The organism is Neoluteolibacter marinus (assembly GCF_014904755.1).
Taxonomy (GTDB): domain Bacteria; phylum Verrucomicrobiota; class Verrucomicrobiia; order Verrucomicrobiales; family Akkermansiaceae; genus Haloferula; species Haloferula marina.
Genome location: NZ_JACZFQ010000013.1, coordinates 1 through 57,671 on the forward strand (window position 1 = coordinate 1; position 57,671 = coordinate 57,671).

Consider the following 57,671-nt stretch of genomic DNA (forward strand, 5'->3'; position numbering starts at 1 on the left):
CCAGCCGGACCTTGAGGGCGATGGCGGCCGGGGGCATGCACGATCATCTCGGCGGTGGCTTCCACCGCTACTCGGTGGACCGCTACTGGCACGTTCCCCACTACGAGAAGATGCTCTACGACCAGGCGCAGCTGGCACTTCTCTACCTGGAGGCGTGGCAAGCGGCGGGGGATGCCAGGGACCGGGAGGTCGCGGAGGACATCTTCGGCTATGTGCTCGGAGAACTTCTCGATCCTTGCGGGGCCTTCCATGCGGCGGAGGATGCCGACAGCCTGCCGGAAGCGGGGGCTCCGGAGAAAAAGGAAGGGGCGTTCTGGGTTTGGGAAGCAGGGGAGATCTACCGCCTGCTCGACTCCCGGACCGCGGCGGTTTTCTGCGCCGCCTACGGGATCGAGCAGGATGGCAATGCCCGCCCGGAGAGCGATCCCCACGAGGAGCTGGTCGGCATGAACACCCTCTATCAGGCGGCGGGGATTCCGTCCTTGGCGGAACAGTTCGACCTGTCCGAGGAGGCGGTCCGGCGCCTGCTCGCCGGCGCCTGCTCGGTGCTGTTGGAAGCGCGGAAAAATCGGCCGATGCCGCATCGCGACGACAAGATCATCACCTCGTGGAACGGCCTGATGATCGCCGCCCTGGCTCGCGGCGGACGGGTGTTGGAGCGGCCGGATTTGACCGGGGCCGCGGCGACCGCCCTCGATTTCATCCGGCGCGAACTGTGGGACGGGGAGAAGTTGTGGCGCAGCTACCGGGGCAAGCGCGGGGCGGCCCCGGGATTCGCGGCGGACTACGCGTGCCTGATTTGCGGGCTGATCGAAATGCACGGCGCGACCGGCGAGGCGGCGTGGCTCGATTGGGCGGCCGGGTTGCAGTCGGCGCTCGACCGGCTTCATTGGGAGGAGAGTCGCTCCGGCTATGTCGTCCGGACCGAGTTGGGTGGCGAGGAACTGCTGGCTATCCGCGAGGATTACGATGGTGCGGAACCGGCGGCGAACCACGTCGCGGCGGTGAACCTCCTGCAACTGGCGACCCTGCTGGACGAACCGGCCTACGCCAAGCGGGCCGAGGTGATCCTGAGGGCGGGAGCGAAGGCGATCGAGACGCGGCCTTTTGCAGTTCCCGTTTTGATCGCGGCGCTGGACCTGCATCAGCGCGGCGTGGTGAAGATCGAGGTGCGGGGCGAGCCGGGGTTTGCCGCGGCGTTGCGGGAGACATGGCTCCCGCGAGCGGTGTGGACCCGGTCGGAGGGCGATGGCGACGTGGTGGTCTGTGCGGGGCAGGTGTGCCTGCCCCCGGTCACGACGGAGGCAGGGTGGCGGGAGATCGTCGGCAAGTTGTAGGGCTCGCCGGGCAAAACTTTTGCTTCCGCGCGTTGCCGGGCGGGGGCTAGAGAGGGGTGGATGATGGAGTGTGAATTCCTCGGCTGGGACCGGCCGTTCCTGGGCTTGGCCGTCGAATGGCTGTTAGAACGGCGCGACGCGATGCCGGCGATGCTGGTGGTGGTGCCGACCGCCCAGGCGGGGCGTCGCCTGCGCGAGGCCCTGGCGGAGTCCACGGGCGCGCTGCTGGCTCCGAAAGTGGTGACGCCCGGCCATTTCCTGGATACCGGCGAGGCGGCGTCCGACGCGATCGAGCTGCTGGCATGGATCGAGACCCTGGAGTCGACCCGTGATTGGGAGCCCTACACGGCGGCCTTTCCGGTGCCACCGGGAGAAGGCGAGGCAGCGGGTTGGGCGATGGGGCTGGCGAAGTCGCTGGCCGGGGTTCGGATGAGTTTGCAGGAGAATGCCCTGACCCTCGGTGATGCCGCCAGGTGGCTTTCGAAGACCGTCGAGGCCGAGCGCTGGCAGGCTCTCTCCGGCCTGGAGGGGCGGGTTGAGAGGCGGCTCGCTGCCTGGGGTTACAAGAGTCGCAGCCGCCTGCTGGCCCAAGGCGGCTTTCAGGTCGCCCCGGGCGTCCAAAGGATCGTGCTGGCCGGTGTCGCCGATTTGCCGGGCGCGGTCCGGAATGTTCTCGGCCAATCCACGGTGCCGGTCACCGTGCTGATCGGCGCTCCGGCAGGAGAAGAAGCCGGCTTCGATGCGCTGGGGCAGCCGGTGGAGGCGTGGCACAGCCGGGTGATCGAATGGCCGGAGCCGGGCGATGTGGTGCTGGCTGCCGACCCGCGCTCGCAGGCGGCCGAGGCCTTGCAACGGGTGGCCCGGGCCGGCACTCCGTCCGATTCGCTCGCGCTGGGATCCGCGGACGAGGCGACCGCCGGTGAGCTGGTGCGGGCGTTCGGGCGGGCGGGTTGGAAACTCCACGATCCCTCGCATGTGCCTTCCGCGCCGCTGCTGGCTTGGCTGGGAGCCTGGCGGCAGTTCGTGGCGCAGCCGGGAGCGGCGGCGGCGATCGATCTGTTAGGGTTTCCGGAAAGCGGTGTTCTTGTCGGCGGGCGGCGCGCCCAGCGGGTCGCCGCCTTGTCAACGGCGCGCGACCAATGGCTCGCCCGCGGGCGGGAGGACCTGCAGCGGATCGCGCCGTTGGAGCGACGCCAGCCCGAAGGGGTGGAACTGGCGGAGGCCACCCTGGCCGCGCTGGAGAAACGCCGGACGACGTTCTTGGGTGAAGGTTTCCATGCGGGAATGCGGCGGCTGCTGTCGATGATCGATCCGGAAGGTGAGCGAAGTACTGGGATTCTCGGCTGGCTCGATACGACGTCCGGTGTCGCCGGCGAAGTCCGGCGCGATCCGGGGTTTTGGATCGACCTCCTTCGCGGCACCGCGCCCGAGCCGGTGGCCGGAGCTCCGGACGACCGGGTGCTCGACGTGCAGGGATGGCTGGAGCTTTTCCATGAACCCGGCCGGCACCTCGTGGTGTGCGGGATGAACGAGGGCTTGGTGCCGTCGCGGGCCAGCACCGACGCGTGGCTGCCGGAGGGCACGCGGAAGCTGTTAGGCCTGTCCCATGACGGCACGCGGGCGGCGCGGGATGCTTATCTGCTCACCGCGATGACCGCGGCCCGTCGTCACGACGGCCGGGTCGACCTTCTGTTGGCAAAGGCCGGCGCGGGCGGTGACGTGCTGCTGCCGTCGAGGCTGTTGCTGGCGGCGGGCGAGGAGGATTTGCCGGCACGGGTCGGCCTCTTGTTCCGCGAGGTCGAACCGCCGGACTCGTCGCTGGCGTGGACCTTGGACGATGCCTGGAAATGGCGGCCGCGGATGGTCGGGAAGGAGTTGCGAATCGGGGTCACGTCGTTCGCCGACTATCTGGCCTGTCCTTTCCGCTTTTACCTCAAGCACGTCGCCGGGATGAGCGCGCCCGATCCGGAGCGGGTCGAATGGAATGCCCGCGATTTCGGCAACGTCGCCCACGTCGTGGTGGAGCGCTGGGCGCTCGATGCCGAGGCCCGCGACTACTCGAAGACGGAAGCCATCGAAGCCTGGGTTCACCAGGAGCTGGACCGGGTGTTGGCGGAGCGGTTCGGCGCCAAGGTGCCTCTCGCCGTGCGCATCCAGCGTGAGTCGATGCGCCAGCGCTTGTCCTGGTTTTCGAAAGTGCAGGCGGCCGAGCGGGCCTCCGGCTGGCGGATTGCGGAGGTGGAAAAGAAATTCGAGATCGAGATCGACGGGGTGACGCTGGTCGGGCGGGTGGATCGCATCGAGCGCCATGACGACGGCCGCCGGCGGGTACTGGACTACAAGACGACCGCGGCGGCAGCCGTCGTCGAAAGCGCCCATCGGACGGCCGTCAACGCCGCGACCCGCTTGCCCGTCCATCTCGAGAACGTGGCCGAAGTCCTGTGCACTTCTCCGGACGGCAAGGCGAAGCGCTGGAAGAACCTGCAGCTGGCACTCTATTCGGTGGCCCTCGGCGATGTCGATGAACTCGGGTACTTCGCCTTGGGCGCGACCGAGGGCGACGTGAAGATCTCCCTTTGGGACGGGTTTTGCCCCGCCGACCGGGAGTCGGCTGCCGGCTGCGCCCGCTGGGTCATCGGCAAGGTCCGGGACCGAGTCTTCTGGCCGCCGGCGGACAAGGCGACCTACGACGATTACGAGGTGCTGGCCTTGGGCAGGACCCTCGGCGAGACGGTGGCCTGGGAAGGAGGTGCCGCGTGAGCGAGCCGGGGATCCTTTCCAAAAACCTCATGATCCTCGCTTCGGCGGGATCGGGAAAGACCTTCCAGCTCGGCAACCGGGTGATCGGCCTGATCGGGGCCCGCGAGGTCGACCCTGCGCGGATCGTCGCGCTCACCTTCACCCGCAAGGCGGCGGGCGAATTCGCCGACTCGGTGCTCTCGAAGCTGGCGTCCTGCGCGGCCGATCCCGCGGCTGCCGCGGCCCTGTGCCGCCAGGTCGGCGCGACTTTCGAGGTGCCGCCGGTGCTGTGGCGGGTGGTGCGGGCCTTGCCGGCATTCCAGCTCGGCACGATGGACGGGTTTTTCGCGAAGATCGTACGAGGTTTCCAGTATGAGCTGGGCCTGACCGGCGGGACCTTCGAATTGATCGAGGGACCCCGGCTCGAGGCGGCGATGGCGGACATCCTGACCGAGATCCTGGGAACGGCTCTCGAGCACGGCGGCGCGGAGGAATTCCTGCAGGCCTTCCGCCGGGCGACGCTGGGCAAGGAAGGGCAGGGCGTGCTGAGGGACGTGGAGCAGTTTCTGGGGCAATGGCACGGCTGGTGGAAGTCGGGCATCCCGCTGGAAAGCTGGGGCGCGGAGGCGGTCTTCGGCGGCTTGCCGGAGGTCGATGCCTGGGAGGAAGGCAAAAGGGGGCTGCTCAACACGCTCAGGCAAGGGGAGCTGCCCGACCCGGCGGCGAAACTGGTGGACCAGTTCGAGCTCCACACCGTCGGTAGCGGGAGGATCGCGAAGGTCGGCGTGTTGTTCGACCGCCTGCTCGAGGCGGTGCCCGGGGAGGGCGAAATCGAGGTGAAGTTCCGCAACAAGCCCCACCGGTTTTCCGCCAGGACCTCGGACCTGTGGCGGGAAGTCTTCCGCCTGCTGGCCGGCTGCGAGCTGGCGGCGGCGGTTGCACGGACCCGGGCGGTGGCGGAGCTGGTCGCCGGGCTGGACGGGGAATGCGAGCGGCGCTTGCGCCGGAAGGGCCTGCTGGGCTTCGACGACGTCAAGCAGTTGATGGGGCGCTGGACGCGGGACGAGGAATCGAGGCTGCGGCGCGAGGCGGTGGATTTCCGGCTCGACGCCCGCTACGACCATTGGTTGCTCGACGAGTTCCAGGATACCAGCCGGGCGGAGTGGAACGGCATCGTGCCCTTGTTGGACGAAGCGGCGAGCCGCGAGGACGGGTCGCTGTTCGTGGTCGGCGACCGCAAGCAGGCGATCTATGGTTGGCGCGGCGGCGACGTTAGCTTGTTCGACGAGGTCGAGCGGCGCTACGGGGCCAACGATCACCTCAAGCTGAGGACCATGCCGGAGTCGTGGCGATCGTGCCCGGCGGTGCTGGAGCTGGTGAATGCGGTATGCGGCGACGTGGCGACGATCCGGGAGCTCTTCGGCGCTGAAATGGCACGGCGCTGGCCGTGGGAGGACCACGTCTCGGCGAAGCCTCAGCTCACGGGCGAGTCCCGGGTCGAGGTGGTCGCGAAGGACGACCGCGACGAGCGGCTGGTGGAGCTTTTGCGGGAGATCGGGATCGGCGGGCGGAACCTCACCTGCGGGGTGCTGGTGCGGACCAACGCGCAGGTGCGCGCCACCGCATCCTTGCTGCGGGAGCACGGCTTCGACGTGATCGAGGAGGGCCGCCGGCAGCCGGTCGCCGACAATGCCCCCGGGGTTGCCCTGCTGCATCTGGTGCGGTGGCTGGCCGATCCGGCGGACGCCTTCGCCCGGCAGGTGGTGGCGATGTCGCCGTTGCAGCCGGTTTTGGAATCGATCTATGGCACCGCTTGGTACGAGGTGTGGGAAGGCTCCCTGAAGGATGCCATCGAACACGGTTTCGCGACAGCGGTGGAACAGTGGATCGAGCCGTTGTGGGACGAACTTTCCACCTTCGCGCAACGGCGGGTGGGGGATGTGATCGGGGCCCTGGCCGAGTTCGATGCGGCGGGTGCCGGGACGCCCCGCGAGGCGGCGCGATGGCTGGCCGATCTGGAAATCCCGCAAAGCCCCGGCGCGGCGGCCGTGCAGGTGCTGACGGTCCACAAGTCGAAGGGGCTCGGCTTCGACGTGGTGGTGCTGCCCGAGATCGAGGACACGCAGGTGCCAAATCACGGGGATTTCAACGTGGCCCGCGGGCGCGTGAACGGGGAGCCATGGTTGCTTGAGCCGCCACCGGCGTGGGTGCGGAGCCTGGTGCCGGTGATTGGCGAGGCGGAAAATGCCTGGGCCGATGACCAGCGCTATGAGGCGATGTGTGTGCTCTACGTGGCGCTGACCCGGGCGAAGCGGGGCCTCTATGTGTTGCTGCCCGAAGTGCCGAAGAGCCGCAAGGACGCGGACGAATGGGCGTCGATGGCGAATTGGATCTCGCGTTCCGGAAGTCAGGATGGACCGGTCATTTTCCAGTCGGGCGATCCGGCGTGGTGGCGGGAGGTCGGGCATCGGGAGGTCCCGGTGAAGGATTCGGTTCCCGCCCTGGCTGCCGGTTTCCCGTTGCGGGATCGCGTGACGCCATCGGGCGCGAAGAAGGAAGCTCCGGCGGGTGTCGCCTCGGCGTCGGGCATGGCCTTCGGTGCCGAGGTGCACGAAGGGTTCGAGAGACTGTCGTGGGTCGATGAAGAACCGTTCGAAGCCGCCGCGGGCGCCGGCGGGGCATTGATCGCGGAACTACTGGAAATATCCGAGATCCGGGCGGTGTTCGAGCGTGGCGGACGCAGGGTCGACTTGTTCCGCGAGCAGCCGGTGGAATCGGTGGCCGGGAAGACCTGGCTCAGCGGTGTGATTGATCGCCTGCACCTTTTCCGCGATGAAGCGGGTCAGGTCGAGCGCATCGAGGTGATCGATTTCAAGACCGACGCGGTGGAATCGGCCGACCAACTGGCCGGGCGATATGTCGGCCAGATGCAGGCCTACCGGGAGTTGATGACGGGTGCCTTCGGCGACGTCCCGGTGAAGTGCCTGCTGCTGTCGACCAAGCTGCGAGCGTGGGTGGAGGTGTAGCTCAAGTCGCGGGGGCGACCCGTTGCAGCAGACGGCCGGCGAAGAACGCGATGAAGGGGATGGCAATCATTGCGTAGTAGAAACCTTGATCCCCGAATGATAGCTTGTGGAACTCTAGTCCAACGGGTAGGAGAAGGATTGCATCGACCAAAGGGATTCCGGCAAGCAATGCCGAGACGAGGGCAGATGTGGGTCTGCGGTAGACGGTGAGGCTCACAACAAGCCAAATCGTGAAGGGTATCATTCCCGTCCAAGCGATCGTCGGCTGCAGGGGGAAAAGAAGGCAAGGCATGGCCAGGAGCGGAAACCACAGCAGGGTGCGGGCAATGATCTTCGGGCCGCGTGGTGGATCCGGCATGCTTTCATAGCGTGCGGAAAGCGAAAGACCGGCGATGTAGGCGAATAGTCCGCTGGCAAGTGTTGCCACGATCCCAAAGAGAATCAGAGCGCTCTTGGGATTCCGCCAGAACAGCTCAGCGAGCTCATAGTGGTTCCAATCCGAAAAGACGCCGAGGAAGTACAATCCGGCCCGGCAGAGACCCATGGGAACTACCGACCAGATCGTCTGTTTGTGGATCCGTGTATAAACGATGATCGAAGAAAGGATGAGCAGGGCGATGATCCCGCATGCGATCGACGCGAAGAAGGCCACTGCAATGCCTGCGGACGCAGTCGCGGCCGCTGCAACGAGGTAAGTTGCAGGTCGAAAAGTCCCCGACGGCAAAGCTCGCTCCGGACGACGGGACTCGTCCCAGTTCCGGTCGTACCAATCGTTTGCAAGGTTGCCGGCAAAGTAGAGCAGCAGCCCTGCTATGACCGGGGCGACGAAGAGATGGCCCGGGACTTCTGGGACAACCAAATTAAACAGGGTAGCACCTACGAACACTCCGAGGCACACGTTGCTCACCACGCTCGGCGCGTTGGCGATGCGCAGGGTGGCGAGGAGGGAGCGGGTGCGGGTCACGACGGGGTTCTAGTGGCGGCTTGAGAGGGCGGCAAGACGTAGCGCAACGTTCCACGTTGCGGGCGGGGGCGGCGGGTTCGGGAAGTTTCGGCGCGCAGGGCGAGACGAGGCAGTGCCCGTACGCAACTTGCAAAGTTGCGCTACTTCAGCACCCAGCGGTATTCCGCGGCGATCTGTTCCTCGACCGGACGCTGCATGTCCTGCGGCAGCACGCCCCAGGTGTAGGTCTCGATCTCCCAATGCGAGCAGAGCCCGGGGACTTCCTTCGCCAGTTCCAAGGCGTCGCGCGAGTGCTGGCGGGTGCTGCGGAGCGGTTCGGCCGGGGCGGCGTCGAGCGGGATGTGGAAATGGACGCGCCATTGCTCGGCGTCGCGGCCGTCGGGGGTATCGAGCGAGGCGATGCCGTCCGGCAGGTCGGTGAAGCGCTCGATGCGGCCGTCGGGGTGACGGGCGAGGACCTGGTGGAGGTAGGTCGGCTCGTCGAACTTGCGCAGCGCGTCGACGGCATGCGGGACACGGGGGTCGAGGGCGAGGGCGGACGAGAGGTGGATCTTGGAAATCCGCAGTCCTTCCCCGCGCAAGGCGTTGAGGGAGTCGCGGGCTTCCTCATACTGGAGGGCGAAGTGGCAGCAGTCGTAGTTGATGCCGATCCGCCGCTTGATCATTTCGTGGTCCCCGGCGTCGCCGAGCAGGCGGTCGAAGAAGCGCAGGGTTTCCTCGGTGTTCTCGAAGTGGCCGCGGGGTTCGGGCTCGAGCCCGAGGTGGAGATCGCGGCCGGAGATGTCGCTGAGGGCATCGACGAAGCCGGCGAGCTCGATCAGGTTCTCGCGGATCAGCGACTCGTCGGCCTCGAACTCCTTGAAGGATCCGGGGAGCGTGGAGACCGAGCCGTCGATGCCTTCCGGGACGAGCTCGGAGACGATGGTGAACAGCTCCTTGGTGTATTCGAGGCGGGCGGGATCGCTCCAGTCGGGGCGGAAGACGTTGCGCTTGACCCGGGTGCCGTGGAAGTCGCCGTAGGGAAAGCCGTTGATGGTGAAAACGTAGGCGTTCTTGGCGGCGAGCCAGTCCTTGAATTTCGCCAGTTCATCGCCGCGGAGGAGTTCGGTCGCCGCCTTGGCGGACAGTCGCAGGCCGATGGCGTAGGCTTCGTAGGGGGCGACGAGGTGGCGGACCTTCATCGCATGCGTGTCGAGCGCCCGGAAGGTGCTCGGCCAGTCCTCGGCGGGATGGATGTTGGTGCAGTAGGCGAGATGGCCGTGGGGAAAACGCATGGCGGGGGGAATCTCGGCCGACGACCGGGGATTGTCGAATCTGGAATCGTTAGGGCTCAGTCGCGGCAGGCAACGACGGTGATGATCTGGGCTTCGTCGTCGACCGGGATTTCCGCATCGAAATCGGCAACCGCGTGGAGCGGCTTGAAGCCTGCCTTGGCGAGCAGCCCGCGGAGTTGGCGCGGGGTGAACCAGCGGAGCGTCTGGCGGGACGTGTGCTCGTCCAGCAACCCGCCACCGGCGTCGAACAGGGAGTAGCGGTGTTCCCGGTCGAGGATCCGGGACTTGCGGTCGAGGCGGTGGCGGGTTTCGACCGCCGCGGAACGGCCGTCGGGCAGGCGGGTCCGGTGGTCGTCGTACCACTCGCCTTCCGGCAACTCGCCGTGGAGTTCGGCGAGCGGGATGAAGACGCTGAGATAGATCACGCCTCCGGGCCGGAGGAGGCGGTGGAAGTGTTCCAGGGCCGCGGCGGGATCCGGCGCGAGCTGGAGGGTGAAGGCCGGCAGGAGCAGGGCAGCGTAGGTTTTGCCGGGTTCAAAGGTGAGCATGTCCGCTTCGTAAAGCACGGGATCGAGCCCCAGTGCCGACGCGGACTCGCGGCACATGGCGAGCATTTCGGCGGAGAGCTCCAGTCCCTCGACCTCGTGACCCTTCTGCAACAGGGGCAGCAACAGGCGGCCGGAGCCGCTGCCGACTTCCAGTGCTGGTCCGGGATGGTCGCGCAACACTTCCGCCATCAGCGCGAGTTCGGCGGGCTCGCCTTCGTCCGCCCAGAAGGCGTCGTGCAGCCGGGCTTCAAGGGACGTGTAGGCGCTCACGGGGGGAGCTTGGAACGGGCCGGCGGGCGAGGGCCACTTCATTTTGGATCCGCTTGGCTTCAGGGAATCGCGCGGCAGCGCGGGTAGTGACGACCGCCTCCGGTCGGCCGAGGGGGTTCAAGCCTACCGCTTTCAGCCCTCCAAAATGAGGTAGCGCCGGCGGGCGGACGCGGCACCCTTGACAGTCCCGGGACGCGACCCTTGCTTCGGCGATGGCGATCCGGTTCAGGGTGCTTGGCGGAGCGGGGCGGGACAATGCGCTGTTTGTCGAAGTCGACAGCGGCCAGGGCATCCAGCGGCTGTTGTTCGACTGCGGCGAGGGGTGCTTGCAGGAGCTTGAGACCCATGAGGTGCAATCGATCGACCACCTGTTCTTCTCGCACTTCCACATGGATCACGTGGCTGGGTTCGACGGGTTTTTCCGTGCGAATTTCAACCGCGAGAGCCGCGAGAACCACCTCTGGGGGCCGCCGGGCAGCGCGCGGATCCTGCAGCACCGCTTCCGCAGTTACCTGTGGAACCTGCATGAGAACCTGGGGGCGGTGTGGCATGTGTCGGACATCGGGGAGACCGGAGTCCGGACCTGGCGCTACCTCTTGCCCGAAGCATTCGAGATCGCTCATGAGGAGCCGGCGCTGGTGCGGGGCGGCCGGCTGGTGCTCGAGCACGAGGATTACACCGTCGAGGCGATGGCGATGGACCACGGGACGCCGTCGATGGCCTACAAGGTGACGGAGACCACCCGCTGGAACATCGATTCCGGCCGGCTGGCGGCGATGGGTCTCAATCCCGGGCCGTGGCTGAAGCGCCTGAAGGATCCCGACGCCATGCCCGACGACGAGCGGATCGGGGAATTCCGGGCGGACGAGCTGCGGGACGCCTTGATGGTGGCGACGCCGGGCGAGTCGGTGGCCTACCTGACCGACTTCCTGATGGACGAGGGCTGGATCGAGCAGCTGGCGGAGTGGTTGGGCGGCTGTGAATCGGTGGTGTGCGAGTCGCAATACCGGGCGGCGGACATCGACCTCGCGCGGAAGAATTTCCACATGACCTCGGTGCAAGGCGCGGCCCTCGCGAAGTGGATCGGGGCGAGGGACCTGGTGCTGTTCCACGTCTCCAGCCGTTATTTGCGGGAGGACTGGCGGGCATTGCTCGCGGAAGCGCGGGAGGTATTCCCGGCGACGCGCTTTCCGGACGGATGGGGTATCGGGTGAGGTCGCCTGATGATCGCCGGAGGGCCTTGGACTGCTGCGATTTTTCGCAGCTTTGGGGCGGGCTTCTATCTTTGGGCAGCGGCGAAGCGAGAAGATGGCTCCAGGGTCTTCGAACGAACCGCCTGAGCATCCATCCGGAGAGCGGCGAAGGATCGCAGCAGTCCAAGGGCGGCTGCGCCGCGGTCAGGGGGCTAGGCGTGCTGGCTGGCGAAGAAGACCTCCATGCGGTGCTGCATGTCCTGGTAGAAGCGCTGCTTGATCGACTCCAGCGCGGCGAGCTTTTCCGGGCCACCGTGGAAGGCGGCTTCCTGCTCGATACGCATCTTCTCCGCGAAGGACTTCTCCATCTCGATCAGTGAATCGAGGAATTCCTGGGCCGCGCGGCTGTGCTCGACGCCGTCGATCAGGGCGTTCTCCAGCCGCTTGTTGCGGGTCACCGCGATCAGGTTGCCGGCGGCCAGGCGGTCCATGTAGCGCTGATGGCTGCTGCGGAAGGCGCGGTGCTCGCCGTCGAAGCTGATCTCGTCCCGGTCGAGCAGGGTGTCGTAGGGACCCGGCTTGGTGAAGAACTTCACAATCAGCGGAATGGTGTCGACCAGCATGAACAGCAGGGTGAGGACGATGTAAGTGGCGAGCGCGAACTGGCCGCCTTCGCTGCCGGCCTTGAACAAGCCATGGAGGGCGAGGGTCTGGGTGAGGATGTCCTTGCGCGGCTCGGCCCGGATCGCGTCGATGCGCTCGCGTTCCTCGGTGGCGACGGCGGCGAGCTCGTTCTGCGCGCGGTCGAGTTCCTCGAGGCGGGTGTCGATCTGTTGCTTGATGGTGTCGCGCAAGGCGTCCTGCTGGGTGACAAAGGACGTGGCTTGGCTTTCCTCGACCTGTCGTTTCAGCGCGGCGACGCGTTCTTCCTCGGCTTTGTTGGCAGCCTCGATTTCGGCGAGGCGGGTTTCAAACGAAGCGATCGCGCCTTTCTCCGCCTCGCGGACCTGGGTCTGGAGCGTTGCCTTCTCGGCACTGAGGTGTTCGAGGAGGGATCCGAGCCGCTTGGACTCCTCGCGGCGGGGTTCGAGCTGGTCGGAGCGGATCGACCTCGCCCGCGGGCCTTCGCCACGGAGGCCTGAGCGCTGGCCGTTGAGCTCGCGCTCGAACTCGGCTTGCCAGAAGCCGAGCTCGGTCTGGAGCTTGGCGTACTGCGGGGAAAGTTCATCCGACTGCTGGTTGACGGCATCGAGACGCAGCCGGAACGGCGCGGTCGCCTCGTCGGTGGCGGCCTTCAGTTCCGCCTGCTGTTCGGAGGTCAGGCCGGGAATGGCGGCGGTCGCGTCTTCCTTTTCCTGGATGATGAACTTCGCCTGGAAGGTCTCGTTCCACTTCTCGCGCTGGACGGCGATGGCCTCCTCAAGCTGGGTGATTTCCCCGCGGACCTTGTCCTTCGCGACGGCGAACTTGCCGCGCTCCTGGCTGACTTCCACCGATCGCTCCTCCTCGACCACGGTCTGGATGGTGTCGCGGAAGAGCAGCAGGACCAGCGGGTGGGCGATGGTCAGGCCCATCAGGACGGCGACGACCAGGCGCAGCGAGAACTGCATCATCTTGCGCCACCACGACAGGAAGGGCCGGTAGCCGGCGAGCAGTGCGCGGTCGATGGTGAGGATGATGAAGGCCCACACCGCGGCGACCGGGTAGATGACGCGCGGGTTGTCGGTCAGCGTCGAGAGGGCATAGGCGCAGGCGATGAAGGCGAATGCGCAGGGGACCAGCACGGTCGCTCCGAAGGCGACGTACTTGCGCTGCTCCCAGTTCGGGCACTGCTCGAGGGTTTCGGTGCCGGCGCCGGACAGCCAGAAGAAGAGGCGCTTGAAGGGATTGGACCGGTTCATGGCGATGAAGTGCAGGATGAAAGCGGGGAATTCACCGGAAAGCGAGGCTGCTGGCGATTCCGGTCATGAAAACGCACGGGACCTGAGCGATTTCTCATGCGGGGGAAGTATTTTCCCACCGATGTCATCGCCTCATGCCGGTGCGGTGACCTCCACCGGCGGAGCGAGGAGGTAGAGGGTGGTGCCGGCAGCGACCTTGGCGAGGTCGACGGGTGCGGGGCGGAGTCCCTTGGCGTCGGCGAGGAACATCACCAGGGCATCGGGATTGGCTGCCTGGAACTGGGCGAAGTCGAAGACCTCGGTGATCTGGGATTTCTTCATCTCATGGCCGGCGGCGATGCGGTCGGCCATCGCATGATGGTCGGGTCCGCCGGCGAAACAAATGCGGCTGCGCAGGTCCTCGGCGGCGGCCTTGCGGTGGTGGCCCTTGCCGCCATTGCCGTTGTGGTCCCTGCGGTCGACGGGCTTGAGCTGCCAGACGCCGGAGCGGCCGAACTGGTGGATGAAGCGGAACGCGGCGATCGAGTTCACCTCGTCGTTCGGGGTGCCGGCGATCAGGTGGCCGAGGCCGTTGAAGTCGAGCTCCTCCTCGGCGAACTCCGACAGGATGTTCGCGCGATGGGCCTCCAGCCCGAGCATCTTGGCCGCGGAGATGTTCGGGTAGTTGGTGTCGAGCAGCATCACCCGGTGACCGTCTTCATGGAGGATTTTCGCCGCGGCGCGGGCCCAGGGGTCGGCACCGGCGAACAGGATGCCGGTGGCGTCTTTTGCCGCCAGGCCGAGCCGGCGGGCCAAGGGGGTGGCGGTCAGGCCGTAGATGCTGACGGTCCCGATGATCACCAGGAAAACCAGTGGCACGAGTTCCCGTGACTGCGCGGCGATGGCGGGCGAGAGCGACTCGCCGAAGCGGCCGGAAGTGGCGGCTTGTTCGAACTCCAGCGCGAAGATCGAGGTAACCGCCGCGGCGACGATCCCGCGCGGTGCGAGAGCGGCGAGGAAGGTGCGTTCCTTCAGCGTGGTCTTCTTGGACCCGATCAGGCCGAGGAAAACCGACAGCGGGCGACCGACCACAATCAGGAACGCGAGGAGCAGCAGTCCTTTTTGCAGCGAGTCCATCAATGTCAGCGGTGCGATCCGGCCGGAGAGGACGAGGAACAGCGAGGAAATGATCAAGGTGCGGAGGTTCTCCTTGAACTCGAGAATGTGGCGGACCGAGACCGACTTCTGGTTGGCGAGGGCGATGCCGAGGACCGTCACCGTGAGCAGGCCGGCCTCCTTCTCGATCTGGTTCGAGCCGGTGAAGGCGACGGCCACCACCGCGAGCAGGAAGACCGGCTGCAGGTAGTCGGGGACCAGGTGGTGCTTGAGGAGCTGTTCGACGCCCTTCGCCACCAGCAGCGCTCCGAGCACGCCGACGACGATCATGATGCCGATCGCCTTCAGGGTGTCCGACTGGGCGGCGTCGAGGTTGGGGGCCATGGCGACCTTGAACACCAGCACGCCGAGGATGGCTCCGATCGGGTCGACCACGATGCCCTCCCATTTCACGATGGAGGCCATCTTGCGGGTGGGATTCACGTGCCGCAGCAAGGGCGCGATGACGGTCGGGCCGGTGACAGTGAGAATCGAGCCGATCAGCGCCGCGATGCGGATGTCGTAGCCCAGCACCTTGGCCATGAAGACGGTGGTCAGGCCGAACGACAGCGCCACGGTCAGGGTACAGAGCCGTAGGATCGGCAGTCCGGATTCCTTCAACTCGGCGAATTTCAGCGTCAGGCCGCCTTCGAAGAGGATGATGGCGACGAACAAACCGACCACCGAGAGCAGCGGGCTGTTGTGGCCGTCGCCCTCCGCGAGGAAGTCATCGATCCGGACGTCCGCGAACTGCCCGAAGGCGAATCCGAAGGCGAGCAGGAGAAGGATCGAGGGCAGCTTGAATTTCCACGCCAGCCATTGAGCTCCGACGCCGAGGGCGAGGATCAGGGTCAGATAGACCAAGGGAGACATCTTGTGGGCGGTCTCGGCAAGGAGGAGAAAGTCGGGCATGCGGGGGCATTTCAGCCGCAGGTCGCGCGCCGGACGATGGAAAAATCCGCATGATTTCGGAGCGGGCGGGGAGAATCGGCCGCAAGCCGGGAGCGCCGACTTCAGTCGGCTTGGACGGTGGTTGGGGGGGGGGGATCCGCCCGCTCCCACGGGTTCAACGATGGCTTGCCGGGGTAGGTGAAATTCACCGTCGGTTGGGGAGGCGCGGCAGCGGATGGAACGGAGCGGCCACAGGCCATCCGTCCAAGCCGGATGAATCCGGCGCTCCCGGGGTCGCCTTCCCGCTCGCCATCGCCGCTGCCCGCCGTTAGCACACTGGCGATGCCCAATCGCTTCTATGGCGCCTTCGACACCGAGCGCTTCTCCGGCAAGTCCGACGCCGGGGATTTCCGCACGGCCTTCCAGATCGACCGCGACCGGGTGCTGCACACGCCCGCCTTCCGCCGCCTGCAGAACAAGACGCAGGTGTTCTGGAGCGGGGAATACGATTTCTACCGGACCCGCCTGACCCATTCGCTGGAGGTGGCACAGATCGGACGGTCGATTTGCCACTGGCTGAAATCGATCGATGAGACCCTCAGCGACGACTTTTTCATCGATCCCGACCTGGTCGAGGCGGCCTGCCTTTCGCACGACCTCGGCCACCCGCCCTTCGGCCATGCTGGCGAGCGCACGCTCAACCACTTGATGGCGCCCTACGGCGGCTTCGAAGGGAATGCCCAGACGCTGCGGCTGCTGACCGAGCGGATCTTCTCCGCCCGGCGCACCGGCATGGATCCGACCCGCGCCTTCCTCGATGCGGTGCTGAAGTACAAGTCGCTGTGGAGCGAGCGGAAGCACGCTGACGGGGAAGCGCCGGAGAACCATTTCCTCTACGACTTCCAGCACGGTTGGCTCGACTGGGCGATGGGCGGAAACGACTTCCCGGCCGAGCTGCCGCCGGGCGACACCCGCGACGGCTTCAAGTCGATCGAGTGCCAGATCATGGACTGGGCCGACGACACGGCCTACTCGCTCAATGACCTGGCCGACAGCGTGCGCGCCGGTTTCCTGCGGATCGAACGGATCGAGGCGTGGGCCGAAAAACGCGGCGAAACCACCGGCGAGGGGACTCCGCTCGGGGAGTTGATCGGGTCGATCCGCAAGCGCCGCGTCGATCCCTTCGTCGGCGCGCGGATCGGCAAATACATCAAGGCCACCTCGCTGGCGTCCGACGTGAATTTCCTCAGCGGCACCAGCAACCGCTATCGCTACAAGCTGGTGGTCGATCCCGTCTTCAAGGCGGAGTCGAAGATCTTCAAGCGCCTGGCCTACGAGGTGGTGTTCCTGGCGCCGCAGCTCAAGCAACTGGAGCACAAGGGCAATTATCTGTTGCACGGCCTGTGGAAGATCCTCGAGACGCGCTACGTCACCAGCGACAACATCGACGGCCAGAAATTCCAGCTCCTGCCCGACGACGCGGCCGACGAGATTGCCCAGGCCGCCGGTCCGGAGGACAAGGCGCGGCTGATCTGCGACTTCCTGGCCGGCATGACCGACGGCTACGCGGCGCGGATGTACAAGCGCCTGTTCACACCGGACTTCGGCTCGATCGGGGATTTGATCGGGTGAACGGGCGATGGCACTTCTTCCGGGCGCCGGCTTGACCGTTGGTGGTGAATCCGTTCATCTGAACAGAGTTGATGCCCGCCGCGCCCTCCAAAGTCCTGACCCAGACGCCGCTCGATGCGCTCAAGAAGCATTTCGGGCACGGCGGCTTCCTCGACGGGCAGGACCGGGTGGTCGAGCAGATCACCAGCGGCCGCGACGGGCTGGTGGTGATGCCGACCGGCGGGGGAAAGTCGCTGTGCTACCAGCTGCCGGCCCTTTGTTTCAAGGGGGTCACGCTGGTGGTTTCGCCGCTGATCGCCCTGATGAAGGATCAGGTGGACGCCCTGGTGGCCAAGGGCATCCCGGCGACCCTGATCAACTCCTCGGTTTCCTGGGAGGAGCAGAAGGAGCGCCTGGACGGCATGCGGTCCGGGCAGTGGAAGCTTGTCTACGTGGCGCCCGAGCGCTTCCGCGCCGAGTCGTTCCTGAGCGCTCTCAAGGGCGTGGAGGTTTCGCTGTTCGCGGTCGATGAAGCGCACTGCCTCAGCCAGTGGGGACACGACTTCCGGCCGGACTACATGCGGCTCGGCAAGGCGCTCGACAAGATCGGCCGGCCGCAGTGCGTCGCGCTCACCGCCACCGCCACGCCGGTGGTGCGCCAGGATATCCTCGACGTGCTGCGCTTGCGCGAACCCTTCGAGGTGATCAGCGGTTTCTCCCGGCCGAACCTTTCGCTGGCGATCACCCCGGTGGAAAAGAAGCAGCAGAAGTACGATCGTATCCGCGACATCGTCACCGCGAACAAGACCGGCATCATTTACTGTGCGACGCGCAAGAAGGTCGAGGAGGTGGCCGAGACCCTGGCCGCCTGGCGGATGAAGGCGATCGCCTACCACGGCGGGATGAGCGACGTCGACCGCGCGAAGGCTCAGGACATCTTCCTTGAGAAGAAGGCCGACATCGCGGTGGCGACCAACGCGTTCGGGATGGGCATCGACCGCTCCGACGTCCGTTTTGTCATCCACTTCGAGATCCCGGGCAGCATCGAGGCCTACTACCAGGAGGCCGGACGAGCCGGGCGGGACGGCGAGGCGGCGCATTGCGAACTGCTCTTCAACTATGCCGATACCCGGACCCAGGAGTTCTTCATCGACGGTGCCAATCCGGGCGCACACACGATCCGGGAGGTTTACCAGTACCTCCTCAACCAGGCGGACAAGGAATACGAGATCCATCGCAGCATCGATGACATCGCCGAAGGCGCGGGGGTAAAGAACTCGATGTCGGTGAGCAGCGCGCTCGCTTCCTTGGCGCGGTCCGGCTACATCGAGCGATTCGACATTCCCGGCAAGCGCCAGCGCGGGACCCGGCTAAAGCGTCCGGATGTCTTCGCGAGCGCGCTGGAGATCGACGAGGCCGCGCTGGAGGAGAAGGATCGCCGCGACCGCGACAAGCTCAAGTCGATGGTCGAAATGTGCTACGCCCGGGCCTGCCGGCAGCAATGGATCCTCGAATACTTCGGGGAGAAGGATGCCGATGCCTGCGGCAACTGCGACGTCTGCCGGGATAGCGGCGGCAACGATCGCCGTGAACCGACGGCGGAGGAGGATCTCACCGTGCGCAAGGCCCTCAGCGGGATCGCCCGGATGTCGCGGCGCACCGCCGGCGGATGGGAAGGGAAGTTCGGGCGCGGCAAGATCGTCCAGATGCTGTGCGGGAGCCGGTCGCAGGAGATCCTTTCCAGCGGGCTCGACCAGCTCACGACCTACGGCCTGCTCAAGACCCAGGGGACCGGTTACGTCAACTCGCTGATGCGGGCGATGGGCGAGGTCGGCTTGTTGAGGGTGGAGTCCGGCGAATACCCCCTGCTCACGCTGACCGAGAAGGGCGACAAGGTGATGCGGGGGAAGGGGAAGTACCGTCTTGCCTGGCCATCGGCGACGGGCAACGCGGGGATCGTGGAGGGACTGCAGGACCAGGGGTTCGATGGCGGGGTTTACGCCGCGCTCCGGGACCTCCGGGCGAATCTCGCGCAGCGCGAACAGGTGCCGCCCTATGTGATTTTCAGCAACAAGACCCTCGAGGCCCTGGCCCGCTACCGCCCGGCGACCATCGCCGAGGGCCTGGCGGTGCCGGGCATCGGCGAGGCCAAGGCGCAGCGCTATCTGCCGGCGTTCCTCGAGGTGTTGAAGGACTTCCGCTAGCCGGTGTGGACCCCGCCCTTTGCGGGTCGATGGTGGCGTGATGTAACATTAAAGGTCTTGAAAAAAGATCCTAGGGCTCAATTTTCAGACTGCGCTCAAAGCTGACGGGCGTCGCAGGCCGGCCTCCCCGGTTGGGGGGGAATCTGAATTCCGGTTGAGATGTCCCGATCGATTGACTACCCAGAGGTTCATGTACGCTGAAAAACCCATGTTCAGTCCCCGTGCAATCCGCTTCCCCCTGTTCGCCGCGGCGTGCCTGTTTTCAGCAGGCATTTCTTGTCTGCCGGCCCAGGTCGGCGGCCTGGACACCCCGCACGCGGTGGCGCCTTTTTTCAATGGTACCTTCCCGGTTTCCGCTCCGGGTTCCGCTTCCGGCTGGGATACCGAGAACGCCTTCCCGAACCTGACTTTCGTGGATCCCCTCTGGCTGACGGAGGTCCCCGGAACCAACGATCTCCTGTTGGTGGGAAAGAACGGGCAACTCTGGCGCTTCGAGAACGATCCGGCCGTGACCCAGGGCGAGGTCGTGAAGGTCCTGGAGTGGGAAGCGAAGACCCAGTCCTCCGAGGACCAGGGTTTCTACAGCCTGGTCTTCCATCCGGGATTTGAGACGGCGGCGGAGGCCGAGAAATACGTCTACGTTTGCTACAATCACAAACCGGCCCTTGCGGGAGCCGACTCGAATCACTCGTTCTGGCGGGTCTCGCGGTTCAATTGGCAGACCGCATCGGGAACGATCGATCCCGACAGCGAGTACGTCCTGATGAACCAGTATGACCGCTGTCGCTGGCACAACGGTGGGGCGATGTTCTTCGATGAGGAGGGCTACCTCTACATCAACTGCGGCGATGGCGGGGACAGCGGCGAAGGCGGCGGCCTGAACGGACCCGACGGGGCACTGAGCCGGACGCAGCGGCTTGACTGGGGGCTTTTCAGCGGGGTGTTCAAGATTGACGTGGACTTCGATCCCTCCGATCCGAACTCCCGTTCGCACGCGATCCGGCGCCAGCCGCAGAGCCCGACCAACAAGCCGGCCGGTTGGCCGGAGAGTTACACGCAGGGTTACGGGATCCCCAATGACAACCCCTGGCTCGACGAAGGGGGATCGGTCCTCGAGGAGTACCACTCGCTGGGCCTTCGCAGTCCCCACACGATGCACTACGACTCGGTAAGCGGGGAGATCTGGATCGGGGATGTCGGAGAAGGGTCTCGCGAGGAGATGACCCGGGCCCCCAAAGGCAGCAATGCCCAGTGGGGCTACATGGAAGGAACGATCGGCGGTCCGGGGGCGCCCGCGGTTCCCGCGATCGGCACCGAGGAGCCGCCCGGCTACGACTACAATCGTAGCATCGGGACCTGCATCATCGGCGGCATGCGCTACCGTGGCTCGAAATGGGCGGGGCAGCTGGGCGGCAAGCTCCTCTTCGGTGATCACGTCCGGGGGCGGATCTGGACGGCGACCTTGGATGCCGGTGGTGGCGCCCCGGTGGTCGAAGAGATCGTCGCCGGCTTCCACACGGGCAACAAGGCGGGTCTGGCGAACTTCTGCACCGACAGTGCCGGTGAGGTTTACCTGATGGATGTCAACGGAACCAACCAGGCCGGCGGGACGATCCGGAAGCTGACAACCCAGGGGATCTCTGCCGAGCCGCCGCAGTTCCTCTCGGAAACCGGGGTGTTCACCGACCTGTCCGCCCTGGCGGTCGCACCCGGGGTGATCCCTTACAACGTGGGGAATCCCCTCTGGTCGGATGCTGCGGCCAAGCAACGCTGGATCATCCTGCCGAACGACGGGGTTCATGACAGCGCGGCGGAGAAAATCGTTTTCAGTGAATCGGGGAACTGGTTGTTCCCGGCAGGGACCGTTCTGGTGAAGCACTTCGAGGTGCACCCCAACGAGCAGGATCCGTCGCAGGTGCGGCGCTTGGAAACCCGTTTCCTGGTTTGCACCGAAGGGGGAGGAAAATACGGGCTGACCTACCGCTGGAATGCCGCCGGCACCGACGCCGAGTTGCTGACCTCCGGTGACGTCGAAGATTTTGAATTCACCTTCGAAGATGGCAGCACCGAGATGCGGCATTGGGATTTCCCGTCGCGGGCGGACTGCCTGCTCTGTCATAACAGTGCGGCCGGGCAGGCCCTGGGTGTGCGCACCTATTCCTTGAACCGCAGCTTCCACTACGACGAGACTGGCCGGGACGCGAACCAGTTGGTGACGTTCAACCAGCTTGGCATGTTCGATCGGGACCTGACGTCTCAGGAGATCCTCGACTTCATCGAGGCGCGGCCGATCGATGATGAGTCCGCGCCCATCGAGCATCGCGTGCGATCCTACCTGGATTCCAACTGTTCCCATTGCCACCGGCCCGGCGGCCCGGTGGACTACTTCGACGCACGGTTGGGAACCGCGCTCAACGTGCAGGGCCTGATCAACGGGATCATTCAGGGACATTTCAGCCTCGGGCCCGATGGTCGTTACCTGAAGCCGGGCGACCCGGACCTGTCGGCGTTGCACGTCCGCATGAACAACGTGGGCAACGGTGCCGCGATGCCGCCGCTGGCAAAGAACTTGATCGACCAAAAGGCCGTGGACCTGCTGCAGGAATACCTGAACAGCCTGACCGAAGAGGAATTCCAGACCACGGCGTCGCCGGATGCCCGCTACGTGCGGTTGACGGCGCTGAGCGAAGTCAACGGCAACGCCTGGACATCGGTCGGGGAATTCACGGTGCTGGACGGCAATGGATCGGCGATCCCGATTTCAGAGATCTCGGTCGACGACGTAGACAGCGAGGAGACGGTGGACGAAGTGGCACCGGCAACGCGGGCCATCGACGGCAATCCCGATACCTTCTGGCATACTGAATGGGGTGCCTTCGAACCGCCGCCGCCCCACCATCTCACGATCGACCTGGGATCGACGAGGAGTGTCGGGGGCTATGTTTACACGCCACGGCAGGGGAACCAGAACGGCCGGATCGCCGGGTATGAGGTGCATCGAAGTGTGGACGGTCTGAATTGGACCTTGATGGATGCCGGAACCTGGCCGAACGGCGGGGATTTGCAGCGTTTCGACGGCGACGTGGGGCAGCGCAAGGCGAGGTGTCAGATCGCGGGGCCGGCGGAGACGGTGCCAGGTACATTCGACGTCACGGTGGTGTTCGACATGGAGGTCGGCGATTTCGATGCCGGGGATCTCGAGGTCAGCGGAGGAAGCGTCACGGCGCTCCGAGGCAAGGGCTACTACTACGTTGCTACGATTTCGCCGGCATCCCCGCAGGTGTCAGTGAGCGTGCCGCAGGATGCAGCCAACTCGGACGGGATGGGAAGCCGTTCCTCGTCGACCCTGCTGGTGGACTTCGTTGACACGGTGCCACCCGTGCCGGTCTTCAGCAGGGTGCCGCTTCAGGTGACCGGACCATTCCAGATCAGCCTCTCGTTTGGCGAGGCGGTGTCCGGCCTGGAGAGTTCGGATTTCGTACTGACCAATGCGACGCTGGATGGGATTACGCCGGACGGCGTGGGTTACCTGTTGAGCCTCACTCCATTGACCGAGGGTTCGGTGGGGGTCGCGATCTCGGCGGGGGCCGTGGTCGACGGCGCGGGGCTGCCGATGGGCCCGGGCACCTCGGTGTCGACGGTGTATCTCCAGCAAGTCCTCGCGCGCAACGCCGGCGAGGCGTCCTATGTGGGAGGGGGAATGGTGTTGGTCACGGATCCCGCCGCGCCACACGGTCAATACCTGTGGCTCCCGGAGGGCACCGACGGCAACAACTACCAGCTGCCGGTGAAAACCGAGCAGCGGGCGGAGTACAGCTTTGTGGTCCCGCGGGCCGGCCTATGGCTGGTCCGGGGTTTAGTCCAATCCTCGGACAATTCGTCGGATTCCTTCTGGGTGGAAATCGATGGCAATCAGGCGACGGGCACGATCAACACCTGGGACACCGGGCCGGTCGGACCGGGATATGTCTGGGACTACCTGAACAACCGGAATGTCGCCGACCCCGTGGTCCTGGACCTCACGGCCGGGGGGCACACGGTCACCGTTTATGCCCGGGATGACGGGACGCGGCTCGACCGATTGGAGCTGGAAAGCGTCCGGCCGCTGGTTTTCCTGACCGGTCCCGCCGGCATCGTGAACGGCAACTTTACCATCTCGGTCGAATTCTCGGAACCGGTCACCGGACTGGCCGCGGAGGATTTCTCGATCACCGGTGGATCGGTCACCGGATTGACCGGAACTGGCGCATCCTACGCCCTCGAGGTTGCGCCGGCAGCCGGGACGGTGCAGCTCTCGCTTCCGGAGAACGCCGCCGTCGACGGTGGCGGCGCCGGGAACCATGTTTCGAATGAAGTCTTCGTGTCCTACCGGACTCCCTATGAGCAGTGGGCCTTCGACCACGGGGTCGACGGCTCTGCGGGCTCCCAGCTTGCCGACGAGGATCACGATGGGATCGAGAAACTGTTGGAATTTGCGTTCAACCTCGACCCCTCCCTGTCCGATCGGGCGACCTACGATCCCGGGGTGCTTCCGGGGTCTGGCTTGCCCAGGCTGGTGATGGCGGCGGAAGCTCCCGGCGGACCGCAACTGGCACTGCAATACCTCAGGCGAAAAGGCGTGGCCGGCTTGACCTATGAACCCCAGTTCGGTGCCACCTTGGACGACTTCGGTGCGGCGACGGGCGCGCCCGTGGTCGAGGATCTGGGCGAAGAGTGGGAACGGGTCACCATTTCCGATGCCGCCGGGGCCGGGGCACCGCTTCGGTTCGGGCGGGTGGTGGTCACCATGACCCCGCCTTGACCGGCGACCGCTTTGGGGACAGGGTGCGCGCGATGTCCGCCAGCAAATCGGTCCTTTTCGTCTGCACCGGAAACACCTGCCGCAGCCCGATGGCCGAGGCGCTGTTCCGGGCTGCGGTGAAGGAACGCGGGGATTTCGAAGTTCGCTCGGCCGGCGTCGCCGCCTACCCCGGGGATTCGGCGAATCCCGAGACCCTGCGCTTCCTCCAAAGCCGCGGGATCGGGCTCGATGGTTTCGCCAGCAAGCCGGTTTCCGAGGAGCTGTTGGAGCAGGCGACCCACGTGTTCGCGATGACTTCCGGCCACCTCCATGCGCTGGAGTCGATGTTCCCCGAGTTCTCCGACAAGTTCTTCCTGACCTGCGAATTCGTGGAGATCCCCGGGCGAGGGGTTGCCTCCGACCTGCCGGACCCGATTGGCATGGGGCGGAAAGCCTACGAGGAGGTCGGCAAGACACTCGATCTCGCGATTCCGTCGATCATCGCCTTCATCGATCAGACCTGGCAGGCCGCCGATCCCGATTGAGAACCCGCCGGGAGCCCCGGTTGGTTCAGGTGGAGTTCTCGCCGGCGCGGAACTTTTTCACTTGGAACTTGAAGCCCGCGCGTCCATTTCCCTCACGCCCCAAGCGATCATCATGAGCCAGAAGTCCCTGCGTATTGCCCTCGGCGCCGATCACGGCGGAGTTGTCCTCAAAGACGAGCTTGTCGCCCACCTCAAGGCAAGCGGTCATGAAGTGACGGATTTCGGAACGCACGGCAGCGAATCGGTGGATTACGCCGACTTCGCGAATCTCGTCGGCCGCTCGGTCTCCGACGGCAGCAGCGATTTCGGGGTGGTTTGTTGTACGTCGGGTGTCGGCGTTTGCATCGCCGCCAACCGTCACCGCCATGTCCGCGCCGCGAACGTCCGCAGCGTCGAAGAGGCGATCATCACCCGCCAGCACAATGACGCGAACGTGCTGTGCCTCGGCGGCAAGACGACCGATTTCGGCACCGCCTGCGCGATGCTCGAGGCGTTTTTCGACACCTCTTTCGAAGGCGGCCGCCACGAGCTCCGGGTCTGCAAGTCCTCCGGCTCCCGCATTGCCGAAAACGATCCCGAGGTTTATGCCGCAATCGTCGCGGAAGAGCGACGCCAGCGGAACAACATCGAGCTGATCGCCTCTGAGAATTTCGCCTCGCCTGCGGTCATGGAGGCCCAGGGATCCGTGCTGACCAACAAGTACGCGGAGGGTTACCCCGGCAAGCGCTGGTATGGCGGCTGCGAGAATGTCGATGTCATCGAGCAGCTTGCCATCGACCGCGCCAAGAAGCTCTTCGGGGCAGACCACGCGAACGTCCAGCCTCACTCGGGTTCGCAGGCGAACACCGCCGTGTATTTCTCCGTCCTCAAGCCCGGTGACAAGATCCTGACCATGGACCTGTCGCACGGCGGTCACCTGACGCACGGCCACAAGGCGAATTTCTCCGGCAAGTTCTACGAGGTCACCCACTACGGCGTCAGCAAAGACGACGAGCAGATCGACTACGATCATCTCGCCGAGCTCGCCCGCGAAACCAAGCCGGCGCTGATCACCTGCGGGGCCAGCGCCTATTCCCGTGTCATCGACTTCGAACGGATGGCGAAGATTGCACGCGAAGTCGGCGCCTACCTTTTCGTCGACATGGCCCACATCGCGGGCTTGGTGGCGGCCGGGGTTCATCCCAACCCGGTCCCGCACGCCGACTTCGTCACTTCGACGACCCACAAGTCCCTGCGTGGTCCCCGTGGCGGGATCATCCTTTGCAAGGAGGAGTTTGCGAAGAAGATCGACTCTCAGGTATTCCCGGGCATCCAGGGAGGGCCGTTGATGCACGTGATCGCCGCGAAGGCGGTGTGTTTCGGCGAGGCCCTGAAGCCGGAGTTCAAGGCCTACCAGGAACAGGTGGTGAAGAATTCCCGTGCGCTTGCCGCGCGCCTGACCGGCCACGGCTTCCGGATTGTTTCGGGAGGTTCAGACAATCACGTGATGATGGTGGACCTCCGCGCCAAGGAGCTGAACGGCGCCGAGGCCTCGCACGCGCTCGATGAAGCGGGTATTACGGTCAACAAAAACGCGATTCCCTTCGATACCGGCACCCCGATGAAGCCCAGCGGGATCCGCATCGGCACGCCCGCGGTGACGACCCGGGGCATGAAGGAGCAGGACGTCGAACAGGTTGCGGACTTCATCGCGGAAGCCCTGTCCGCGATCGGCGACGAAGCGAAACTCCACGCGATCCGCGACAAGGTGTTCGCTTTCAACCGCGCGTTCCCGATGCCCTGGTGACGGGGCCGGCAGAAGCTTACGGCGACTCCAGCGGCGGGAGCACCCCGGCGCTGCCGTCGTCGTAATAGTAGTTGGACTCCTGTTCCACCTTCAGGGGGCGGAACTGGCCGTCGTAGCTGTCGACCTGGAAGCGAAGTTCGGACAGGTCGCGGTTGGTGAGGGCGATTTGTTCCCTGAGCTCCTGATTCTGTTCGACGGTTCCTTCCAGCAGCTTGAGCAAGCGCTCGATTCTGGCGTCGGCGCTTCCCTTCGGAGCGGCCGCGAAATTCCGGGCTTCCTGGGGTGATACCACGTGTTTCGCTGCTTCGCGCCGGGCGTCCGCGAGGAAGCCCTTGGCCTCGCGGGTCAGTCCATCGTCGGGGAGGAGGGCAGGGGAGACGGGTTTGGCCGGGTTCACTTGTGGCAACGCCGCAGCGAGGGCGGCCATGTCGCGGACGGAACTCCAGTGGGCGGCGGTGGCACCGACCATCAGGGCGAGGGCCGTGCCGCAGGCGATTGGAACCAAGCTCGATTTCATCGGTCGGTGTTTTGGGTTGATTCTTCGGCAGCGGGCGTGGCCTCGGCGTTCGGGAGCGACGCCAGCAACTGGCTCAGTCGATCAAGAGCTTCGCCCAACTTGAGGGAGTCGTCTTCCAGCCGCTCGACGGAAGAACCGAGGACGGCCGCCATGGTCCCGGTCTGGGCGTAGCGGAGCGTCGGATCGTATCCCGGCTCGTTGACCGCGATGACTTGGTCGCCGTCGGCATCGGGAACCAGCAGATGGGGACGGATCGAGAGTGAGATGCGGGTCCCGTTCGCCAACGGAACCTCGCGGACGAAGGCGGGGACGGACTCAGGGTGTTCGAGGCGCCATCCGGCGGGCGGTTGGAACAGGGGCTTCGCCGGGAAAGGTGCAAGCAGCTTCACCGATTTGGCATCGATGTTGGACCGGCTGTCTTGACCCGGTTCCACGGTCACACTGACGCCCTCAGGTTCCGGGGTCGCGGGTTCTGCATCCTCCAGGGCATCCATCACGGGCGGCAGGCCGGAAATCAAAACAGGTGCTCCCGGATCAACGGGAACGAGCGATGGAACGGCTCCGCTGAAGTCCAGGGATGTCGAGGAGGCGTCTTCGCCATCGAAGCCCTCGCTCAAAGCGGAGAACAGTGGATCCCGTTCACCGGCCTTAGGTGCGATGTCCTGAGCGAGCAGCGCCGGGGCGGTGAGGACGGCGCAGGTCAGAATGAAACGGATCGAATTCATCGGTTCTGGATTTCGATGGCTTGGGTGCTGTCGAGGGTCTCGTTCGATTCCGGTTTCGCGATGGCCGGGAGCGATGGACTGTCAGCGCGCAGAACGGGGGCCGGAATGGTGTCGCCAACGAGTTGGTTCCACTCGGCAAGCAGAGTCTGGCCTTCATCACGGATCATCCGTGATGCCTCTTGATAGTTGCCGATGCGCGTCATCAATGCGCGGGCCTTGGCAATCTCCTCGGGTGTCCACCGCAGGGATCTGCTGCGATACATGACCGGGACTTCGAGCATGATTTTCCCCAGGTCCGCCCCGTCGGGAGCTTGCGCCCTCAAGACATGCTGCACCCTCAAATTGGTTTCCTCGTAAGTGGAATCAGCGTCCGGTTTCCCCGCAACGAGCCGCCGCGGGTCGGCGGATTGTGGTTTTCCCGCTTCCCCGGGCAGCGCGTTGGAACGAGGCAGCAGGGATTCAACCGGCTGATCTGCCGGACGAGGACTGGCCGCCAGTACCGGCTCGGGTGAGGACGCAGCGGGTCCCTGCTCGACCGGGGAGACAATGACCGGCTTGGTGAGATAGAGGCCGCAGAACACCGCGGCCAGGGCGGTGCTGGTGACGAGTAGCCAGGGATAGGCCCTTTGCACCGGGCAGGCGGTTGCGGAACGGCGGTTGGGTGATGAGGAATTTCCCCCGAGAGGACCCAGTTCCAGAGTCTGGGTCGACGCGACGACCGCAACGGGTTTTGACGATGCGGGTGCGGGTTGATGGGTGGTAGGAAGCGGGCGCATGAGGTCAAGGTGCTGTCGATTCGTGCCGGGAATCGCTGGCAGGCTTGTTTGCGGGGGGAGTGAGGATGGCATGGGTGATGAGAGTCTGGTCGGAGACCCCGGGGAATGACGTCAGCGTCAGCGTGTCCCGGGTCAGGCGGAGGTGCTTGTGGACGCCGCCATGATTGCTCGTGGCCTGGACGCCTGGAACCACTTCGAGGGGGCCTCCCGCGGAATTCTGGCGCCCGATTCCGTCGGAGCGGTAGATCGTGAACGAGGACCAGGCATCGGCTTGTCCTTCGGAAGCGAGCCGGACGGTCACACCATCGGTCTCCACCGAGATCTTGAACGGCTTGATCGGCACCCGGATCACCTTGCCGGTCCCGGTGATCTTCAACTGCGAATGGACGGTGTAGTCACCGAAGGCATCAAAGTCGCCGTCCCCCGCGTTCGCATGGCAAGCGAGGGCGATAGCCGAGGCGACAATGGAGCTGGAGACTTTCATTCCCCGACGTCCCAGAGGGAGTCTGTTGGTGAAGCTGACGGGTCGTATTTCGTGCCCCCGGTTCCACCGCTGGTCGCGGTCAAATACGGTGGCGAAACGTTCACTCGGACGTAGAGCCTGGTGCCATCGAGCGCTTTTGCGGTCGGGAATGTGGTCAATCCATTGGGAAGGTATGGCAACAGCATTGCGGGCGTGATCGAGGTGACCGCTGTTGTCGGACTGTCGGCAAGGAAGGTCCGCTGTGCGACATACACGGTCCGCAAGGTTTCCGAGCCTTCGCGGGCCTTCTTCCAATCGCCGATGACACTTGACGAGTAAAAGCCGGTCGTCATCAAGGTGATCAGAACGAAGATCACCAAGGACATTTCAATCAGGGTGAAGCCCCGCGACGTGGACTTGCTGAAATAGCGGGCGTTCATGGGACAGTGGGTAGGCTAGGTTGGTTAAGAAGAGTTGAAAAGTCGTAATTCCAAGGGAATCTCGGCCTGCCTCCGTCCGGTCTCGGTCGGACGGTGAGCCCGTCACCCCTTCAGGATCTCTATCGCTTCGGCAACGTTGTCGCGCAGTTCGGGGTTCTCCCAGGCCATCCGGGCGAAGTGTACCAGGATGAATGCAATCACCGCGGTAATTCCAAACCAGACAAACCACCACGTGACCGACTTGCCTTGTGGCGCGATCAGGGGAACGTACCAGGCCTCGCGGTCGACCACCCGGGTGGTGAACATCTGGTTGGCACTGCGTAGGTTCTCGATCAGCGCATTGACCGACACTTCGCTCCGAACGATGAAGCGATGCTTGTACTTGCGGCCCGGTGTGTCGGGGAGTTCTTCGGCGATCACTCCCGCAGGCACGAACTCGGGGCGGCGCAAGGTGTAGACGTGCGTTTCGTAGACGAAGCGCTGGCGCAGCCACCGGTCGAGTCTTGTCAGTTGCATGGCGGTCGGGGTTTCGAAGGGTCAGATCCCGCTGTTCATCATCTTCGGACCCATGAGGAAGATCGGAAGGAAGGTGCCAACGAAAACTGCGGCGATCAGGCCGACCGCGATGATCAGCACGAGGAAGTTCACCGTTGCGGTGAAGGAAGACATGTAGTTCGCCGAGTCTTCCTCGTACATTTGCGAAAGCATCTCCAGCTGGTTGTCGAGGGATGCCGACTTTTCGCCGATCGACATCATGTGGACGACCTGCGAATCAACGGAGGTATACTTCGAGAAGGCAGACGACAGAGGTACACCGGAATGTTCGTACTTGTCGGCGGCGTCGCGGAGTTCCTGGTAGAAGGGGGTGCCCTTGACGCTGTTGGCCGCCACGCGGATCGACTTCGCGAGGTTAATTCCGTTGGCGTGGAGCATTTTCATGGTGGAAAGGAAGGTCATCTGGCGCAGGCTGAGGATCATCATCCGCAGCAATCGCCACTTTGACATTCCGAGGCCCAGGATGAAGTTCCGCACCTTGTTGGACCTCCACACGGTGATCCCGAAAGCGATGACCCCGATGACAAAGTATGGCCAGCAGGCCTTGGTGATGGCGCTCACCTTGAAGGCAATCGCTGTCATCCCGTCCGGAGTTTGGCTGACTTGCTTGAGCATGTCCTGGACCTGGGGGACGATGCTGAGCTGGGAAAAGATAAATGCACCGGTAAGGACCGAGATGATCACTCCGGGCATGACAGTTGCCTTCTTGATAGCCTTGTTGAAGTGGAGTTCGCTGGTGAAGCGCGAGGCGAGGGAGGTGAAGGCTTGGTGGAGTTGGCCGGCGTCGCTGCCTGCCTGGACAAGACCGACCACCATCTCGCTGAAGCGTCCGGTACGCCGGAAGGCCTCGTGAACACTGACCCCTGCGTTGATATCCTCGCGGATCTTGTTGAGGGTGTCCGCCATCATCTTGTCCTGGAGGCCCTGGGCGTAGTACTTGAGCGCGTCTGCCGTATTGATCTGCGCGCGCAGCATCGAGCCGAGCCCGCGAAACATCGAGATCAGCTGCTTCTTGTTGAACTGCTTGACCTTGGATTGCTTGAGGAAGCTGAACGATCCTTGTGCGGCCGCGGGTGCTGCCGGCTTGGCGGTGACGGTGGCGCTACTCATCGGTATAGGTCATGTCGATGACTTTGGAGACTGCCTCGATGTCGGTTTTACCCTCGCGCAGGAGCCGCAGCCCGCTGCGGCGGAGGTTGGGGAGCTTGCCTTCTTCCTGGATCTTCACTTCCAGGTCATAAGGTGAGATCTCGCCTTTCGACAGCATGTCCGAAGTCTTCGGGGTGATGGGGATGATTTCGAGGATGGCGGTGCGGCCGCTATAACCGGAGTTCCGGCATTCGGTGCAACCGTTGGCACTGGCGTTGAAAACGGGAGTGGTCGCCCAGGACTCGTCGAGATTGAAGGTCCGGCGGTCGTGCTCAGACACTCCGGGGGAGGCCTCCTTGCAGTAAGGGCAGAGGATTTTCACGAGGCGCTGGGCACAGGCCGCTTTCAGGGTTTGTGCGATTTTCCAGCGCTCGATTCCCAATTGCTCGAATCGCTCGATGATCTGGGATGCGCGGGGCGTGTGGATCGTCGTGAGAACCTTGTGGCCCGTGACTGCGGCCTCGATTGCGAGTTCGGCGGATTCGATGTCGCGCACCTCACCCATGAGGATGATGTCGGGGTCACTCCGCATGAACGATGCGATCATCGGCTTGAACTCCTTGGGACTCTTGAGGTCACAATGGGTAATGCCGGGGACCTCGTCCTCGACCGGGTTCTCCAAGGTCAGGATGTTGACGTCGGGGCGGTTCAGCTCACGCAAAATGGCATTCAGCGTCGTGGACTTGCCGGATCCCGTGGGGCCGGACATGACGATGATGCCGGCCGGGACCTTCATCACCTTGGCGAGCTCGAAAAGCGTCTCTTCATCGAATGCCAGGGTGCCTTTGCCGAGGGTCACGTTGATGTTGCTCTTGTCGAGCAGACGCATGGTCACGTGATAGCCCCGGTAAGTACGATGCCGCTCGTACCGGATGTCGATCGGCCGGTGGAAATAGGAGATGGTGAAACGTCCCGAAATGCCCGGCGCGGTGGCACGGATTTCGGTGGGGAGTTTCATCAGGTTGAGAAGGAAGGCGTCGAGGCGATCCTTCAGCTTCATCGGGATCTCCACCTTGTTGCCGATGTCACCATCGACCCGGTAGGCATAGTAGAAGGACTCCTTCTCGACCTTGAAGTGGATGTCCGATGCCCGGGTTTTAACGGCGTCGGCCATCACCGTAGCCACCAGCTGGGCCATTGGCTCGGTGTAGTCGGTGGTGACGTCGAAGTCACGGATCCCATCGTCGTTGTCCTCAACGTCGATCGCCTCGAGTTCCGATCGGCTCGGGCCGGAATTCGTCCCGACGGACTCGATGGCACGGGCGATTTCGGACGCAAGGGTGACCACCTTGACAATCTCGAGATCGGGGAACCTCGGTGCCAGGTATTCGTCGGGGAGTGGATTCCAGGGGTTGGCGACCGCGACGATCAATTTGTCGCCGGTGATCGAAAGCGGGCTGAAGAGTCCACGGGTCAGGACCGTCGGGTCGCAGTAGGTGTGCAAGGTGCCGTCGCAGAACTCGGCGACCTTCGGGAAAAAGGAGAGACCGTTGATTTTCGCGACCGCTCCCATGAAGCAGTAGCGGGTGACCCGGTTCGCCACCTGATCGTGGCTGAGTTCGCTGTATTGCGGGTCGTGATTTGCCAGCGCGCGCATGATTTGCCCGCTAATCAAATCGTTGAAGGACATGCTGTCGTAGTCGATCACAGCTCGAAGTGCTTGCGGGTGAGGAAAGTCCAGCTCTCGTAGTCCATCCTGACCGAGGTGACAAAGGGCTTGATGGCAAAGCGGCGGTCGACCGTGGCGAGGATTTCATCGGCCATGATCCTCGCGGCGACGGGATTGAGGGCCCCGGTGCCGATTGCGTCGGTATCCTCTGCGTAAAGGATGGGCGCGAGGAGTGCCCGGGCGACCTTGTGGAGGTGGTCGAAGGACTCGTAGAAGGCAGATGGCGCGATGAGTTTCCCGGCGAAGGGCACCAAGGGGGGGGAGGGGTGGATCACCTGGGATACCGCGTGGGTGATCCGTGCCACCTCGACCCCCATGTGCTCTTCTTCCGTTCCCTGGACGCGGGCCAGGATCTCAAGGAGATCGAGCGGCTCGCCCTGGCTCACCGAGCGTTCGAAGACCGTCCGGACGCGTGCGGTCTCCGTGTCCGTGGCGATTCCGGTCGCCTGGATCGCCTGGATGGTCTGCTCCATGCAGCTGTGGAGCAGATCAAGGACCCCACCGGACTTGCGCCCGGTGGAGTCATGAGCCGTGTGGATGGGGGATGACATGGTAGGTCGGGGGTCCAGGGGTCTCATTGGCGCCCGCTGGCGGGCGATTACTTGCGCGCCTTGCTGAAGCGGGTCCGGTTGAGTTCCGACTTGGTCGGGTAGTAGGGAGCTTCCTGGGGCTTGAGGTCGCGGACGCTGCGGCGGAGGTTCGGTTCGTGGGCCGGGCCGGGATTGCACTCGGGATCAACCCAGTCGTGGTCCTGGGTCAGGGAAACATTCCGGTGAATGCGGCTCGACTGGCTTCCGGTTGCCGAGCGGCTGCTCGGGTCGTAGGAAGTGGGAGTCACGATGAACACCAGGCTGGCGTTCTCCTTCACGGTTTCCTTGCTCTTGAAGAAGAAGTTGAGGAGGGGGACATCCCCGAGGACGGGAACCTTGGTTTTGTCCTTGTTCTCCACTTCGCCGTAGAAGCCTCCCACCACCAGCGAGTGACCGTCCGGGACGCGTGCGAGCGATTCGATCATCGATTCGGTGACGCGGGGGTAGAAGTTGCCGGTTTGCCCCGTGATCTGTTCGACGATCTGCGAGGAGCGGGGACGCAGGCGCATGCGGATCGTGCCGTCCGGCAACAAGGTCGGGGTCACGGAGACCGAGATGCCGATTTCGCGGTGTTTTTCAGGATCATCCGCGATCGTCTTGTCAGCAGTGTCGATCTTGTAGCGGACCTCTTCCGTCAACTGGCTGACGCCGTTGCCGGTGGTCGCGGTCGTGGTGATGATCGGCACACGGTCGATGATCGAAATGGAACCCTGCTCGTTGTCTTCGGTGATCAAGGTCGGGTTGGACACCTGGGTGGCAAAGTTTCCTTCGGCGAGGGCGCGCAGGACGCCGCTGAGCTGGATGGGAGACAGCACGAGATTGCTTGCGGCAGCGGTCTCGACGGCAGTGAGGCCGCTGCCCGAGCTTCCGCCTGCGGCGCTATATACCGAGTCGATGCCGAAGACGCTGTTAAGGCTGCGGGCGATGCTGATGCCCGTGCCGGAGTCACCCAGGGAGCTGGACCAGTTGATGCCGGTGCGTTCGGCGGCGGTGCTGTTGACGCGGAGGATCTTGGTCTCGACGACGATCTGGCCTTTCGCCTGGTCGATGTCATGGAGCAGCCGTTGGGCTTGTTCGATGCGATGGGCCGTGTCGACGATGACGATCGTGTTGGTCTTCGGCTCGAAATTGACGATGCCGGTTCCCGGCGTGAGCATCGGCTGGATCAGCGCCTTGATTTGTTCGATGTCAGAGGGGCGCAGGTAGCGGAGCTGATAGTTGAACTCAGCGCTGGGAAGCTGGCTGAGCTGCGATTGGCTGAGCGCGTAAATGGTATTGCCCTTGTTGTAGAGCGTCAGGCCATACATGAAGGCCAGCTCCTCCATCTGGGAGAGCGGGTTGCCGTCATTGAGGTGACCGGTGACCCGGTAGTCGGGAGTCGCGATCTTGGCATTGTGGAAGTATTGCTTTCCTGCCTGCTTGGCAAGGAACTGGAAGATATCGTTCAGAGGGGCATCCTTGATGAGGTAGCCTTCTTCCGACTCCTGGATTTCCTGGTTCACGACGGGTGCGGCCGGGTCGGCAGCTCCGGGCTCGGCGGGAGCCGCAACGGGTTCGACCGGTGGGGCTCCGGCAGGCGCGACCGGCTCGGGGATGTTGGGAAGGTCGGCGGGTGCCGGCGGTAGATCCGGCGCAGGTGCCGGTGGTGGCAGATCCGGGATGGCCGGCTCCTCCGCTTGCGCAATCTCGGTGGGAACGAGTTCAGCGGGTGCGAGGTCAGCGGCTCCGTTCTCCTGGGCGGAGAGGGTCGGGTTTGGCAGGGCCAGCAGCGTGGCGACGGCGATTGCAGGCTTCATGTGTGTGCGGGTGTTGTGGGACAGCTAGCTGAACGATGGCTCAGCGGTTGTTGGAGAGTGGGGTGACGGGCTGGATTTCAATGGGGGCGTTGCTGCCTCCTTGGGTGACACCGGGAGCGCTGATGCCATCGGTGCCGCGTTGCATGCCGGCGGGCATCATGTTGAGCGTCAGCGGGGCGGTTTCGCCGGTTTCGACATTGCGGAAAAGGATCTGGGTCGCGGATATGGAAACCACCTGCACTGTGACCTGCTTGCCGTTGGGCAGGCTGATCTTGAACGTCTGGTTGGTCGAGAAAACCCGGTCGCCGATCAGGAATTGCTGCTTCTCCGCGGTGACCATGTTGACGGGAAGGGCCCCGACAATGTTGATGAACGGAGTCGGTGGCTCGGGCTGGAAGCGTTGGGTTGGAGCGGCTGCCAGGATTTTGGGCTCGGGTGCCTTGAACTCGGGATCCTGGTATCGTCCGAACGGGTCGGTCTGGCGGCTTCGGACCGCGAGACGCGAGGCCAACATCTGGATGTAAGTGGGGAGATCTTCCCCGGCGTAGCGGGAGGGCTCGATCTGCACTGCTGCGGAGGCGGGCTGTCCTGCAGCCGGAGGAGGGGCCGTCGCCGGTACGATTTCTGCCGGTGCGGCAGGTTCTGCCGGGGTGAATCCGGATGCATCGAAGCCCTCGGCGGATTGGCCGGGGGCGGAATGAGGCAACATAAACAAACCCGCGGCGACCGCGAGTGGCACGGAGATGTTGGAGGGTTTCATCATCACTTTTCCCATGCGGTGTAAGAGACCTGGAAGTTCAGGCTGGAGGTCGACGACGTGCTCGGGTCGATCTTGAGATCCTGGAGCTGGAGTTGCGGCATCCGGGTTTCCAATTCAAGGAATGCACGTTGGACCGAGCGGAATGTTCCGCGGAATGCCAGTTTGACCTGGGAGGAATCTTGGGCGGATGCAGCGGCAAAACCCGTGGAGCCATTCGGACGTTCAAAAGCGGTCTGCTGGAACTCCTTGGGAGGGAGCATATCGCCGATCTCCTTGAGATTCGAAGTGATGGAGTTTGCCGTTTCCTTGCCGATCTGGGCATCCCAACGTTCCACGTGAGTCCGCTTTTTGATAACTTGGGCCTCGATCCCCAACGCTTGAATACGGTTCGATTCGGCGCTCTTGTAGAGAGCCTGCTTCTCGCTGAAGGATGCGCTTGCCCTTGATTTGATCGCAATTCCGGCTCCCACCACGCCGGTGCAGACAAGGACCGGCACGACAATGCCGAAAATGATGATGGATTGGCGGTAAAACATGGCGGTGAAGGGAGGTGGCGGTAGTCGACCTCGGGTCAAGGTGCCTTGGCTGAAATCAGGGCCATTTGATCGGACGACTCGAATCGTTGGGTGATAGTCAGATCGAACGAGAACGGATAGGTCGATTCGTCGAGGTCGGAGAACTCACCGATGGGGCCGGGTCGAAAGGATCCATTCTCCAATGTGCGGACGTTGACGACGAGGCTTCGGCTGGGGAGATCGGTCAAATACGAGCTGTTGCCGGTAATTGCCGCGACTTGGTCGAAGACTGATGAGATTCCGTCGCGGGTGTTCAGGGTGGCCAAGCGTTCAAGCGCCCCTTCCCGTGCCAGGCCGGCAATTTTCCACTCCCTCGTCAATCCGATCCTCGCCTGGCCGGGCTTTGTATCCGCCTTCGCCGAGTGATTGAAGGTTTTGGCGAGGAAGCCGCTGTTGTCGGGAAACAGAGTCGGCAGGAGCTCCATCGATGCCCACGCTTTCGAGCGGTCAGACAGCAAGTTGTCCCAGTGGTCGATGCGTGTGCGTTCTTGTGTGAGAAAGGTCAGCCTCTGCTTTGCCACTTCGCCGTTCTTGGCCTCGAAGGCCCAATCGGGTTTCCGGATCATGTCCACGACTCCGAGGGTTGTCCATGCGAGGGCGAGGATGGTCACGCAGCCGAACCCCAAGCGTGCAAACCGGGCTGCATTCAGGAGCTTCATCTCTGTCTTGGAGGGGAAGACGTCAGCCTGCTCCCGTGCGACGGGTAGGAAATCCTGGGCCGCCCATCCGTCGCCGCGAAGGACGGTGAAGGTGTGGGACTGCGCGAGTGGCGTTTCCGGTGTGGTCGCAAGCAGGGTGGACACCAGTGGTTCAGGGCCACTGCAACCGGAAGCCGTGGTATCCAAACCGGTTGTTGACCAGTCCACCTCGCGGATGGAAGCGGCCGGGAAAACCAGTTGAAGATCCGCCGCCAGCTGGGGATCCGCCTGATCGTTGATCGTGAAGAGAAACACTTCCGGTTCAGCAAGCTCAAGTGCGGCGGCTGTCGTGGATGCCGCGTGCCGGAGATTGGTCGGACGGCGCTGGCCACGGTGCTGGAGGGTGCGCAGCAGGCGGAGGTCGCCGAATTCGTTGAAGAAGGCCAGAAGGGTGAAGCGCGGGTAGGGCAGGACCGCGATCAAGGGGCGGCTCAACTCGTCTTGCTTCAAGTCGGCCAGCGCGAGCAGGCAAATCAGGGGCGCACTCACCGCCCGCGTGATCACCGGGAAATTGCTGTCTTCGCCCGACCTCCTGAGCTGGTCGAGGAAATCGGACCAGCGGCGGCTGATGCACACGGTGGTCGCGATGGCCTCACTACCCGCTGCAGGGTAGGGGATGAGGCGCCAGCTGGATTCATCGCTGGAGACAGACGAGTCGTCCAGGACCGCCTTTGGGTCGGATTCAATGGTTGTCCTGAGCTCGTTGAGGGCGCCCGGGTTATCCAGTTCGGGCTTTAGCTCGGAGGTCGCGAATTCATCGGCGACGTGAAGGACGACTCCCACGGCATTGGCGCCGGCCTTCTTGGCGGAGGAGATGATCTGCGCGGCAAGGGCCGGGACCGTGATGAGGTCGGTTGCGTGGTCGTCTTCGAACGCGGGGCCATTACTCCATTGGCCGCTTCGCCGGTCGAAGAATTTGGAGTCGAGGTGACTGCCATCGACTCGAAGGTGCAGCTGGTAGTCCAGCTCAAGGGGACTTTGGTACCAAGCGGGATTACTCGCGCGGCTGGTGCCGCGAAGAATCGCGCCGGCCTGGCGATAACGCTGCAGAGGGTTGAGACCCGCGGGATGTTGGTAGGCGACCAAGGGAAAGGGGAAGTATGGGTGCGTTCATCAGTGGGGGGATGGAGGTGGGGGGAAGATGAGAGAGGGGTCCCCCGCCCGCGTAGGCAGGCGGGAGACCTGAGGCCGAAACGGGAATTGCCCAAGTAGGGATTCCCCGCTTCACTCGGCGAGTTTACCAGTCACCGATGGTGTTCGGGTCCGGAGCGTATTCTGCGTCGGAGCAGGTGACATAGAGGTCACCCACGTCTGGAACCAGGTCTGAACCACCAGCACCGTACTGATAGACGATCGCGCCGCCGGCGGGGTGGCCGTAACCATCAACGGTCGGGTTGTTTTCAATGAACTTGCCCTCACCAAAGATCTGGGTGGGAAGTTCGGCCACGGTGGTGTTCGCATTGACGCCGTTCATGTTGGCATACGAGCGCACGGCTTGCTGGCAGTTGCGGATCGTGAGGATCGAGGCGGCACGGTCGGAACCCTTCTTCCAGGCGCGGGCGCCCACGAAGAGGATGGAGATAAGCGAAAGCAAAACGAGAATCACGACCGTCAGTTCGAGGAGGGTCATGCCGCTTGCGCGCTTGGTGTTACGTGTCAGTTTCATGTTTGGTGTGTTGTATTTGGGTGTGTCTTGTTTTGTCTTGTCGGATGGAGACGGACGGTTGAACCGTGTCGTCCCGGAAATGGGGTGGGGCTAGAGCAGCTCGGAGTCGTCGCGGTTCATGCGGGCGTTCTCAAAGGTCTGCTCGTCGATCAGGCCCTGGCGCAGGAGGCGGCGAAGATTGGAATCCCACTCGATGTTGCCCGCGCGGCGAATGACGTCTTCCAGCGACCTGGCACCGCCGTCGTAGTTGGCGATGGCCGAGGCGACGGCGTCGTCGTTGTTTTGGAGGAACTCGTAGGTCAGGACACGCCGGCTGACGCCATTGAGGAGGCCCTGGGAGTGGATGAAGATGAGGATTTCGGAGAGACGCGAAAGGATCGAGGCGTGGCTCTCTTTCGGATAGAGTTCGAGGATACGGCCGATGGTCTTGACCGCACCGGTGGTGTGCAGGGTGGAGAGGACGAGGTGACCGGTCTGGGCTGCCTCGAGGCAGGTCTCCATGGCCTCACGGTCGCGGATTTCCCCGAGCAGGATGATGTGGGGCGCCTTGCGCAGGACGTCCTTGAGGCCCTGGCGGTAGGAGTGGACGTCGCGGCCGACTTCCTGCTGGGTGACCACGCTCGGACAGGGGATACGGCGGCCCGGATACTCGGGATCGTCCATGTCGTCCGGATACTGGTATTCGATGGGATCCTCGACGGTCACGATGTGCTTGCCGTGGTTCCGGCGGAGCCAATCGATCAGGGCGGCCAAGGTGGTCGATTTGCCCGAGCCGGTTGGTCCGGTGACGAGGCAAAGTCCGGCACGCTTCTGCACCGCCATGCGGAGCACGGTGTTGGTGTCGGCGTCGATTCCCAGGCTTTCCAGCTCGGGGATATAGTCGTTGAGGATACGGCAGGTGACGCCGAGTCCGGAGGAACTGAGGTGGGCCTGGATACGAAGGCGACCGGAGCGCTCGCCGTTGTTGCCCATCGGGATGCCGTCGCAGGAGAAATCGGCGACCTTCCGTTCCGCGAAGTCGCGGATCGCGTCCTGGATCTTTTCATCGACCCGCTCGTCGAGGTTGCTCTCCTCGCCGAATCCGTGGCTCGCGCTTTCGCGGTTGCGGATGAGCTCCTTGAGGATTTCGTCCATGTGGGCCGGCGAAAGCGGACCGAGGTAGTCAAGCTTCTCGACTCCCTTGTTGGTGTGGATGTAAACCGGCCGCTCGGAACGCATCTGGATGTCCGAGACCCGGATCTCCTTGCAGATCCGGAAAATGATTCCGAGCAGGGTGGCTCCATCCATGCCCGGGACAAAGCGCGATGCAGCCATCGGGTCATTGTTGACCGGAAGCGGAGGCGGTTCGTGAACGGCGGTGAACATGGGGAGGTTGGAGAGGAATTTACCAGGAAAGGGATGCCTGATCGCCGGGTGAGGATGACAGACGGCGGATGGTCTGCTCGGAGGCGTCCCGAACCTTGGTGCAGAAATGAAGTCGATCGAGCATCTCCTGCTGGCGCGCTGCCGAAAGGTTCTCGTAGCCGCCTGACTCCAGCCATGCCGCGCTGAGCTCGTGGTGACGTGCCATGCAGAAATCGAGCAGCTGGAGCTGTTCCCGCATCTCGTCGAGCGAGTGCTTGTCCTGGTTCTGGAACAGTAGCTGGAGGATATTGCAGGCGGCCGAGGCGGCGGTGAGGGCCGGGCGGGGATCGGACTTCTCCCGCAGCGAGTAGGCGATGGTGGATTTGGCCAGCTTCACGGCCTCTTCGCTCAATACCGGACGGGTGCCGACCTGGGGCTCGGTCAAAAAGAGATGATACGAGTTGTAGTTTGCATAGTTGGAGGGATCGAGTTGGTAGGCCAACCGGAGCCGGTCTTCGATCTGCCTGCGGAGATAGAACCTGTGGGCGGGTGTGACCGGGCGGGGGTTGGTACGCTCGCTGACGGCCAGCTGAAGTTTCTCGATGAGAGGGAATTCGAGCTCGCCGTCATTCTGAGAGCGGTCGTCCTGGTCGTGTTCGTGGCTGCAACCGCCGTCGCATACATGTCCGGCCGGGTTGTTCTCGGCGCCGTGCCAGTCGTGCTCGACGCCCCCCTGCATGGCCAGGGCGATGACCTGGCCGTAGGGGCTCATCTTCAAACCAAGGGGGTTGGGATGATAGTCGAACTCGCCGCTCTCCGCCAGCCGGGTGGCACCATACGACCACAGCGCCACGCCGGTAATGGCGAGCGATGAATTGATCGCGAGGTTGCGGAGGTCCATGGGAAGGTGAAGGGTGGATGCGATCCGGCTCCTGCCGGAAGAGGCGTTCAAGCGACAGAGCGGACTCGGAAGAGGAGTCGGGAGATGACTGCGTAGATGAGGAGGATGCCGCCGAAGTAGGCAAGCAGGAGAGGGAATTTCTCCCAGGAGATGGCCCCGAGCTTGTAGCGGAGGCGCTCCGTGGGGTCGGCGAAATGATAGTGCGGGGAGCCGGCCCAGATCCATTTGAGGACGGAGCTGCCCTCGATGTTGGCCAAGAGCTTCAGGTAGCCAACGCCGTAGAGCCCGAAGATTGCAAGTCCGCTGGAGGCGAGGAATCCGGTGATGCTGCCGAAGCGGGAGGCGGTCGCGGTGGCGAGGGCTGCCAAGGGTGCCATCGCGAGCAGGAACAGCAGGCAGTATTGGAAGTTGGTGGCAATCCACATGGATCGCTCGTCGGGAAGTGCCGGGCTCGCCGCAAAGATGCAGACCGCGGTCGCGATGAGCGGAAGGGGAACCATGAAGGTGAAAATCGCCAGCCACATCTCGAAGAGTTGGCGGCTGGCGGAGACGCCCGTGGTGAGGAAGTATTCACCCATGCCTGAGCGGGCATTGCTTTCGCCCTGCTTTGAGGCGGTGAAAAAGCCCCAGAAAATGGCGGAGAGAAGTGCCATTGCCCAGGTGGCCTGGGCGATCGCCGGCTTGAGCAGCGCGGGGTTCTCCGATGCGCTTGAGATCTTTTCCAGGAGGAAGGGCATGACTCCGGTGACAAAGGCGCAGACCACCCACGACTTGCGTCGGAGGAGTGTTGCTGCGGTGAGTCGATAGAGTCTCATGGTTGCGCTCAGTTAAGCTGTTGCTTGAGTTGGCTCCATGTTTGATCGTGGCCGATCGTGTGGCGAATGGCTTCACCGTGGATGACGATCGCGCTGGGCATTCCCATGGAGTCGTAGTCCGGGTGGCAGCTGACCAGCCGGAGAACCTGCTTGGAACTATCCCGCCAGATGTCTTCGAAAATCTCGCGGGCATAGGCGTCGAGGCCGCTGAAGGGCTCGTCGAGGAGGAGGATGCTGCCTCGTTCGAGATCGACCGAGTTCTCGGCGACGATCAGGTGGGTCTTGCGGCGGTTGCCGGTGGAAAGCTTGCCGTAGGGCTTGCGGGCATCGAGTTCAAGGGAAGCGGCCAAATCGAGTGCCTGGCGGCGCTTGGCGGGCGGAAGCATTGCCTTGAAAATGTCGGTAACCGTGAGCTCGGGGTCGAAACGAAGGTCTTCGGGGAGGTATTGCACCCGGCCGCGGGACTCGAATGAGCCGTCAATCTGCTTCAGGGTCTTGGCGAGCGTCCTCAGCAAGGTGGTCTTGCCGCGGCCGTTGCGTGCGATGAGGAAATGGGTTCCTCCGTCGAGCTGGATGTTCTCCCTAGCGGAGGCCAGGGGGTGGCTGTACCCAATGGTCAGTCCCTCCTGTAACATCAGCTTTGGTGAATTTGAGTCCATGCTAGGCGCTGTGATGTCGCTTTCGTTTCTAGGGATCGCAGCCAGATAATCAAGGTTATTTAATTATCCGGCGGGGCGATGCATTAAGGCTTTAAGAATATTTTTCTAATTAGGCAATAAATTTTTGAACATTTTCGGGAGTGATTGGTCATCATGCGTTAGCGGTATTCCGTAGAATCGGAGAATAGCTGCAGCACCGGGCTTTTTGGGATGATCTGGCTCATTTCCGGATGAAGGGCGGCTTGCAAAACTCCGGCTTTGGGCGGGTGCGGGGTATTTCCGGATTTTCCGCGTGACGACCCGGGGTCGGCTGTTACAACCCCGGCCACCGAGCGAAGCATGGGAGCAAAGCTGACTTACCAGCAGGCCGGGGTGGACACGCGCAGAGCGGCCGCCTTGGTGGGCGATATCAAAGGCCACGTGGCCCGCACACAGCAGAACCGCAAGCTCCTCGGGGCTTTCGGGCTTTTCGCTGCGTGTTACGACCTGAGCTCCTACCAGGAGCCGGTGATCGTGACCGGATGCGATGGTGTCGGAACGAAACTCGAGTTGCTCCTTGAGCACGATTTGCTCGAAACCGCGGGCAAGGATCTGGTCGCGATGAGCGTGAACGACATCCTCACGACCGGCGGGGATCCCCTGATGTTCCTGGACTACATTGGGATCGCGGCACTCGATGAGGCGAAGATCACCCGGCTCATCGGCGGCATGGCGGACTATCTGGCGTCCTGCGACTGCATTCTCGCGGGCGGCGAGACCGCAGAAATGCCGGGAATCGTTCCAGCGGACGTGATCGAACTGTCCGGGTTTTGCATCGGCTGCGCCGAGAAGCCGCAGTTGGTCGATCCTTCCACGCTGAAAGTCGGCGATGTACTGGTTGGCTATGCTTCGGACAGCATCCACGCCAATGGCTGGAGCTTGGTGCGCCGGGTTTTGAAGGAGCATCCTGACTGCGTGAGCGAGGACGAGCTGGTCGGTTTCCTGGAGCCGACCCGGCTTTACCACGACGTGGTCCGGGACATCCGGGCTGCCGGTGTGACACCGAAGGCCTATTCCCACATCACCGGGGGCGGACTTCCGGAGAACCTGGAGCGGCTTTTCCGGGGTTTCGGCGCCGACCTCGAGATTCCGGCATGGGATCTCAAGGGCATCGACAAGCTGCTGGCTCACGTGGACGCGGAAGACCGTTTCCACACCTTCAACATGGGCATCGGCTGGGTGGCCATCGTTTCCCCGGAAGATGCGGACGCCATTCTGGGTGCCGGTCCGGGCGGAACCATCCTGGGGACCTTGGTTGACACCGAGGGAGTTCGGGTGAAAGTCCGCGGCGAGTGATCCCGAGCAAACGATGAGTGACTTCCTGAAGCACGAGTGCGGTATCGCCGCCGTCCGGCTCCGCAAGCCGCTGGCCTATTACTACGATCGCTACGGCACCGCCTTGTGGGGTTTCCACAAGCTTTTCCTGCTGATGGAAAAGCAGCACAACCGCGGCCAGGACGGGATCGGCATCGGTTGCACCAAGCTGCACATGCCGGTGGGGCAGCCCTACGTTTTCCGGCGCAGGGACAGCGAGCGCGACGGCCTGGCCAACGTCTTCCGCAAGGAAATGAAGAGTTTCCACAAGATGGCGCGGAAGGGGATCCTTGATCCGACCAAGCCTGACCAGGTCAAGCAGCACTGCGACTTCGGCGGGGAAGTGCTGATCGGGCACCTGCGCTACGGCACTTCCGGGGAGTTCGACGAGGGTTCCTGCCATCCTTACCTGCGCCGCAGCAACTGGCCGACGCGGACCCTCATGGTCATGGGGAATTTCAACATGACCAACGCGGGGGAGCTCAACAACGTGCTTCTCAATCGCGGTCAGCACCCGGTGTTCGGCACCGATACCCAGACCGTTCTCGAGGAGATCGGATTCCATCTCGATGAGGCCCACACCGATCTCTACCGCCGTCTGCGGGACGAGGGGGTGGAGGGGCGCGACATGCCGGAACGGATTTCAGAGTCGCTGGATCTTGCCCGAATCATCAGCGAATCCGCCGAGTCGTGGGATGGAGGCTATTCGATCTGCGGGGTGGTTGGAAACGGCGACATGTTCGTCATGCGCGATCCGCGCGGGATCCGGCCTTGCCACATGCTGGTGACCGACGAGGTCATCGCTTTCGCATCCGAGCGGGTGCCGCTGATGACCGTTTTCGAGGCAGATGCCTCCGATGTGAAGGCTGTCGATCCGGGCAGTGTCATCACGATCAAGGCGGACGGTTCGTTCGACGACCGGCAGTTCTCGCCGCCGCAGAAATACACTCCCTGCTCGTTCGAGAAGATCTACTTCTCCCGCGGCAACGACCCGCAGATTTACCGCGAACGCAAGGCGATGGGTGCATCGCTGGTGCCGCAGGTGGTCGAGGCGATCGGCGGCTCCTTCGACAAGGCGGTCTTCGCCTTCATCCCGAATACGGCGGAAACCGCCTACTACGGCTTGATGGACGGGCTCCGGCTGTACCGGCGCCAGCAGGTCCGCTCGCAGATCCTCGAGGCGCAGGAAAAGGGGGAACTCACTCCCGAGGTGCTCGACGACCTGATCCTCCGCAATTGGCCGCGTGGCGAGAAGATCGCCCACAAGGACATCAAGATGCGGACCTTCATTTCCCAGGAGAAGGGGCGCGATCAGCTCGTTTCTCACGTCTACGACATCACCTACGGGGTCGTGCGCCCCGACGATGCCCTGGTGGCGCTCGACGATTCGATCGTCCGCGGCACCACCTTGAAGAAGTCCATTCTCAAGATCCTCACCCGGACTTCGCCGCGCAAGATCGTCGTCTGTTCGACGGCGCCGCAGATCCGTTATCCCGATTGCTATGGCATCGACATGTCGGAACTGGGCAAGTTCATCGCCTTCCAGGCCGCGGTGGCGCTGCACCGCCGGGCGGGGCGGCAGGCCTTGCTCGACCGGGTTTACGAGGACTGCCGCAGTGAGCTCCAGAAGCCTGCGGGTCAGATGGTCAACCGCGTGAAGGACGTCTATCGCGATTTCACCGCCGAGGAGATTTCGGCGGAGATCAGCAGGATGGTCTCTCCCGAGGACAGCGATTGGGACGGCGAGGTGGAGGTCATTTTCCTTTCGATCGAAAACCTCCGGGCTTCGATCAAGGGGCCCTGCGGGGACTGGTATTTCACCGGTGACTATCCCACGGCGGGCGGTTACGCCACGGTCAACGCGGCCTACGTCCGTTGGTATGAGGGAATCGGGGGACGCAGCTACGGCTTGCAGCTCTGAGGACTGGACGGAGCTCACGTCTCTTTATCACTTCGTACGGGATGCGTCTGGAGCAGACGGGATGGGTCGTGGTTCCGGCCCCGGGCTACATGGTGGTGCTGGTTCCGGGTGGCACGATTGATTTGTAGATACGTAATTCATTGAAAAGCAGAGTTTTCGATTCAATCGATTGTCTTTTCTAAAAAGAATTCAAAGAATTTTGGAAATCCACACGGGCTGACTGCGATTGGTCCAGTAATGACGAGCTTCTTCCATTCCTTGGATCTCCCGACCGGACCAACAGTTCCGGGGGGTGCTTGCGGAACGGAAAGGAATCCAAGTCGGTTGATGCTCGTGGCACCGCGTGGCAGCGAAAGCTCCCCGGTGCCGACCAATTTCCAGGTTTCGGTCCGCTTGTCGGGGGGAACGGCCATGATGATGCAATCGCGGATGCGGCACGAGGTCGGGGGACCTGGGCCGCGGAGCCGGGCACATCGGGTCGTCTGGCTGCGGACCGGTCGCCGGGGATCGACACGTTCCTGCCGGGGGGCAGGCCGGTCGTCGATCCCGAGCGCCTTTCCATGGTTGGGTTGATCGTGTTCAAGCGTCGCCGGGCCGCGGAGGCCCGGCGCGCTGCTTCTTCCTGAACTGGCTCACGACTTGGCCGGGGCGGACGATCCGGGGGGGGGGCGGGCGTCGTCCCGGCCGGTTCTTTGTCCACACGGGGGGATGACAAGGGCGAGGTTTCCCGCTATCCGGTGCGGAAGATGAGTCGAGCTGCCTGCATCCTGATGATGATTTTCCTGGTCTCTCCCGTGATTGCCGAGGGGGAGTGGCGTGTTTTCACGAGCGAACTCGGTCAGCAGTTGGAAGCGAAAGTCGTCAAGGTGGATGGCGATTTGGTGACGCTCCAGCGGCGGTCGGACGGGCGGAAGTTCGTCCTCGAAGTCGACGAACTCAGCGACGAGGACCAGGAGTGGCTCGACGCGTGGGAAGAGGGATCGCCGCCGCCGACGCCGGCAAAGGAGGCGGAACCGGCGGAGGGTGAATTGAAGAAGAGCCTGTATCCCCGGTCCAAAAAAGAGATCACCGCGGGCTTGAAAGAGATCCTCGGCCGCAAGATTCCCGATGGCATCGACAAAACCGCGGGCAAGGCGGTCAACCAGCTGAACGCCTACCGCTTCCTGTGCGGCGTGCCCTCCGTGGTGGAGGCCGACGCGACGATGAACGAGCAGGCAACCGAAGCAGCGAAGGCTTGCGACAAGCACGGATCGCTGTCCCATGACCTCGGACACTTCACCAACATCTGCAACTTGAGCGGCGGGCCGGATGTGGTTGGCAGCGTGCGGAGCTACATCGACGATGGCGGCGCGAACAACCGTGAGGTCCGCGGCCATCGCCGCTGGTGCCTGAATCCGCCGATGGGGAAAACCGGCTTTGGTGGCGCAGACCGGTTCGCGGCGATGGTGGCCATGGATTCCTCCGGGGACGGCAAGGGGCGCGACAGCTGGGCCTATCCCGGGAAAGGCTTGTTTCCGCTGGAATACCTCCATGGCGACGGTTGGTCGCTGTACCTCCGCGAGTCGGCACCGAAGAAGGACGACGTGACCGTGGAGGTCTTCAAGTTGAGCGACCGTCCACTCAAACCACTGACCTGGGCGGACAAGACCCCGGGCAAAGAGCTGGAGGTGGTGTGGGTTTCCACCGCCTACAACGCGATCAATTTCGAGCCGAAGGAAGCGAACAAGAAGGGCATCTACTGGGTGCGCGTCCGCGGGGGAGGGGTCCGCGAACAGTATCTGGTCGAACTCTACTGAGCGGCCTTCCGCTCGTTCCAGTAGACGATCAGGTTCCTAGTCGCGCGCCCGGCGGCGATGATGTCCGGCTTGCCGTCGCCGTTGAGGTCCGCGACTTTGAAATCCTCGCAGGCCATCGTGTTGTTATCGACCGTGGCGTGGAGTTTCCAAGCGCTGCCGTCGTCGGCAGTCGGGACGTAGAGGCGGATGCCGACCTTGCCGTTGGCGTCCGGCTCGCGCCAGCCGGCGATGATCTGGTCATGGCCGAGGCCGAGGAAATCGGCGGCCGAGAGGGCGTGGCCCTGTTTCAGCGAGTCGTCGAGCACCACCCGTTTCTCCGACCAGAGGCCGCCGGGGTTCTCGGGGTTCACCACCACCTCGTTGCCGTGGAACGGCTCGATGGTCGCGATCATCCGCTGGCCATTCGGGAGCTTTCCCAGCCGCACCTCTCCGCTGCCCTTGGCGGTCATCGGCTTGGCCGTCCATTCGTCGCCGGAGCTTTCGATCAGGTGCACGCCTTCCTTGCAGGCGACCAGCATCGCCTCACCCTCGTTGCCCGGCCAAGGCACGGGATCGAAGTTGTGGGCGAGGTGAAAGTCGCCGTTGATCAGGAAGGTCGGCCACTCCTTGTCGGCCTGGGGCCGGTAGCCGAGGAAGCGGATCCCGTCTCCTTCGGTGTTGACGTTGTTGCAGCCATGCAAAGGCAGCACGGCGAGGAAATGGTTTTGGCCCGACTCCTTCACCCAGTGCATGCGGTGAACCGTCGGCTCATGGTGCTGGGCCCGCGCGGGCCATTCGGCGCGGCGGTCCTCCGGCGTGGTGAGTGAAAAGACGGCCCCGCTGTTCCTGGTGTCGCCGGGGTTCCATCCTGCGCCGATCGCGACCTCGGGCTTGCCGTCGATCTCGCAGGCCGCGACGCAGACGTGGTCGAGCTTGGTCAGCGCGCCGGTCATCCGATGCTTCGTCCAATCCGGGTTGTGATACCAGACCGTCTCCTTGGCATCGACGAGGACGATGTCGGGCTTGCCGTCGCCGTCGATGTCGGTGATCGCGAGCCCGTAACCGATCCCGAGTTTCGCATCCAGCGACTCCGCCCGGAACACGGCCGGCGGTGGCTCGGGAAGCCCGTGGGCGACGAGCGTGGTGGCGGCGAATGCGAAGAGTCGGATCTTGGGCATGCCGTGACTACGCGGCCAGCGGTCTGGATTCATCGCGGCGGTTCGCTCGAAAGCCGGGTGATCGCCTCCTTGACCCGGCCCTGGCCGGCGGGAGGGAGGATCAGGTAGCGGTGCTTGCCGCCGGCGTCCGCCTTGAAATGGGTCGCGCCCTTTTCATCGACTTCAACATGCCCGGGTTCGGAGAGCTCGAAGTAACCGTGGTCCGGCAGCACCGCGTGCAGCACCGAGGTCGGATCCCAGGTCGGCCGGTCGTGCGGCGGGGGTTCGTAAAGGTAGTAGGCTTCCTTCAGCGGATGATGCGGGGTGTATTCGTAGTCCCGCTCGATGCTCTGGTGGGGGTAAGTCGCCGCGATGCCGATCTCGAACCCGCTCCACACGCAGGGCGTCGGCCAGCGATCCGCGAGTGCCCGCGCGGCGGGGAGATCCTGGACGATGTTGTATTCGCCGTAGCGGGCGTTGCCGTGGATCGGCTGAAAGGCACCTGCCATCAGCGAGAGGAGCTTCACTTTCTTCCGGACCAGGTCCTCGCCGTTGAGCGGGGAATAGCCGTCGGGAGGCGAGTCCAACAGGCGCGCCAGATTGGTGAAGAAGCCGACCTGGATCATCACCACCGAACCGTCTTCCTGCCCGGCCAAGGTCTTCCTCAGCAGCCCGACGGCTTCCGGAGCGTCGCCGCCTTTCAAGTCGTGGGGATAGCGCGGCTTGCCGTCATCGGTCGCATTCACCAAGCCGTTGAACTTGCCTTCTTCCCGGGTTGCGCCGTCCCGCACCGCGCCGACCGGGATGTCGGGCCGGCGGTAGAAGGTGTTCACCGCGTCAACGAAGGGAGCGGCGAGGGCGTGATCCTTGGTCACCGTGACGGCGAGCAGCTTGCAGTGGCCGCGGGATTCCAGCGAGTGGAGCATGGCGAGCGCCATCACGTCGTCGACGTCGTTGCCCATGTCGGTGTCGAAAATCACCGGCACGGGGTCGGCGGCGGCGAACGAGACCGCGAAAAGGGCTGCAAGCAAGGATGTGGTTTTCATGAAAGGGTCAGGGCCGGACCCAGCCGCGCTGGATCGCCAGCTTCACCACGCTGGTCCGGTCCGGCGCGCCGGTCTTGGCGAGCAGGTTGGATACGTGGAGCTTCACGGTGTTTTCCGAAATTCCGAGCGCGGCCGCGATCAGCTTGTTCGGCTGGCCGTCGACGACCAGGTGCAGGATCTCCATCTCGCGCGGGCTCAGCGGCGTGCGGGCGCGCTGTTCGCGGAACTTCTCCGCGATCCGCGGGGGAAAGCAGGTACCGCCCGCGGCCACCGCCCGGATCGCGGCGAGCAGCTCGGCCCGCGGGGTGGACTTCGGGAGGTAGCCGGCCGCGCCCGACCCGACCGCGCGGGCGATGTCGGTCTCGGTTTCATCGACCGAGAAAACGATCACCTTCGTCTCCGGAATGTAGGCCTTGATCTGGTCTAACACCTCGAGCCCGTCCAAGTCGGGCAGCCGCAGGTCGAGCAGGATGAGATCGGGCCGGAGGTCCTGATGGGCGGCGATCGCCTCGGCCGCGGTCGCGGCTTCCCCGCAGATAGAGAGATCCGCCTCGCCGTCCAGGCTGCCTTTCAATCCGGCGCGGACGAAGAAGTGGTCGTCGACCAGGAGAATGCGGAGCGGGGGATTCATGCGGGGATGCTCACGGTGACGATGGTGCCGCGGCCGGGTGCGGATTGGATGGCGAGCCGGCCTTTGATCCGGTCGGCGCGTTCTTTCAGATGCAGCAGGCCGAAACTCGGCCGGCCTGCCGGCGGCGGGCCGGCGGGGTCGAAGCCCTTCCCGTCGTCCTCGACCTTCAGCCGGGTTTCCTCCGGCAAGTACTCCAGCGCGACATGGATCTCGTGGGCCTTGGCGTGTTTCAGCGCATTTGCCACGGACTCCTGGGCGCAGCGTAGCAGGTGGAACTCGACCGCCGGATCGAGCGGCCGCGATTCGCCCGATACTTCCAGGGTGACCTCGGGGGAGCCACCGGGATTCGCCTCTTCCGCGAACTGCACCAGCGCCGCCGCCAGCCCCTCGCGCTGGAAGGTCTGGGAGCGGAGCTCGAAGACGGAACGCCGCGCCTCGTCGCGACAGTGTTCCAACATCCGGGCTGCGCCCGAAGCAAGGTCGCGCACGGAATCCGGAGAATCGGCGATGCGGTCCCGCAAAGTGTCGAGCTGGAGATGCAGGCCGGCGAGGTACTGCTCCAGGCTATCGTGAAGTTCGCGCCCCATCCGCTGGCGTTCCTCGACGAGGGTGCGGTGGACCAGTTGCGCTTCGATCAACCGTGTCTGCTTCGCCACCTGCTGCTTGAGCGAGACCACCCAGAGGAGTCCCGCGACCAACGCGATCCCGGCACCCGCCAGCAACGCGGATCTCCGCGCTGGCGTGAGCCAGGGTGCCGATGAAAGGATCACGATGTCCTCCGGTCCACGCAGCAGCAGCTCGCCTCCATCCGCCACGCCCGTCAGCAGCACCCGGGCACCGGCTTCCAAGCCGCCGGCAGCGCCCGGACCGCGGGCGGTCGCGGAGGTGCCATCCCGGCCATCGATCTGGATCCTCGCTCCCGCCGGTGAGGCATCGACACTTCGCAGGATGCCTTCGACGGATACCAGCGATCCGCGCATCCCCTCGTCCGCCAGTTCTCTTGCGCGGGCGACCCGTGCGGCGGGCGGCGACCCCTTGGCCAGCACTTTGACGATGGCATCCGAGAGACCTTTGTCGGAAAGGTAGCCGGTCGTCGAAACGACATCACCCACTTCCAGGTCGAGCTCCTGCGGCGTGCCAATCCAGGTGCCCTGCGATCCGTCGGTCAGGAAGAACCCATCGCCTGGAGCCGCCAGCGACACAGTCCCATCGATCCGGACCCGCCGGCCGCGCACCTCCGGCGGCAGGTAGCGGCGCAAGTTGCCGAGCGGCAGCGGCGGCTGGTCGAATGATGCGGCGCTGGCCTCGTCGTCGCGGATCACCCAGCTGGAATCGCCGATCAGCAGGTGGGCGTCCTCCAGCCGTCCCATCGCGTCGCCGCCGCCGGCGACGATCCCGTGCAGCTGGATCTCCTGGTTCAGCCAGTCCTCCTTCCGGCCGAGTTCGAGATGGTCTCCCCACGCCTCGATCGAGCGGTTCTCCGGCCCGCTGAGCACCAGCGAAAGATGCCCCGGACCACCGCCCGCCGCCGCCTTGAAATCGCGCACCGTCCCGCGGATCGAGACGAACTGGTCGTGCCAGCGGCCGGTCTTGAGCTGGTCGAAGGGCACCGGCACCGGTTCCGGCATCTTGCCGGCGCCGAGCACGGAGAGATTCACCGGCGCCGCTTCGGCCCCGGAGGACGCGCCCGCGATGCTCGGAGAAAACTCGCCCGCCCAGGTGATGCCCTTGATTTCCACCTTGTCGCCCATCCGGGCCTCGACGGCCCCCGGCGTGCCGGTCTTGCCGGGCCGGAAGAACACCGAACCCGTGTCGTCGTGGATGAAAGCGTGGCCCGAGTTGCCGTCGAAGTAGGTCACGACGCCCTCGATCCTCACCGGCAACCGGGCCCTCGCTCGGTCGGGCGTGAGCGCGCGGATCTGCTCGACCTTCGACAAGGCTTCCGGCTCGCCGGACCCGGGGGTCGGCAGGAGCAAGAGGAACGCGAGGTGTCGGAGGCGGAGTCGCATCGGGCGGAGCGTCCCCCGGTCTAGCAGGGGCGAGCCGTCCGACCAATAGTAGGAATAGGTAGGGGTGGCGGTCTTGCCACGCGGGCGGGTCCGCGTATGTGCTGGCACGAGTATTCCCGCCACCATGATCCAACGACTCCGCTTCGCCTCCCTGGCCGCCGTTTCCGGCTTCCTGCTCTTTGTCGCCGCCTGGTCCCCGCATCTCGCCAAGGGTCAGGACGCGGTGCTCGCCGAACCGGCCGCCGGCGAGGTGGAGATGAAGGTCGAGAAGGAACTCATCGAGAACCCGATGGAGTCGAAACTCGTCCAGGTTGACTGGATCGAGGAGATGTTCGAGGGCGGGCTGACCATGGTCGCCCTGGCGATCCTTTCGGTCGGCATGCTGGCTTTCCTGCTGGAGCGCTTCTTCACCCTCCGCAGCGGCAAGTTCATGCCGCCCGCCCTGCTCAAGGAAGTGCGTCCGATGTTCCACGAACGCCGCTACGACGACATCCTCGCCGCTTGCAAGAAGCACCCGTCGACGGCTTCGGAAATCATCCGCCACCTCGTCGAGTTCCGCGGCACCAACTTCGACGTCCTTCAGTCCGGCGCGGCCGACATCGGTGCCCGCGCGGTGCTCGATCAGGAGGAGAAGTGCAACCCGCTCAGCGTGATCGCCGGCATCGCGCCGCTGCTCGGGCTGCTCGGCACGATGATCGGGATGATCGAAGCCTTCAAGCTGGTCGAGGTCTTCGGTGATGAAGGCGGCGCGTCCTTGCTGGCGGGCTCGATTTCCAAGGCACTCATCACCACCGCGGTCGGCCTGATCCTCGCGATCCCCGCGCTGCTCGGCTACCACTGGTCGCGCCGCCGCGTCCACACCATCGCCGGCTCGATCGAGATCGAAAGCGAGTCCCTGCTCAAGGACTGGTTCCTCAGCCGCAAATGAACCTCCGCGCCAAACGCAAGCGGCCGGCGGAGACCGGCGTGCTGCTCTCACCGCTCATCGACTGCGTCTTCCTGCTGCTCGTCTTCTTCCTGGTTACCAGCATGATCAAACGCTTCGAGCGCCAGATCCCGGTGACCTTGTCCGACGACACCTCCGCGATCACGCCCGAGCCGAACGACGATTCGTTCCCGATCGGCGTGGACACCTTCGGCGCGCTCTACTCGCCGGTCGGCCAGAACTGGTCCGGCGTGCGCGCCTTCACGCCACTCGACGACCCGCAGTCCTGGCTCGACAACCTGCTCGCGGAACGCGGCGGCACCAAGCCCGTCACGGTGGTCGTCGAACGCGGCACGCCCTTCCAGAAGGTCATCGACGCCCAGGACCGCCTCGAGCAGACGGGCTTCGATTCGATCCGCTTCCGCATCCGCGACTTCCCCCTGGGCCAGACCGGCGAAGCCTCCCGATCCGACTGATTTCCCATGCGCCTCCGATCCCGCCGCCAGCCCGAGCCCGATGTCTCCATGGGGCCGCTCATCGACTGCGTCTTCCTGCTGCTGATCTTCTTCCTCGTCGCCACGATGTACAAAAAGAAGGACCGCGACATCGACATTGTCCCGCCGGAGTCGTCGTCCGCGGTCAAGCTGCCGCCCGATGACGACCAGCTCGTGATCGGCATCAACGAAGCCGGCGAGGTTTTCTGGCAGGGTGATCCGGTTTCCCGCACCCACCTCCACGCCGAGCTGGCCGAGATCGCCGGGGCGCATCCCGACCAGCGGATCCGCCTCGACGCCCACTACGAGACCCCCTTCGAGATCGTGGTCGAAGTACTGGACTCCTGCAAGTTCCGCGGTCTCGCGAACGTGGGCATCCGCACCTACGACGACCGCTACAACGCCCGCTGACCGATGAAGAAAATCCTCATCATTTCCCTCGTCCTCCACGCCATCCTCGTCTGGATGCTCGCGCCGTGGATGAAGACCCGGATGGAATTCGACACGGCCAAGGAGGCCGAGCGCACCGAGGAGGTCCGCAAGCGCGAACTCGCCCGCCAGGAGCACGACCGTCTCAAGCGGGAGCGCCAGCGGCTCGACGAGAAGACCGCGCTGAAGCTGAAGAAGGACCTCGAGAAGACCAAGAAGGCCAAGCTCGAGCGGCAGGTCGATGAACTCCGCAAGCTGCGGGATGAGATTCTGGAGCGCCAGCAGCGGGAACTCGCGCAACTGCGCGAACGGCAGGAAAAGGACATCATCGCCAACGCCCAAGTGACCTTCACGCAGCAGGCGGAAGACTTGAAGGAGCACGTTGCCAAGTTCATCGGAAACGTGAACCGCCGCAGCTTCGTCGTCGGTGGTTACCAGAACGGCTACGAACGCAGCGCCAAGGGCCTCCTCGACAGCGTCGTCATCCACCGCGCCGTCCTCGCTCCTCCATTCGAGGGAACGCCGGTCCATCGATTTGCGTTCGACGGCGACCTCAAGGACGCGGTCACCGGCAGGGAAGGTTTTCTCGATCGGGAAGCCGAGCTGGTCAACAGCCCCAGCTCCGGTGGTCAGGCCTTGTCCGGCAACGGAGTCAACTCACGCGCCGAATTCTGGCCCATCGATTTCGGCGACGCCTTCACGATTATCGTCTCGGCCAGCTTGAAGCCGAAAACCGAGCGTCCGCAGCTGCTCTTCGCTAACTCCCACTCCGGCGAGAACAACCGCGGCTTCCGGGTGTCCATCGATCCCACCGCCGCCGACGCCACCGCCGGCCAGGTGGTGCTCTCGACCAGTGGCGAGAAGGCGGAGGGGCAGGAGGTCCGTTCGCATCCCGGTGCGTTCGGCTTCGGGGCCTGGCACGAGGTCGCCGTCGCGATCGACAAGTCCGCCGGCACCGCGCGGATCTACATCGACGGCCGGGACGTCACCGCGCCGGGCGGGAGTCTCGCCGCCGACTTTTTCAGCGGTGGCACCACCATCGACGGCTCGGAAATGGAGATGGCGGAAGCCCTCGCGGAGCACATCGAACGCGACGCTCCCTCTCCGGACAACGCGGAGGTTTTCAAGAAGGAGCTCGAGGAGATCCAGGCGAAGCTCGACCAGCGGATGGAGGAAACGCCGGATCTCCACGATGTCCGTGGCGAGATCACCGAGTCGAAGCGCGCCGCCGAGGCGATCGCCGAGAATCTCGACGCTCTCGCGGAGAAGACCGACCTGGCGACCATGAATGACACCTCGGAGTCGGTCGCCGACAAGTTGTCGCCGCAGGCCGCGCCCGCGAACGCCACCCCGGCCGAGCTATACCAGGAGGCCAGCGAGATCGAGGCACAAATCAGTGAAGCCTATGCCGACGTCAACGCCGCGGCCAAGGCGGTGACGGAGAACCAGAGCTTCGCCGAAACGCGGGAAGAAACGAGGGCCTACACGCCGGATCGGCCGGATCTCGCGAACCAGCTTGCCGAACACGAACCCGCTCCGGGCACCGTGGGCGAACTCGACGAGTTCCGCGACAACCTCGACCGCGCCACCAACGAGGTGAATGACATGGCCTCGCGGGCGCGGGGATTGTTAGGGACGGCCGACAACCGCTCGCTCACCCAGTCGCGGGAGTTCAGCGGGAGCGCCTTCTCCAGCAGTTCGGCCCGGCTGGCCGCCGCCCGGTCCCAGAACAGCTACGGAGCGGTGGTGGACATGACGGGCATGGGCAGCGGCGACGGCGACTCGCAGGGAATGCGCGGTGATTTCAGCGGCGAGGGGGCCAACATGGCGGCGTCCGATGGCAAGCAGAAGACGATCAGTCTCGACCAAGGTGCGATCATGGCGAAGGCCTTGCCCGGCCGCCGCTTCACCGAGAAGAGCCTGCGCAGCGGCTGGCTCTACCTCGACACCTGGTATGTGATCGGTCCCTGGGAAAACCGCGGGAGCATCGACTTCGACGTCAAGCATCCGCCGGAGGAAGAGATCGACTTCGACGCCGTGTACCGCGACGGCAAGTTCTCCGACCGGCCGGATCATCCGCAAAAGGACCTGCGCTGGCAGTTCTACCAGAGCGACTCCGTGCGCTGCCAGCCTCCGGAAGTTTCCGGTGCCAGCACCTACTACGCACACACCGAGGTCTGGTTCGAGAACGACCGCGACATGCTCATCGCGGTCGCTAGCGACGACGCCGCGAGCGTGTGGCTCAACGACCAGATCATCTGGCAGGACCGCGGGCAGTCGTCCTGGAACCTCGGCGAGGGCTACCGCCGGGTCCACTTCCGGAAGGGCTACAACAAGATGCTCGTCCGCATCGAAAACGGGCCCGTCCACTGCGTCTGGAGCGTCTTGCTTTGCCCGCCGGAGGTCATGAAGTGACGTGGTGGACCCGGCGGGGTGATCGCGAGCGGAAAGGCCCGGGAAATCAGGGGTTCTTGTCCAGATGGCGCGCGAGAAAGCGGCGGATTCTTTCCGGCTGGCCATCCGACCAGAAAGGAGCGCCGCCGTGGCCGGCACCCTCGATCACGTCCAGTTCGACCTCGACGCCGGCTTCCTTGTAGTCCTCCACCAGCAGCTCGCTCTGGCGGACTTTCACCAGCGGATCCTCGGTGCCGTGGAAGATGAGCAGGGGCGCGTCGTCCTTGGTCACCCAGGTCACGGGGCTGGCGGATTTGGCCAGCTCCGTCTTCTCGTCGACCGGGCCGCCGAAGAGTTGCTCGAGGCAGGAACCCTTGCCGCCGCGCTGGATCATCGGGTCCTTGCTGGCGGGTTGCCAGCTCACGAAGTCGGTCGGTCCGTAGTAGTCGATCCCGCAAGTGATGGCGCTCGATTGATCGAGGTTCTCGCCGACATCGAACTCCTTGGTGTCGCCGGTGGTCGCCAGCATGGCGGTGAGATGTCCGCCCGCGCTGTCACCACAGACGGCGATCCGGGCGGGATCGTAGCCGTATTCCTTGGCATGGGCGCGGAGCCAGCGGACCGCGGCCTTGCAGTCCTGGATCTGCGCAGGAAAGACCGCGTCCTGGCTGAAGCGGTATTCCACGCTGGCGACGGCGTAGCCCGCTTCCAGCAGGTCGAGGTGATAGACGCCGTCCTTGCTTCCGCCCCACCACGCGCCGCCGTGGATGTAGATGTAGAGCGGCCCCGTCGGCTTGGCCGGGACGTAAAGGTCGAGCTTCTGGCTGGCATGGCCATCGGTGACGTAGGGCAGATCCTTTAGGACCTTTGTTCCCTCCGGCACGGCGTGGGCCACGGAATGCAGCGCCATGAGCGCGATGACGGTCTTCATGGGATTCAGATTTCCTGCAGGGCCATGGTGGCGTCACCGAAAGCGCCGGGGCGGATGCCCATCTTGTCCATCAGTGAAAGGTAAAGCCGGCACATCTGGCGCTCGGGTTGATCGCGGTAGTTCAAGACGCGGCCGCCTTCAATTTTGCCACCGCCACCGCCGAGCACGACGACGGGGAGCTGCGACGCGTCGTGGTGGCCGGTCAGCATCGACGAGCAGAACATCAGCATCGAGTTGTCGAGCAAGGTCCGTTCGCCTTCCTGGATCGAATCGAGCCGGCCGGCGAGGTAGGCGTACTGCTCGAG

At 64.2% G+C, this 57,671-nt stretch carries 46 protein-coding genes (1 of these 46 running past the window's edge); 16 read left to right on the top strand and 30 right to left on the bottom strand.

The genetic code is table 11. The features are described from left to right. The 3 genes from IG178_RS03060 to IG178_RS03070 all read left to right on the top strand — a co-directional run. On the top strand, positions 1-1,337 hold a 1,337-nt coding region (locus tag IG178_RS03060), incomplete at its 5' end, for a thioredoxin domain-containing protein (RefSeq protein ID WP_193211034.1). A 63-nt stretch (positions 1,338-1,400) separates the two neighbouring features. Next, positions 1,401-4,097, top strand: a complete 2,697-nt coding sequence (locus tag IG178_RS03065; protein WP_193211035.1) for a PD-(D/E)XK nuclease family protein — start codon at positions 1,401-1,403, stop codon at positions 4,095-4,097. Beyond that, on the top strand, positions 4,094-7,102 hold the full coding sequence (locus IG178_RS03070) for a UvrD-helicase domain-containing protein (protein WP_343225920.1): 3,009 nt from the start codon (positions 4,094-4,096) through the stop codon (positions 7,100-7,102). Before IG178_RS03065 ends, IG178_RS03070 begins: the two co-directional genes overlap by 4 nt. 1 nt (position 7,103) lies before the next feature. On the opposite strand, the gene IG178_RS03075 is transcribed toward IG178_RS03070, so the two are convergent. The 3 genes from IG178_RS03075 to IG178_RS03085 all read right to left on the bottom strand — a co-directional run bounded on the left by IG178_RS03075 (position 7,104) and on the right by IG178_RS03085 (position 10,158). Beyond that, the gene (locus tag IG178_RS03075) at positions 7,104-8,066 is read right to left on the bottom strand and encodes a UbiA family prenyltransferase (protein ID WP_193211037.1); all 963 of its coding nucleotides are present in this window, start codon (positions 8,064-8,066) and stop codon (positions 7,104-7,106) included. 140 nt (positions 8,067-8,206) lie between these two features. Beyond that, positions 8,207-9,340 carry a metabolite traffic protein EboE gene (gene eboE / locus IG178_RS03080; RefSeq protein ID WP_193211038.1) on the bottom strand — a complete coding sequence of 378 codons (1,134 nt, stop codon included), beginning with the start codon at positions 9,338-9,340 and terminating at the stop codon, positions 8,207-8,209. Between the two features lie 56 nt (positions 9,341-9,396). After that, positions 9,397-10,158, bottom strand: coding sequence for a methyltransferase domain-containing protein (locus IG178_RS03085; RefSeq protein ID WP_193211039.1), 762 nt, complete (start codon positions 10,156-10,158; stop codon positions 9,397-9,399). A 212-nt stretch (positions 10,159-10,370) separates the two neighbouring features. Between IG178_RS03085 and IG178_RS03090 the strand changes: the two genes are divergently transcribed. Then, positions 10,371-11,372, top strand: coding sequence for an MBL fold metallo-hydrolase (locus IG178_RS03090; protein WP_193211040.1), 1,002 nt, complete (start codon positions 10,371-10,373; stop codon positions 11,370-11,372). Between the two features lie 191 nt (positions 11,373-11,563). Here IG178_RS03090 and IG178_RS03095 read toward each other — a convergent pair whose 3' ends face one another. Together IG178_RS03095 and IG178_RS03100 are read right to left on the bottom strand one after the other, a co-directional pair. Next, entirely contained in the window at positions 11,564-13,252 is a 1,689-nt protein-coding gene (locus tag IG178_RS03095; RefSeq protein ID WP_193211041.1) for a DUF4407 domain-containing protein, read from the bottom strand. Positions 13,253-13,384: 132 nt separating this feature from the next. Further along, positions 13,385-15,298, bottom strand: a complete 1,914-nt coding sequence (locus IG178_RS03100) for a cation:proton antiporter (RefSeq protein ID WP_193211042.1) — start codon at positions 15,296-15,298, stop codon at positions 13,385-13,387. Between the two features lie 321 nt (positions 15,299-15,619). Here IG178_RS03100 and dgt point away from each other — a divergent pair, with 321 nt between their 5' ends. From dgt to rpiB, 5 genes are all read left to right on the top strand, one after another. Further along, a complete protein-coding gene (gene dgt / locus IG178_RS03105; RefSeq protein ID WP_193211043.1) occupies positions 15,620-16,909 on the top strand; it encodes a dGTP triphosphohydrolase in 1,290 nt (429 codons plus the stop codon). Positions 16,910-16,980: 71 nt separating this feature from the next. Beyond that, positions 16,981-19,092 (top strand): RecQ family ATP-dependent DNA helicase, encoded by a 2,112-nt coding sequence (locus IG178_RS03110; protein WP_193211044.1) that lies wholly within the window; start codon positions 16,981-16,983, stop codon positions 19,090-19,092. Positions 19,093-19,300: 208 nt separating this feature from the next. Next, positions 19,301-23,893, top strand: a complete 4,593-nt coding sequence (locus tag IG178_RS03115) for an Ig-like domain-containing protein (RefSeq protein ID WP_193211045.1) — start codon at positions 19,301-19,303, stop codon at positions 23,891-23,893. Between the two features lie 32 nt (positions 23,894-23,925). Further along, on the top strand, positions 23,926-24,417 hold the full coding sequence (locus tag IG178_RS03120) for a low molecular weight protein arginine phosphatase (RefSeq protein ID WP_193211046.1): 492 nt from the start codon (positions 23,926-23,928) through the stop codon (positions 24,415-24,417). A 112-nt stretch (positions 24,418-24,529) separates the two neighbouring features. Further along, entirely contained in the window at positions 24,530-26,203 is a 1,674-nt protein-coding gene (gene rpiB / locus IG178_RS03125; RefSeq protein ID WP_193211047.1) for a ribose 5-phosphate isomerase B, read from the top strand. Between the two features lie 16 nt (positions 26,204-26,219). Here rpiB and IG178_RS03130 read toward each other — a convergent pair whose 3' ends face one another. The 18 genes from IG178_RS03130 to IG178_RS03215 all read right to left on the bottom strand — a co-directional run bounded on the left by IG178_RS03130 (position 26,220) and on the right by IG178_RS03215 (position 42,277). Continuing rightward, positions 26,220-26,720: a hypothetical protein gene (locus IG178_RS03130; RefSeq protein ID WP_193211048.1), complete on the bottom strand. Its 501-nt coding sequence runs from the start codon at positions 26,718-26,720 to the stop codon at positions 26,220-26,222. After that, positions 26,717-27,445: a hypothetical protein gene (locus IG178_RS03135; protein WP_193211049.1), complete on the bottom strand. Its 729-nt coding sequence runs from the start codon at positions 27,443-27,445 to the stop codon at positions 26,717-26,719. Before IG178_RS03135 ends, IG178_RS03130 begins: the two co-directional genes overlap by 4 nt. Then, positions 27,442-28,026, bottom strand: a complete 585-nt coding sequence (locus IG178_RS03140) for a hypothetical protein (protein WP_193211050.1) — start codon at positions 28,024-28,026, stop codon at positions 27,442-27,444. Before IG178_RS03140 ends, IG178_RS03135 begins: the two co-directional genes overlap by 4 nt. A 199-nt stretch (positions 28,027-28,225) precedes the next feature. Continuing rightward, a complete protein-coding gene (locus IG178_RS03145; protein WP_193211051.1) occupies positions 28,226-28,705 on the bottom strand; it encodes a hypothetical protein in 480 nt (159 codons plus the stop codon). Next, positions 28,702-29,124 carry a type II secretion system protein gene (locus tag IG178_RS03150; RefSeq protein ID WP_193211052.1) on the bottom strand — a complete coding sequence of 141 codons (423 nt, stop codon included), beginning with the start codon at positions 29,122-29,124 and terminating at the stop codon, positions 28,702-28,704. The genes IG178_RS03145 and IG178_RS03150 overlap by 4 nt, the downstream gene beginning before the upstream one ends. 102 nt (positions 29,125-29,226) lie before the next feature. Continuing rightward, complete coding sequence (locus IG178_RS03155; protein WP_193211053.1) at positions 29,227-29,640, bottom strand: hypothetical protein; 414 nt, start codon at positions 29,638-29,640, stop codon at positions 29,227-29,229. Positions 29,641-29,661: 21 nt separating this feature from the next. Continuing rightward, positions 29,662-30,789: a type II secretion system F family protein gene (locus tag IG178_RS03160; RefSeq protein WP_193211054.1), complete on the bottom strand. Its 1,128-nt coding sequence runs from the start codon at positions 30,787-30,789 to the stop codon at positions 29,662-29,664. Then, positions 30,782-32,425, bottom strand: coding sequence for a GspE/PulE family protein (locus IG178_RS03165; protein WP_226894699.1), 1,644 nt, complete (start codon positions 32,423-32,425; stop codon positions 30,782-30,784). Before IG178_RS03165 ends, IG178_RS03160 begins: the two co-directional genes overlap by 8 nt. Before the next feature lie 47 nt (positions 32,426-32,472). Then, positions 32,473-33,048: a hypothetical protein gene (locus tag IG178_RS03170; protein ID WP_193211056.1), complete on the bottom strand. Its 576-nt coding sequence runs from the start codon at positions 33,046-33,048 to the stop codon at positions 32,473-32,475. A gap of 47 nt (positions 33,049-33,095) precedes the next feature. Next, positions 33,096-34,883: a type II secretion system protein GspD gene (locus tag IG178_RS03175; RefSeq protein ID WP_193211057.1), complete on the bottom strand. Its 1,788-nt coding sequence runs from the start codon at positions 34,881-34,883 to the stop codon at positions 33,096-33,098. Between the two features lie 40 nt (positions 34,884-34,923). Continuing rightward, on the bottom strand, positions 34,924-35,451 hold the full coding sequence (locus IG178_RS03180; RefSeq protein ID WP_193211058.1) for a hypothetical protein: 528 nt from the start codon (positions 35,449-35,451) through the stop codon (positions 34,924-34,926). Positions 35,452-35,645: 194 nt separating this feature from the next. Beyond that, complete coding sequence (locus tag IG178_RS03185) at positions 35,646-36,179, bottom strand: hypothetical protein (RefSeq protein WP_193211059.1); 534 nt, start codon at positions 36,177-36,179, stop codon at positions 35,646-35,648. A 35-nt stretch (positions 36,180-36,214) separates the two neighbouring features. Continuing rightward, positions 36,215-37,420: a hypothetical protein gene (locus tag IG178_RS03190; protein WP_193211060.1), complete on the bottom strand. Its 1,206-nt coding sequence runs from the start codon at positions 37,418-37,420 to the stop codon at positions 36,215-36,217. A 733-nt stretch (positions 37,421-38,153) separates the two neighbouring features. Further along, positions 38,154-38,582 (bottom strand): hypothetical protein, encoded by a 429-nt coding sequence (locus tag IG178_RS03195; RefSeq protein WP_193211061.1) that lies wholly within the window; start codon positions 38,580-38,582, stop codon positions 38,154-38,156. Between the two features lie 90 nt (positions 38,583-38,672). Continuing rightward, positions 38,673-39,947 carry a type IV pilus twitching motility protein PilT gene (locus IG178_RS03200; protein ID WP_193211062.1) on the bottom strand — a complete coding sequence of 425 codons (1,275 nt, stop codon included), beginning with the start codon at positions 39,945-39,947 and terminating at the stop codon, positions 38,673-38,675. A gap of 19 nt (positions 39,948-39,966) precedes the next feature. After that, positions 39,967-40,827, bottom strand: coding sequence for a hypothetical protein (locus IG178_RS03205; protein WP_193211063.1), 861 nt, complete (start codon positions 40,825-40,827; stop codon positions 39,967-39,969). Positions 40,828-40,874: 47 nt separating this feature from the next. Next, on the bottom strand, positions 40,875-41,642 hold the full coding sequence (locus IG178_RS03210) for a hypothetical protein (RefSeq protein WP_193211064.1): 768 nt from the start codon (positions 41,640-41,642) through the stop codon (positions 40,875-40,877). 8 nt (positions 41,643-41,650) lie between these two features. Continuing rightward, complete coding sequence (locus IG178_RS03215) at positions 41,651-42,277, bottom strand: ATP-binding cassette domain-containing protein (RefSeq protein ID WP_193211065.1); 627 nt, start codon at positions 42,275-42,277, stop codon at positions 41,651-41,653. 363 nt (positions 42,278-42,640) lie between these two features. Between IG178_RS03215 and purM the strand changes: the two genes are divergently transcribed. Together purM and IG178_RS03225 are read left to right on the top strand one after the other, a co-directional pair. After that, the gene (gene purM / locus IG178_RS03220; protein ID WP_193211066.1) at positions 42,641-43,636 is read left to right on the top strand and encodes a phosphoribosylformylglycinamidine cyclo-ligase; all 996 of its coding nucleotides are present in this window, start codon (positions 42,641-42,643) and stop codon (positions 43,634-43,636) included. A gap of 13 nt (positions 43,637-43,649) precedes the next feature. Beyond that, the gene (locus IG178_RS03225; RefSeq protein WP_193211067.1) at positions 43,650-45,575 is read left to right on the top strand and encodes an amidophosphoribosyltransferase; all 1,926 of its coding nucleotides are present in this window, start codon (positions 43,650-43,652) and stop codon (positions 45,573-45,575) included. A 161-nt stretch (positions 45,576-45,736) separates the two neighbouring features. On the opposite strand, the gene IG178_RS03230 is transcribed toward IG178_RS03225, so the two are convergent. Then, positions 45,737-45,988 carry a hypothetical protein gene (locus IG178_RS03230; RefSeq protein ID WP_193211068.1) on the bottom strand — a complete coding sequence of 84 codons (252 nt, stop codon included), beginning with the start codon at positions 45,986-45,988 and terminating at the stop codon, positions 45,737-45,739. A 360-nt stretch (positions 45,989-46,348) separates the two neighbouring features. Here IG178_RS03230 and IG178_RS03235 point away from each other — a divergent pair, with 360 nt between their 5' ends. Next, a complete protein-coding gene (locus IG178_RS03235) occupies positions 46,349-47,371 on the top strand; it encodes a CAP domain-containing protein (protein WP_193211069.1) in 1,023 nt (340 codons plus the stop codon). On the opposite strand, the gene IG178_RS03240 is transcribed toward IG178_RS03235, so the two are convergent. From IG178_RS03240 to IG178_RS03255, 4 genes are read right to left on the bottom strand one after another with little or no spacing between them, the layout of a single operon-like run. Further along, positions 47,365-48,528, bottom strand: a complete 1,164-nt coding sequence (locus tag IG178_RS03240; RefSeq protein WP_226894701.1) for an FG-GAP repeat domain-containing protein — start codon at positions 48,526-48,528, stop codon at positions 47,365-47,367. The two genes, IG178_RS03235 and IG178_RS03240, sit on opposite strands and share 7 nt — an antisense overlap. A gap of 29 nt (positions 48,529-48,557) precedes the next feature. Next, the gene (locus tag IG178_RS03245; protein WP_193211071.1) at positions 48,558-49,553 is read right to left on the bottom strand and encodes a nucleoside hydrolase; all 996 of its coding nucleotides are present in this window, start codon (positions 49,551-49,553) and stop codon (positions 48,558-48,560) included. Between the two features lie 7 nt (positions 49,554-49,560). Further along, positions 49,561-50,184, bottom strand: a complete 624-nt coding sequence (locus tag IG178_RS03250) for a response regulator (RefSeq protein ID WP_193211072.1) — start codon at positions 50,182-50,184, stop codon at positions 49,561-49,563. Then, the gene (locus IG178_RS03255) at positions 50,181-52,193 is read right to left on the bottom strand and encodes a sensor histidine kinase (RefSeq protein ID WP_193211073.1); all 2,013 of its coding nucleotides are present in this window, start codon (positions 52,191-52,193) and stop codon (positions 50,181-50,183) included. Before IG178_RS03255 ends, IG178_RS03250 begins: the two co-directional genes overlap by 4 nt. Before the next feature lie 124 nt (positions 52,194-52,317). Between IG178_RS03255 and IG178_RS03260 the strand changes: the two genes are divergently transcribed. From IG178_RS03260 to IG178_RS03275, 4 genes are read left to right on the top strand one after another with little or no spacing between them, the layout of a single operon-like run. Next, positions 52,318-53,121 carry a MotA/TolQ/ExbB proton channel family protein gene (locus IG178_RS03260; protein WP_193211074.1) on the top strand — a complete coding sequence of 268 codons (804 nt, stop codon included), beginning with the start codon at positions 52,318-52,320 and terminating at the stop codon, positions 53,119-53,121. Continuing rightward, positions 53,118-53,594: a biopolymer transporter ExbD gene (locus tag IG178_RS03265; RefSeq protein ID WP_193211075.1), complete on the top strand. Its 477-nt coding sequence runs from the start codon at positions 53,118-53,120 to the stop codon at positions 53,592-53,594. Before IG178_RS03260 ends, IG178_RS03265 begins: the two co-directional genes overlap by 4 nt. 6 nt (positions 53,595-53,600) lie before the next feature. Continuing rightward, the gene (locus IG178_RS03270; RefSeq protein WP_193211076.1) at positions 53,601-54,023 is read left to right on the top strand and encodes an ExbD/TolR family protein; all 423 of its coding nucleotides are present in this window, start codon (positions 53,601-53,603) and stop codon (positions 54,021-54,023) included. Between the two features lie 3 nt (positions 54,024-54,026). Then, positions 54,027-56,456 carry a hypothetical protein gene (locus tag IG178_RS03275; protein WP_193211077.1) on the top strand — a complete coding sequence of 810 codons (2,430 nt, stop codon included), beginning with the start codon at positions 54,027-54,029 and terminating at the stop codon, positions 56,454-56,456. 46 nt (positions 56,457-56,502) lie between these two features. Here IG178_RS03275 and IG178_RS03280 read toward each other — a convergent pair whose 3' ends face one another. Further along, the gene (locus IG178_RS03280) at positions 56,503-57,366 is read right to left on the bottom strand and encodes an alpha/beta hydrolase (RefSeq protein ID WP_193211078.1); all 864 of its coding nucleotides are present in this window, start codon (positions 57,364-57,366) and stop codon (positions 56,503-56,505) included. A 5-nt stretch (positions 57,367-57,371) separates the two neighbouring features. Then, a protein-coding gene (locus IG178_RS03285) for a DUF1552 domain-containing protein (RefSeq protein ID WP_226894703.1) crosses the window boundary here: on the bottom strand, positions 57,372-57,671 show its end. The gene runs 1,008 nt beyond the window's last position; the window shows 300 of its 1,308 coding nt (coding positions 1,009-1,308); its start codon lies off the right edge, out of view; it ends in the stop codon at positions 57,372-57,374.

Coding starts and splice junctions, on each gene's coding strand:
- IG178_RS03065 (WP_193211035.1), top strand. CDS start 1,401: ATGGAGTGTGAATTCCTCGGCTGGGACCGGCCGTTCCTGGGCTTGGCC.
- eboE (WP_193211038.1), bottom strand. CDS start 9,340: ATGCGTTTTCCCCACGGCCATCTCGCCTACTGCACCAACATCCATCCC.
- IG178_RS03090 (WP_193211040.1), top strand. CDS start 10,371: ATGGCGATCCGGTTCAGGGTGCTTGGCGGAGCGGGGCGGGACAATGCG.
- IG178_RS03095 (WP_193211041.1), bottom strand. CDS start 13,252: ATGAACCGGTCCAATCCCTTCAAGCGCCTCTTCTTCTGGCTGTCCGGC.
- IG178_RS03100 (WP_193211042.1), bottom strand. CDS start 15,298: ATGCCCGACTTTCTCCTCCTTGCCGAGACCGCCCACAAGATGTCTCCC.
- dgt (WP_193211043.1), top strand. CDS start 15,620: ATGCCCAATCGCTTCTATGGCGCCTTCGACACCGAGCGCTTCTCCGGC.
- IG178_RS03110 (WP_193211044.1), top strand. CDS start 16,981: ATGCCCGCCGCGCCCTCCAAAGTCCTGACCCAGACGCCGCTCGATGCG.
- IG178_RS03115 (WP_193211045.1), top strand. CDS start 19,301: ATGTTCAGTCCCCGTGCAATCCGCTTCCCCCTGTTCGCCGCGGCGTGC.
- IG178_RS03120 (WP_193211046.1), top strand. CDS start 23,926: ATGTCCGCCAGCAAATCGGTCCTTTTCGTCTGCACCGGAAACACCTGC.
- rpiB (WP_193211047.1), top strand. CDS start 24,530: ATGAGCCAGAAGTCCCTGCGTATTGCCCTCGGCGCCGATCACGGCGGA.
- IG178_RS03130 (WP_193211048.1), bottom strand. CDS start 26,720: ATGAAATCGAGCTTGGTTCCAATCGCCTGCGGCACGGCCCTCGCCCTG.
- IG178_RS03135 (WP_193211049.1), bottom strand. CDS start 27,445: ATGAATTCGATCCGTTTCATTCTGACCTGCGCCGTCCTCACCGCCCCG.
- IG178_RS03145 (WP_193211051.1), bottom strand. CDS start 28,705: ATGAAAGTCTCCAGCTCCATTGTCGCCTCGGCTATCGCCCTCGCTTGC.
- IG178_RS03150 (WP_193211052.1), bottom strand. CDS start 29,124: ATGAACGCCCGCTATTTCAGCAAGTCCACGTCGCGGGGCTTCACCCTG.
- IG178_RS03155 (WP_193211053.1), bottom strand. CDS start 29,640: ATGCAACTGACAAGACTCGACCGGTGGCTGCGCCAGCGCTTCGTCTAC.
- IG178_RS03160 (WP_193211054.1), bottom strand. CDS start 30,789: ATGAGTAGCGCCACCGTCACCGCCAAGCCGGCAGCACCCGCGGCCGCA.
- IG178_RS03165 (WP_226894699.1), bottom strand. CDS start 32,425: ATGCGCGCGCTGGCAAATCACGACCCGCAATACAGCGAACTCAGCCAC.
- IG178_RS03170 (WP_193211056.1), bottom strand. CDS start 33,048: ATGTCATCCCCCATCCACACGGCTCATGACTCCACCGGGCGCAAGTCC.
- IG178_RS03175 (WP_193211057.1), bottom strand. CDS start 34,883: ATGAAGCCTGCAATCGCCGTCGCCACGCTGCTGGCCCTGCCAAACCCG.
- IG178_RS03185 (WP_193211059.1), bottom strand. CDS start 36,179: ATGTTTTACCGCCAATCCATCATCATTTTCGGCATTGTCGTGCCGGTC.
- IG178_RS03195 (WP_193211061.1), bottom strand. CDS start 38,582: ATGAAACTGACACGTAACACCAAGCGCGCAAGCGGCATGACCCTCCTC.
- IG178_RS03200 (WP_193211062.1), bottom strand. CDS start 39,947: ATGTTCACCGCCGTTCACGAACCGCCTCCGCTTCCGGTCAACAATGAC.
- IG178_RS03205 (WP_193211063.1), bottom strand. CDS start 40,827: ATGGACCTCCGCAACCTCGCGATCAATTCATCGCTCGCCATTACCGGC.
- IG178_RS03210 (WP_193211064.1), bottom strand. CDS start 41,642: ATGAGACTCTATCGACTCACCGCAGCAACACTCCTCCGACGCAAGTCG.
- IG178_RS03215 (WP_193211065.1), bottom strand. CDS start 42,277: ATGTTACAGGAGGGACTGACCATTGGGTACAGCCACCCCCTGGCCTCC.
- purM (WP_193211066.1), top strand. CDS start 42,641: ATGGGAGCAAAGCTGACTTACCAGCAGGCCGGGGTGGACACGCGCAGA.
- IG178_RS03225 (WP_193211067.1), top strand. CDS start 43,650: ATGAGTGACTTCCTGAAGCACGAGTGCGGTATCGCCGCCGTCCGGCTC.
- IG178_RS03230 (WP_193211068.1), bottom strand. CDS start 45,988: ATGGCCGTTCCCCCCGACAAGCGGACCGAAACCTGGAAATTGGTCGGC.
- IG178_RS03235 (WP_193211069.1), top strand. CDS start 46,349: ATGATTTTCCTGGTCTCTCCCGTGATTGCCGAGGGGGAGTGGCGTGTT.
- IG178_RS03240 (WP_226894701.1), bottom strand. CDS start 48,528: ATGCCCAAGATCCGACTCTTCGCATTCGCCGCCACCACGCTCGTCGCC.
- IG178_RS03245 (WP_193211071.1), bottom strand. CDS start 49,553: ATGAAAACCACATCCTTGCTTGCAGCCCTTTTCGCGGTCTCGTTCGCC.
- IG178_RS03250 (WP_193211072.1), bottom strand. CDS start 50,184: ATGAATCCCCCGCTCCGCATTCTCCTGGTCGACGACCACTTCTTCGTC.
- IG178_RS03255 (WP_193211073.1), bottom strand. CDS start 52,193: ATGCGACTCCGCCTCCGACACCTCGCGTTCCTCTTGCTCCTGCCGACC.
- IG178_RS03260 (WP_193211074.1), top strand. CDS start 52,318: ATGATCCAACGACTCCGCTTCGCCTCCCTGGCCGCCGTTTCCGGCTTC.
- IG178_RS03265 (WP_193211075.1), top strand. CDS start 53,118: ATGAACCTCCGCGCCAAACGCAAGCGGCCGGCGGAGACCGGCGTGCTG.
- IG178_RS03270 (WP_193211076.1), top strand. CDS start 53,601: ATGCGCCTCCGATCCCGCCGCCAGCCCGAGCCCGATGTCTCCATGGGG.
- IG178_RS03275 (WP_193211077.1), top strand. CDS start 54,027: ATGAAGAAAATCCTCATCATTTCCCTCGTCCTCCACGCCATCCTCGTC.
- IG178_RS03280 (WP_193211078.1), bottom strand. CDS start 57,366: ATGAAGACCGTCATCGCGCTCATGGCGCTGCATTCCGTGGCCCACGCC.